At 39.1% G+C, this 42230-nt stretch carries 35 protein-coding genes and 3 pseudogenes (1 of these 38 only partly in view); 18 read left to right on the forward strand and 20 right to left on the reverse strand.

Annotated features, from left to right (window positions below; translation table 11 throughout):
• The 3 genes and pseudogenes from M5F03_RS13770 to M5F03_RS13780 form a co-directional block, all read right to left on the reverse strand.
• Window positions 1-251 carry the 5' portion of a taurine ABC transporter ATP-binding protein gene (locus M5F03_RS13770; RefSeq protein WP_249708648.1) on the reverse strand. 535 nt of this gene lie to the left of the window's left edge, so only the first 251 of its 786 coding nucleotides appear in the window; it begins with the start codon at window positions 249-251; the stop codon falls past the left edge of the window.
• Between the two features lie 10 nt (window positions 252-261).
• A pseudogene (tauA, locus tag M5F03_RS13775) lies at window positions 262-1290 on the reverse strand (taurine ABC transporter substrate-binding protein).
• Between the two features lie 181 nt (window positions 1291-1471).
• Complete coding sequence (locus tag M5F03_RS13780) at window positions 1472-2365, reverse strand: LysR family transcriptional regulator (protein WP_078190935.1); 894 nt, start codon at window positions 2363-2365, stop codon at window positions 1472-1474.
• Window positions 2366-2555: 190 nt separating this feature from the next.
• On the opposite strand from M5F03_RS13780, the gene M5F03_RS13785 reads away from it, so the two are divergent.
• Window positions 2556-3257, forward strand: a complete 702-nt coding sequence (locus M5F03_RS13785) for an HAD family hydrolase (protein WP_249708651.1) — start codon at window positions 2556-2558, stop codon at window positions 3255-3257.
• A gap of 90 nt (window positions 3258-3347) precedes the next feature.
• Here the strand turns inward: M5F03_RS13785 and M5F03_RS13790 are convergent, their stop codons facing one another.
• The 4 genes from M5F03_RS13790 to M5F03_RS13805 all read right to left on the reverse strand — a co-directional run bounded on the left by M5F03_RS13790 (window position 3348) and on the right by M5F03_RS13805 (window position 8571).
• A complete protein-coding gene (locus M5F03_RS13790) occupies window positions 3348-3665 on the reverse strand; it encodes a hypothetical protein (protein WP_372491152.1) in 318 nt (105 codons plus the stop codon).
• Window positions 3666-3888: 223 nt separating this feature from the next.
• Window positions 3889-5388, reverse strand: a complete 1500-nt coding sequence (gene scpC / locus M5F03_RS13795) for a succinyl-CoA:acetate CoA-transferase ScpC (protein ID WP_171319206.1) — start codon at window positions 5386-5388, stop codon at window positions 3889-3891.
• Between the two features lie 133 nt (window positions 5389-5521).
• Window positions 5522-6691, reverse strand: coding sequence for a thiolase family protein (locus M5F03_RS13800; RefSeq protein ID WP_078193795.1), 1170 nt, complete (start codon window positions 6689-6691; stop codon window positions 5522-5524).
• A gap of 101 nt (window positions 6692-6792) precedes the next feature.
• A complete protein-coding gene (locus M5F03_RS13805) occupies window positions 6793-8571 on the reverse strand; it encodes an acyl-CoA dehydrogenase C-terminal domain-containing protein (protein WP_078193796.1) in 1779 nt (592 codons plus the stop codon).
• 605 nt (window positions 8572-9176) lie between these two features.
• On the opposite strand from M5F03_RS13805, the gene M5F03_RS13810 reads away from it, so the two are divergent.
• Entirely contained in the window at window positions 9177-9782 is a 606-nt protein-coding gene (locus tag M5F03_RS13810; protein WP_078190941.1) for a TetR/AcrR family transcriptional regulator, read from the forward strand.
• A 65-nt stretch (window positions 9783-9847) separates the two neighbouring features.
• Here M5F03_RS13810 and M5F03_RS13815 read toward each other — a convergent pair whose 3' ends face one another.
• The 5 genes and pseudogenes from M5F03_RS13815 to cysK all read right to left on the reverse strand — a co-directional run bounded on the left by M5F03_RS13815 (window position 9848) and on the right by cysK (window position 14772).
• Entirely contained in the window at window positions 9848-10042 is a 195-nt protein-coding gene (locus tag M5F03_RS13815) for a heavy-metal-associated domain-containing protein (protein ID WP_078190942.1), read from the reverse strand.
• 66 nt (window positions 10043-10108) lie between these two features.
• Window positions 10109-10528, reverse strand: a complete 420-nt coding sequence (gene cueR, locus M5F03_RS13820) for a Cu(I)-responsive transcriptional regulator (protein WP_180003682.1) — start codon at window positions 10526-10528, stop codon at window positions 10109-10111.
• Between the two features lies 1 nt (window position 10529).
• Window positions 10530-13013 (reverse strand): heavy metal translocating P-type ATPase, encoded by a 2484-nt coding sequence (locus M5F03_RS13825; RefSeq protein ID WP_372491153.1) that lies wholly within the window; start codon window positions 13011-13013, stop codon window positions 10530-10532.
• A 27-nt stretch (window positions 13014-13040) separates the two neighbouring features.
• Window positions 13041-13202 (reverse strand): annotated as a pseudogene (locus M5F03_RS16715) (cation transporter); the annotation flags it as partial.
• 571 nt (window positions 13203-13773) lie between these two features.
• Window positions 13774-14772, reverse strand: a complete 999-nt coding sequence (cysK, locus tag M5F03_RS13830) for a cysteine synthase A (RefSeq protein ID WP_111884368.1) — start codon at window positions 14770-14772, stop codon at window positions 13774-13776.
• A gap of 282 nt (window positions 14773-15054) precedes the next feature.
• On the opposite strand from cysK, the gene M5F03_RS13835 reads away from it, so the two are divergent.
• The 11 genes from M5F03_RS13835 (at window position 15055) to gcvH (ending at window position 27183) form a co-directional block, all read left to right on the forward strand.
• Window positions 15055-15372 carry an ArsR/SmtB family transcription factor gene (locus M5F03_RS13835; protein WP_078193801.1) on the forward strand — a complete coding sequence of 106 codons (318 nt, stop codon included), beginning with the start codon at window positions 15055-15057 and terminating at the stop codon, window positions 15370-15372.
• A gap of 302 nt (window positions 15373-15674) precedes the next feature.
• A complete protein-coding gene (locus M5F03_RS13840) occupies window positions 15675-17411 on the forward strand; it encodes a SulP family inorganic anion transporter (protein WP_249708655.1) in 1737 nt (578 codons plus the stop codon).
• Between the two features lie 204 nt (window positions 17412-17615).
• Window positions 17616-18809: a serine/threonine transporter SstT gene (sstT, locus tag M5F03_RS13845; RefSeq protein WP_078193803.1), complete on the forward strand. Its 1194-nt coding sequence runs from the start codon at window positions 17616-17618 to the stop codon at window positions 18807-18809.
• A 34-nt stretch (window positions 18810-18843) separates the two neighbouring features.
• Entirely contained in the window at window positions 18844-19518 is a 675-nt protein-coding gene (locus M5F03_RS13850) for a YoaK family protein (RefSeq protein WP_078193804.1), read from the forward strand.
• A gap of 12 nt (window positions 19519-19530) precedes the next feature.
• A complete protein-coding gene (locus M5F03_RS13855) occupies window positions 19531-20067 on the forward strand; it encodes a DUF2058 domain-containing protein (protein ID WP_078193805.1) in 537 nt (178 codons plus the stop codon).
• A 246-nt stretch (window positions 20068-20313) separates the two neighbouring features.
• Window positions 20314-21564, forward strand: a complete 1251-nt coding sequence (locus M5F03_RS13860; protein ID WP_249708657.1) for a mechanosensitive ion channel family protein — start codon at window positions 20314-20316, stop codon at window positions 21562-21564.
• A gap of 314 nt (window positions 21565-21878) precedes the next feature.
• On the forward strand, window positions 21879-23162 hold the full coding sequence (locus M5F03_RS13865) for a GGDEF domain-containing protein (protein WP_249708660.1): 1284 nt from the start codon (window positions 21879-21881) through the stop codon (window positions 23160-23162).
• A gap of 94 nt (window positions 23163-23256) precedes the next feature.
• Window positions 23257-25131: an ABC transporter ATP-binding protein gene (locus tag M5F03_RS13870; protein WP_249708662.1), complete on the forward strand. Its 1875-nt coding sequence runs from the start codon at window positions 23257-23259 to the stop codon at window positions 25129-25131.
• A complete protein-coding gene (locus tag M5F03_RS13875; protein WP_180023633.1) occupies window positions 25109-25558 on the forward strand; it encodes a MaoC family dehydratase in 450 nt (149 codons plus the stop codon). The genes M5F03_RS13870 and M5F03_RS13875 overlap by 23 nt, the downstream gene beginning before the upstream one ends.
• 149 nt (window positions 25559-25707) lie before the next feature.
• On the forward strand, window positions 25708-26736 hold the full coding sequence (locus M5F03_RS13880) for an AraC family transcriptional regulator (RefSeq protein ID WP_078190954.1): 1029 nt from the start codon (window positions 25708-25710) through the stop codon (window positions 26734-26736).
• 72 nt (window positions 26737-26808) lie between these two features.
• Window positions 26809-27183 (forward strand): glycine cleavage system protein GcvH, encoded by a 375-nt coding sequence (gcvH, locus tag M5F03_RS13885; RefSeq protein WP_078193810.1) that lies wholly within the window; start codon window positions 26809-26811, stop codon window positions 27181-27183.
• 97 nt (window positions 27184-27280) lie between these two features.
• On the opposite strand, the gene M5F03_RS13890 is transcribed toward gcvH, so the two are convergent.
• Together M5F03_RS13890 and M5F03_RS13895 are read right to left on the reverse strand one after the other, a co-directional pair.
• Window positions 27281-28471, reverse strand: a complete 1191-nt coding sequence (locus tag M5F03_RS13890; RefSeq protein WP_180078864.1) for a PilT/PilU family type 4a pilus ATPase — start codon at window positions 28469-28471, stop codon at window positions 27281-27283.
• Window positions 28472-28742: 271 nt separating this feature from the next.
• The gene (locus tag M5F03_RS13895) at window positions 28743-29825 is read right to left on the reverse strand and encodes a 3-deoxy-7-phosphoheptulonate synthase (protein WP_249708663.1); all 1083 of its coding nucleotides are present in this window, start codon (window positions 29823-29825) and stop codon (window positions 28743-28745) included.
• A 701-nt stretch (window positions 29826-30526) separates the two neighbouring features.
• Between M5F03_RS13895 and M5F03_RS13900 the strand changes: the two genes are divergently transcribed.
• Window positions 30527-32110: an ATP-binding cassette domain-containing protein gene (locus M5F03_RS13900; protein ID WP_249708665.1), complete on the forward strand. Its 1584-nt coding sequence runs from the start codon at window positions 30527-30529 to the stop codon at window positions 32108-32110.
• A gap of 120 nt (window positions 32111-32230) precedes the next feature.
• On the opposite strand, the gene M5F03_RS13905 is transcribed toward M5F03_RS13900, so the two are convergent.
• The 3 genes from M5F03_RS13905 to M5F03_RS13915 form a co-directional block, all read right to left on the reverse strand.
• Window positions 32231-33400, reverse strand: coding sequence for a fatty acid desaturase family protein (locus tag M5F03_RS13905; RefSeq protein WP_249708667.1), 1170 nt, complete (start codon window positions 33398-33400; stop codon window positions 32231-32233).
• Between the two features lie 35 nt (window positions 33401-33435).
• Window positions 33436-34455, reverse strand: a complete 1020-nt coding sequence (locus tag M5F03_RS13910) for a flavin reductase family protein (RefSeq protein ID WP_249708669.1) — start codon at window positions 34453-34455, stop codon at window positions 33436-33438.
• Window positions 34456-34746: 291 nt separating this feature from the next.
• The gene (locus M5F03_RS13915) at window positions 34747-35862 is read right to left on the reverse strand and encodes an S-(hydroxymethyl)glutathione dehydrogenase/class III alcohol dehydrogenase (protein WP_078193885.1); all 1116 of its coding nucleotides are present in this window, start codon (window positions 35860-35862) and stop codon (window positions 34747-34749) included.
• Window positions 35863-35987: 125 nt separating this feature from the next.
• Here M5F03_RS13915 and M5F03_RS13920 point away from each other — a divergent pair, with 125 nt between their 5' ends.
• Entirely contained in the window at window positions 35988-37544 is a 1557-nt protein-coding gene (locus M5F03_RS13920; protein ID WP_249708671.1) for a phospholipase D family protein, read from the forward strand.
• 92 nt (window positions 37545-37636) lie between these two features.
• Here M5F03_RS13920 and M5F03_RS13925 read toward each other — a convergent pair whose 3' ends face one another.
• Window positions 37637-38281 carry a class I SAM-dependent methyltransferase gene (locus tag M5F03_RS13925; protein ID WP_249708674.1) on the reverse strand — a complete coding sequence of 215 codons (645 nt, stop codon included), beginning with the start codon at window positions 38279-38281 and terminating at the stop codon, window positions 37637-37639.
• A 162-nt stretch (window positions 38282-38443) separates the two neighbouring features.
• Between M5F03_RS13925 and M5F03_RS13930 the strand changes: the two genes are divergently transcribed.
• On the forward strand, window positions 38444-38881 hold the full coding sequence (locus M5F03_RS13930; protein ID WP_180073906.1) for a hypothetical protein: 438 nt from the start codon (window positions 38444-38446) through the stop codon (window positions 38879-38881).
• 74 nt (window positions 38882-38955) lie between these two features.
• On the opposite strand, the gene M5F03_RS13935 is transcribed toward M5F03_RS13930, so the two are convergent.
• Entirely contained in the window at window positions 38956-40347 is a 1392-nt protein-coding gene (locus tag M5F03_RS13935) for an aminotransferase-like domain-containing protein (protein ID WP_372491149.1), read from the reverse strand.
• A gap of 253 nt (window positions 40348-40600) precedes the next feature.
• Between M5F03_RS13935 and M5F03_RS13940 the strand changes: the two genes are divergently transcribed.
• Both M5F03_RS13940 and M5F03_RS13945 read left to right on the forward strand, forming a co-directional pair.
• Complete coding sequence (locus M5F03_RS13940; protein WP_249708672.1) at window positions 40601-41476, forward strand: DMT family transporter; 876 nt, start codon at window positions 40601-40603, stop codon at window positions 41474-41476.
• Between the two features lie 132 nt (window positions 41477-41608).
• Entirely contained in the window at window positions 41609-42103 is a 495-nt protein-coding gene (locus M5F03_RS13945) for a pyridoxamine 5'-phosphate oxidase family protein (RefSeq protein WP_249708677.1), read from the forward strand.
• Window positions 42104-42143: 40 nt separating this feature from the next.
• Here M5F03_RS13945 and M5F03_RS13950 read toward each other — a convergent pair.
• Window positions 42144-42230: pseudogene (locus M5F03_RS13950) on the reverse strand (uracil-DNA glycosylase family protein); the annotation flags it as partial.

Raw genomic sequence — 42230 nt, forward strand, 5'->3', positions numbered from 1 at the left:
GCATGTTCTTGAAAAACCACAGCACGTCTTGCATCTGGGCCAGTTAGAACTTCATCATCAATTTTGACTTGGCCTGCACTCACCTGTTGAAAACCCGCCAAAATATTTAAAAGCGTCGTTTTGCCGCAGCCAGACTCGCCAAGTACAACTGTTAAAGTCGATTCAGGAACGTCCAAATTGATATTTTTTAGTACAGCCACCTCATTTTCAGGATAGGTCAGGCTAATATTTTCCGCTTTTAAGATACTCATTTTCACATCCTTAAGGCTGAACAAATAAGGCTGTTACATTGCCTTTATAGTCGGCTTTGACTTTATCTACTTTGCCTTGGGCTTTTAAAAAGGTCGCTGTATCTAAAATATTCTTGGCAAAATCTGTGCTGAAACTTTGAGCTTGCTGCTGCTGGTTCAAATAAATATTGCCTGATAGCAGTAATGGAATATCTTTCGCATCAGAACCGGTTAATTGCGCAATGCTATTGATATAAGCAGTATTCGCTTCAAACGCTTTCGGATCTTGATTGTATTCATCTATTTTCTTTAAAGAAGTTTGAACGAAAGATTTTAAAAACTCTGGATTTTGCTCTGCAAAGTCTTTACGAACTACCCATACATCAAAGGTTGGTGCGCCCCATTCTGCAACTTGCTTAGAATCGGTCAGAACTTTACCTGTGGCACTCGCCTTGCTTAAAGCAGGTTCCCATACATAAGTCGCGTCAATATCACCACGTTCCCACGCTGCTGAGATTTCAGGCGGGCGCAAATTAATAATTTTGACCTCAGCCTCAGATAAATTCCAATGCTTTAATGCAGAAAGCAGGCTGTAATGTGCTGTAGAAACAAAAGGGACAGCAATGGTTTTACCCTTTAAGTCTTCAGGTTTTTAAATGCCTGATTTATTGCTCACCACTAAGGCTTCTGAAGCACCCAGTTTTGCTGCGATAAAAAACACTTCAATAGGTAAATCACGGCTGGCGGCAGCAGCTAAAGGACTGGTACCAATATTGCCAATACTGACATCACCTGATGCCAAAGCATTTACAACGTCTGCGCCCGTATCAAATTTTTTCCACTCAATCGGCTGTTGACTGTCTTTTTCATAGTCGCCATTGGCCTGCGCCACTTTGCTCGGATCAACACCCGTTTGATAGGCAATGACTACCGCTTTCTGCTCTTTTTGCGCAGCCGTTGAAGTGTCAGGAGTAGATTTTTTAGCTTGGAAATATACGAAAGCAGCGATCGCCACAATGACGATCGCCGTAATAATTAAAGGTTTAGATTTGCCGCTCATATTTTTTTCATAAAAAGTGATAACTAATTCACATACTAATCAGTCAGCTTTATGATGAAAAATAAGTTAATTGACAATATTTATCACAAAATTGCATTTATCGATTAGTGGAATACTTATGCTTTTATTCACTAAACGTCTAGCAATCAATTTTCTGCACGAGATCTTTTAATGGTATTTTTTACTTCACTAAGATTTCATGAAACATATGACGTAGCCATTGATGGCTGGTTTTATGATGGCAAGACATATGCCAATATTGCTTCACGCCATAGGTTGGAAACGCAATCGGCGCATCAAATATTTTTAAGTTGCCGCGCGAAAGCAATACTTCACTCAAGTAGTACGGCACAGTTGCAATCGCATCAGTGTCTTGCACAACCAAGCCCACACCTAAATAACTAGGTAACCGCATCAAAATATCACGTTTTAAATCAAGGTTAAGCAGCTCATTTTCAATATGGTAGTGCCCCATCCCTGCATCAATATCAATGTGCGACTCTGATAAATATTGCTCAGTTGTAATGGTGTCACCCGTTAATCGTGGATGATCCTTAGCTGCAATCACCACATAATATTGCTCAAACAATTTTTGTTGATAAAAGCCGCTTTCCAAATGCGGTAAAAACCCCAATGCTAAATCAATTTCACCATTCGCCATCTGATAACTGGTTTCAGTGGTAATCGGGCGTACATTCAGGCGTATTTGTGGCGCGTGTTTTTTTAGATATTGGCTGATTTTGGGCAATAAAACCAAATGCGAAACATCGGTCATGGCCAAAGTAAATTGTTGATCTGAAATGGCTTGATCAAAATTAATCGTAAAATTATTAATGGCTTCGACTTTACTCAAGGCTTCGCTGACTAAAGGAAATAATTGACGCGATAACTCCGTAGGCACCATTTCATTGCCGATACGTAAAAATAATGGGTCGTTATAATGCTGTCGTATTTTATTTAAAATATTACTGACTGTAGGCTGACTCATCTGCAAGTGTTCAGCAGCTTGCGACACATTTTTGTACTTATAAACATGAAAAAAAATGCTAAGAAGTTTACAGTCCAATTCAAACACGAAAGATTTAATCCCTAATTAAATATTGCAAGTTATGCTGTGCATCATCTGCTGAATTATACAAAAAGCCAATAACGAAATATTACTTTTATTGCAGATGAAACGCCAGTTTAGCCTGCTCAGTTGCATTTGGCTTTTCAACACTCCAATCCGTCCGCATAATAGACCCAGCACGAATTTGGATATCAACATGCTTCAAGGAAAAAAACTGGTTTGTTTTGATTTAGATGGCACACTTATCGACTCTGTTGGCGTGTGGAATCAGGTCGACGCAGATTTGATTCAACAGTTAACTGGACAAAGCATCCAACTGGGTTTAATTCAACGTGAACGTGACATTCAGCTGCAATTATTTAAAAACACACCAGACCCTTACTTAATGTACTGTAACTATCTAAAAGATACATATAAGATTGAACAACACACGGCAGATGAAATCAAACAGCAACGATATGCCATTTCACAGCATTTTTTAGAACATATCATCTTGCTTAAACCACATGCAGCGTTATTTGTTCAACAGCTCATTCAGCAAGGCATTCAAGTGGCAATTACCACCACGACCAGCTTGCAAAATATTTATCGATATCAAAAAAATATCAACATTTATCCAAAGCTGCATTTTGAAAATAGCTTTGATCTGATCCTGACCCGTGAAAGTGTCAAAAATATTAAGCCGCATCCTGAAGTCTATTTACAGGCGATTGAACATTTTGCAGTTCGACCTGAAGAATGTTTAATTTTTGAAGATTCACTCATTGGTGTAGAAGCTGCAAATGCAGCAGGCATTGAAGTGGTTGCGGTGTATGACGCATATTCAGAGCACGAAATTGAGCAAATCAAAAATAAAGCGGATTATTTTATCCATGATTTCTCTTCGGTTCTGAACTGAGTTAAAGCAAATAAACATTCGCTTTAAAGTTAAAAAAGCAGCCCAATTTAGAGGCTGCTTTTGATATTTTTGCATCAATAGATAATTGATCTATTTTACTTTTTTATAAATGGATCCAGACCCGACTAAATTTCCCGTTTTTTCGTCAATCGCAAATTCAACAGCACCTGTCCCAGAGTTTACAGCCAGTAACCCAGATTCAGCAACAGACGCAGGTACAGGATTTTTCTTTTCAGATTTACCACTTTTTTTATCTTTTAAAGTATTGGTAATGAAATAGTTTTCACCATTTTTACTAATAATCAGCGCATTTTCAAGTTGCGGATCTACTGCGGTATTTTGCCATGTTCCAGCATAATCAGGCGCTGGACTTTGTTTACATGCAGTGAGGAGAACTGCGAACAACATCGCAGAAAATAATTGAATCTTTTTCAAAATACTGACCTTCTTTGTCAATGAGTTTTGCATTATAGAAAGCCTTGAAGAGAACTTAAGACCGTTCATGTTGTGCAAAAGTTGCAAACCAAGTCCTGCTGTTTTTCTTTTGTCATGTTTTGAAACATTTGTAGTCTTTCATAATAAATAAGCCCACTTGATCGTGGGCTTATTTAAATATTTTCAATCTTTAGATTTATACGATTTGACGCATTGAACCGGTTTCTTCAAAAGTGGCATGCCAAGACAAAGCCTCTTTTAAAATATGCGGCGTTTGACCACCAAGCTCACATGCGCGTTCAAAGTAGCTCAACAATGCTGCGCGATAATCTGGATGTGCACAGATTTCAATGACTTTACGTGCACGCTCACGTGGTGAAAGACCACGTAAATCTGCCAAGCCCTGCTCTGTAACCACGATGTCAACGTCGTGGTCAGTATGGTCGGTATGACTCACCATTGGCACCACAGATGAAATCGCACCACCTTTTGCAATCGACTTGGTTACGAAAATGGCAATGTGCGCATGACGAGTAAAGTCTCCTGAACCGCCAATACCGTTCATCATTTTCGTACCCGTCACATGGGTCGAATTTACGTTTCCGTAAATATCAAACTCAAGCGCCGTATTAATCGCGATAATGCCTAAACGTCGAATGATTTCAGGGTTATTAGATAGCTCTTGTGGACGTAACACAATTTTGTCTTTGTACTGATCAAAATTGTTCATCACGTGCTGTGCACAAGGCTCAGATAACGTCATTGAACAGCCTGAGGCAAATTTCATTTTTCCAGAATCAATTAGCTGGAAAGTACAGTCTTGTAGTACTTCTGAATACATTTCCAAATCATGGAAATTAGAATGCTCAAAACCAGCAAATACAGCATTGGCAATCGAACCCACACCTGACTGTAGCGGGCCCAAATTTTCAGGCAAACGCCCTGCTGCCACTTCACCTTCAAAGAAATCAATCAGATGCTGAGCAATCGCTAGGGTTTCAGCATCAGGTTCATCCATTTTAAACTGGGTATCTGGCAGATCATTCAACACAATAGCTGAAATCTTATCGGGGCTGACATTGATCCCAATCGTACCAATACGTTCACCAACCTGAGTCAGTGGAATTGGCCCACGGTTTGGTCGCGCTTTAGGCACATAAATATCATGTACACCTTCGAGCACTGGGTTAATCGTATTATCAATTTCAATAATCACATGATCTGCCATTTCAATGAAATTGGCTGAGTTACCACATGAACCTGTCGGAATAACTTGACCATCTTCTGTAATTGCAGTCGCTGCAATAACGGCCACATTAATGCGCGGTAAATTATGATGACGAATATTATCGGCCATTTCAGACAAGTGTTGGTCAATATACATGACCTCGCCAGCGTTAATGGCTTTACGTAAACCAGGATCTGCCTGATACGGATAACGACGTTCTATCGCATGCGCCGCATTGAGGCGACCATCGATACTATTTCCTAAACTAGCACCCGTTGCCAACGTGATACGAAGAGGATGTGAAACTGCATGATCTGCAAGTGCCAATGGAACCGTCTTTGCCTCACCTGCACCACCAAAACCACTTAAACCAACCACTGAACCATCTTGAATTAACTCAATCGCTTTTTCAGCAGACATTACTTTGTCGCGAAGGGAGAGTAAGCGAATGCGATCTAAACCATTCATAATTAAATCTCAAAAAATAAATATCTCAAAATAAACATCTTTTTTCGCCATCCCAGCGAACTGAGATAGCGTTTGTTATTGCTTATCTAAAAACGTACTTATCTAAAAGCTTACTTATATAAATTGAGGCAAATTAAATCAGTTCAACCGCAATTGCAGTTGCTTCACCGCCACCAATACACAGTGCTGCGACACCTTTTTTACCGCCAGTGCGTTTTAAGGCATGAATCAGCGTCACAATAATACGTGAACCTGATGAACCTAGTGGGTGACCAAGTGAGCAAGCACCACCATGAATGTTCACTTTTGCTTCATCTAAGTTAAATCCATCAATCGCCAGCATTGTAACCATGGCAAATGCTTCATTGACTTCCCACAGGTCAACTTCTTGTGCATCCCAACCGGCTTGTGCAAGTACTTTCTCAATAGCACCGACTGGAGCAATCGTGAACTCTGACGGATGCTGTGAATTTGTAGCATAAGCAACGACTTTTGCCAGTGGTGTTAAACCACGTGCTTGGGCCGTTTCTTCTGATGTAACCACCAAAGCAGATGCACCGTCAGAAATTGAGCTGGCATTGGCAGCTGTGATCGTGCCGTCTTTTTTGAATGCAGGACGCAGTGTAGGGATTTTTTCAGGCTTAGCACTTAAAGGCTGTTCATCTGTGTCAACAACGACGTCACCTTTACGGCTTTTAACGGTAACCGGCACGATTTCATTTTTAAAGAAACCACCTTGAATCGCTGCAACGGCTTTATTGAGTGAGTTGATGGCAAAAGCATCTTGCTGTTCACGGGTATAGCCTTTTTTATCTGCCATATCTTGTGCAAGGATGCCCATCGACAAACCTGTCTCAGCATCTTCTAGGCCTTCTTGAAACATGTGGTCTGTGGTTTTACCATGACCCATACGATAGCCTGAACGCGCTTTTTCAAGTAAATATGGCGCATTTGACATCGACTCCATACCACCAGCAACCACAATATTGGCCGAACCGGCTTTAATCGCATCAGCTGCTTGCATCACTGCCTTCATGCCTGAACCACAAATTTTATTAATCGTGGTGGCACCCGTTGTATCTGGTAAGCCTGCTTGACGCATCGCTTGGCGTGCAGGACCTTGTTTAAGACCAGCCGGTAATACACAGCCAAAAATAACTTCGTCAATATCTGTAGGTTCTAAACCTGCACGTGCAACAACAGCCTGAATCGCTGCAGCACCTAAGTCTGGGGCTGTACAAGATGAAAGTGAACCCTGAAAACCACCCATCGCTGTACGTACGCCATCTACAATTACAATCATTTCTTATTTCATCCTGTTTTAAATCTTTTAACCCCAAGGAACCATGACTGGTTCCTCAGATTTTCCATCTTAATGTTTTTCACAGTGGTTTCGATGAAACTTTAAGATTGAGCGGTGAAGTATTCTTCAGATAGCTGCATGATAAGTTCAGAACCTGCTTTAATGCGTTGAGCACGGGCAGCAAGGTCAGGTAGAACTTTCTCAACATAGAAATCTGCGAGTACCAGTTTGTTTTGGAAGAAGCTCTCTGGTTTTGCAGCCGCAGCTTTGCTAATACGTGCAAACATATAAACAAAGCTGAGTAAACCAACTGCATGCAGATAATCGACTGCAACCGAACTGCTAAAGTCTGGTGTAGTTTTAGATTGTTCAATAATGAATTGCGTTAATGCTTCAACTTCGTCAGAAACTTGCAATGCTGCAGATTTAACTTTTGAATCTGCCATGGTTGCAGCAAAATCACGAATTTCAGTAATGTATTCGGCAATAAATGCACCATTACATTTCGTGGTTTTACGTCCAATTAAATCAATCGCTTGTACGCCATTTGTGCCTTCGTAAATCTGTGAAATACGTAAGTCACGAATGCATTGCTCCATACCCCATTCACGGATATAGCCATGACCACCAAAGCACATTTGCGCTTCTAAAGTAGCTTGTAGGGCTGTATCTGTTAGGTAGGCTTTTGCAATAGGTGTCAATAAAGCCACGCGGTCATTGGCTTTTTTCACAGCAGCTTCGTCAGTTGAATATTTTGTAATATCCAGTTGCTGGCCAACATACACAGCAAATGCACGAGATGCTTCGTTGTTGGCGCGTACATTCAACAACATACGACGTACATCACCATGTACTAAAATAGAGTCTGCTGGTTTTTCAGGAGATTTTACACCTGTCGCAGAACGACCTTGTAGACGATCAGTCGCATACTGTGCAGCATTTTGGTAAGCAAATTCTGCTGCGCCAATCCCTTGGATACCCATCGATAAACGTTCGTAGTTCATCATGACAAACATCGCCGCAAGACCTTCGTTTTCTTTACCAACGATATAACCTTTGGCACCATCAAAGTTCATAACACACGTTGCAGAACCTTTAATACCCATCTTGTGTTCAATTGAACCCGCTGATACGGCATTACGTTCACCGACTGAGCCATCGGCATTGACATGGAATTTTGGAACGATAAACAATGAAATACCACGTGAACCCGCAGGTGCATTTGGCGTTTTTGCTAACACAAGATGGATGATGTTTTCACACAGATCATGTTCACCACTGGTGATGAAAATTTTCGTGCCTGTAATGTTAAATGAACCATCTTCATTCGGCTCTGCTTTGGTTTTAATGATCCCCAAATCAGTCCCTGAATGTGGTTCAGTTAAACACATAGTGCCTGACCATTCACCCGTATAAAATTTTGGAAGATAGGTTTCTTTTTGCTCTTGCGAAGCACGGTCATTAATCGCCATACCTGCACCCACAGTCAGTAGTGGATACAACATAAATGATGGATTGGTACTCCAAATCATTTCGTCAGCAAGTACCGTCAACATTTTCGGCATGTTTTGGCCGCCCCATTCTTCAGAAGCGCCTAAACCAACCCAACCACCTTCAGCGAATTGTTTAAAAGCGTCTTTAAACCCTGTAGGCGTAGTAACAACACCATTACTAAACTGCGCACCACCTTCTTCATCTGCAGTACGGTTCAAGTCTAGAATAACGTTTTTAGAAAACTTAGCCATTTCTTCTAAAATGGCATTTGCAGTCGCCATATCAATATGAGCTAAGTTTTCATTTGACTGCCAGAACTCATCTGCATTGAATACATCATTTAAGATGAAGTCCATGTCCTTTAACGGCGCATTGTATATTGGCATTGTACTTTCCTTTTCTACAGGCTTTGTCAGCGTCTTTGACAAAGTACTTTTTTAAAGTTGCACGCTCCCGCACAAAATCATCAAATCAATTTTGTGTGGATTTTTTAAAGATCTGTTTTTTCAGATAGATATCTAAAATGGATATAGATAATGTGTTTTTACCGACAAGTGGAAAATAACCACCTGATATTTTGAGCAGCATTATTTTATTACAATTAAATAAATTTATTGAATTGAATAAATTTATAATTGGTAATTGATTAAAACTAAACATAATAGTACCTATAATCATGTTTAATTTAGGGTGTATTAATAACATAACAACCAAGACCGTTTTGTTAAATGCTGCTTTTGTTGTAAAAGCGAAAAGACAATAAATTAAAAAAAATAAAAATGGAATTTTATTTCAAAAAAATGACCTCAAGGGTTCAGTTTTATTGACATTAATTTTATGCTATGAATTCTATATGTTTTACGCACTCTACTAATGTGTTTATTTTTAAACCAATTTATGTAATATTTGAGACCATAGTGGAATGTAAGATTCACAAGATTTAGCTTAAGCTAGGCTTGTTCACCCTCAAGATGTTTATGGAACAGTTATCATGAGTTCAGTACGCCAACAAAATTTTATCCTTCGCAAGGAAAAAATTTTAGCCATGGCAGAAACCCTGCTATTAGATAATAATCAAGACATCACCTTAAGTGAGTTAGCTTGTGAACTAGATATTGCCAAAGGCACGATTTATAAACATTTTAAAAGTAAAAACCAATTATATTTAGAACTGATTATCTTAAATGAAAAACGATTATTAGAAATTTCAAAAAAATATAATCATGATATTAAAACTTATGTTTCACAATATATGCTTTATAATATGTTGAATTCTAATAGAACTATATTATTACATGTCATTGAAGAACGCTTAACGAATAATGAACGTAAATTAAAAGAGTTATTTGAAGAGCTCTATCGTGTTCGTGAAGAACGTATTATTGAAATTAAGGATATGACCAGTGATTATCTAAAATCACTTGAAAGCGCAATGTCGATACGTGATTATTTATCTTATATTTGGACGGTCACTTATGGTGCATCCCTACTCCTCAATTCAACGCATTATCAAAAATCAATCGGTTCACGTGAACGCTTAATCAAGCTATATATTAATCAGGCGCTGATGACGCCAGATAAAATTTCAGCCGTATAGAATTGATTTATAAATAAAAAAGCCGAACAATTGCTCGGCTTTTTTTTCATTAAACAATATCTAGGTTATGCAATCACAGGTGGGAAGCCATCTTCGGTTAAAGCGCTAATCAATTGCTCTGCACTGGCACTAGATTCAACGTCAACTAATTTTGTAGCTACATCAATAGTGACCGTTGCATTTTCGTCTAAGTCTTTAATCGTTGCTGTTACGCTACGGGCACAACCACCGCATGTCATATTATCAATACGAAATTTCATGATATTCATCCTTCTTTTCTAATAACAACACTATAAACCTTGCCACGATTGTAAGGTCAAGCTGGTTTAAATCTTTGCTGTATGGCAGCACTCAGCCATGCCCGTTTCGATTTGATTTAAAATCGTACAATCGGCTTGATCATTACCGGCACAGCCATCTACAGATTGTTGCAAGATCTCAACCATGGCCTGTAAGTCTGCGATTTTTTGATTTAAGGTCTGGATATGTTTTAACGCCAATGCTTTAACTTCTACACTTTGCCGACTTTGATTTTTCCAAAGCCCAAGTAAATCTTTCATTTGTTCAGAAGAAAAACCTAAATCACGCGCATGTCTTAAGAAACTCAAGGTTTTAATATCGGCTTCCGAGTAAATTCGATAGCCTGCATCGGTGCGCTGCGCATTATTTAACAGCCCAATCGATTCATAATAGCGGATCATTTTTGCAGAAATGCCCGATGCTTTCGCTGCTTGTCCAATATTCATCTCAAGACTCCTGAAAAACTGGCCCTTTAAATGCTTTTAAACGTAAGGCATTTGACACAACAAACACCGATGAAAGTGCCATTGCACCTGCGGCGAACATAGGTGAAAGCAGTAGGCCAAAGAATGGATATAACACACCTGCAGCGACAGGAATCAATGCTGCATTGTAAATAAATGCCCAAAATAGGTTTTGGCGAATATTATTCATCGTGGCTGTGCTCAGTGCGATTGCTGTCGGTACCATTTGTAAATTACCCGACATGAGCACCACGTCCGCAGCCTCTATCGCCACATCTGTCCCTGTACCAATAGCCATGCCGACATCTGCTTGCGCAAGTGCAGGCGCATCATTAATGCCATCGCCGACAAAACAAACAACACCATGTTCTTTTTTCAACTGTTGTACAGATTGCACTTTTTGGTCTGGCATTACTTCAGCGATCACATGATCAATCTTCAACTGTCGTGCTATGGCAGTGGCAGTATGTCGGTTATCGCCTGTAATCATGGCCACTTTCAGCCCTAAATCATGCAAAGCTTGAATGGCTGTAAAGGTTGTAGCTTTGATCGGGTCGGCTACAGCAACAATGGCAGCAAGCTGTTGATCGATCGATACATAGAGCGGGGTTTTCCCTTCATTGCCCATGCGTTCCGCCAGTGATGAAAAGATTTGTGTATCTAAACCAAGTTTATGCATCAAATGATCTGCACCGATATAAATGCTTTGTCCTTCAACAACCGCCTGAATCCCAGCACCAGTCACGGAATCAAACTGTTCGACCTCTAAAAGTTGCACTTGCATCTCTTTAGCAGCTTGTACAATGGCATAGGCAATCGGATGCTCAGATTTCTGCTCTACAGAGGCCAATAACTGAAATACGCGATCTTTATCAAAAGCTTCAGTGACTTCAAAATCAGTCAGTTTAGGTTTACCTTCCGTCAATGTCCCCGTTTTATCGACTGCAACCACTTGTGTATTTTTGAGTTGTTGTAAAGCTTCGCCTTTACGGAACAATACTCCAAGTTCTGCACCTCGCCCTGTACCGACCATGATAGATGTAGGCGTTGCCAAACCCATTGCACATGGACATGCGATGATCAGAACTGCTACAGCATTGACTAATGCATAGGTTAAACTCGGTTCAGGTCCAACTACATACCAAACTAAAAAGGTGATCAAGGCCAACGCCATCACCACCGGTACAAACCATAACGTGACTTTATCCACCAAAGCTTGAATCGGTAATTTTGAACCCTGAGCTTGTTCAACCATCTGGATAATTTGTGCCAAAACAGAATCTTGACCTACCGCAGTGGCTTGTATTTTCAAGGCCCCATTTTGGTTAATCGTTCCACCGACAACTTGATCACCGGCTTTTTTCTCGACAGGAATTGGCTCTCCACTGATCATCGATTCATCAATATAACTATTCCCAGACACCACAGTACCATCGACCGGACAACGTTCACCAGGCCTTATTTCAATCAGCATGCCTGTTTCAACATCACTAATCGGTAAATCTATAAAGGTGCCAGATTGCTCTACACGTGCAGTTTTGGGTTGCATGCCGACTAAGTATTGAATGGCTTGCGATGTTTTACCTTTGGCTTTCGCCTCCATAAAACGCCCCAAAAGAATCAACGCCACAATTACTGCGGCTGCTTCAAAGTACACATGAACCGTACCTTGCGGTAATAATTGCGGAGCAAATGTTGCAATACAAGAAAAACTATAAGCAGATAAAGTCCCGACTGCGACCAAAGAATTCATATCCGGGGCAAGTCGCGCAAGTGCTGGTATGCCGTGCTGATAAAAGCGTCTTCCGGGTAGGATTAACACCAAAGTGGTTAATATAAACTGAATATACCAACTATTTTGTGTCCCTAAATTATGCGCAATAAAATGATGAAACGCTGGAATCATGTGTGATCCCATCTCCAAGATAAAAACAGGAACAGCGAGTACCAATGCGATGATTAAATCACGTTTGAGTAACCGAGCTTCGTCGGCTTTTTTTTCTGCCATTGTCGGTTGTTGCTGCGTAGCAATGCTAGCACTGTATCCCGCTTTTTTAACTGCCGCGATCAATTCTTGTGTTTTTGAAGCGGGAGCCTGAACAAAAGCTTTTTCACTGGCTAAATTTACAGTTGCTTTATTGACACCATCAACAGCATTTAAGGCTTTTTCGACTCGTGCTACACATGAAGCACAGGTCATACCGTCAATATTTAATTCAATATTGGGCTGTGCAATATAAAAACCTGCTTTTTCTACGGACTTCGCCAATGCAGAATTTTCAACAGATGTCAATGCCGTAATCGTGGCTTTTTCAGTTGCCAAATTCACTTTTGCATCAATGACCTCTGGAACTGTCTTTAAGGCTTTTTCAACACGTGCAACACACGATGCGCAAGTCATCCCTTCAATTTCAAGTTCAAGCTGCTTTTGTGCAACGCCAAAACCTGCCTTTTCAACGGCCTGAATTACAGCAGAATAATCCACATTTTTATCACTCTGAACATGTGCTGTTTCAGTGGCTAAATTCACTTGAGCATCAGTGATGCCATCGACTTTTTTTAAGGCTTTTTCCACCCGTGCCACACAAGAAGCACAGGTCATCCCTTCAATAGCAAGTGTGCCGTCAAAAAGTTTGCGTTCTGTCGAATCTGTCATGGCAACATCCCAATCATATGTGCTTGTTTTAGGCTATAGCTTAAACTTTACCATAATGGGAAGGTCAAGTTTTTCTGACTCACAGCAAGGCTTTTCTTTAAGGTATAAAGAATTGCGAAGATTTAAAAACATAATCAATAATATTGAATAATGATTATTCAATTAGTTTATTTTTCTGATATTAAAACTACACCTTTCCTCATTATTCAGTAAGATAAAGATTCGTGACCACCAAACGAATTACTCTCTTTCGCATGTACAAACTGTCGAACATTTGCTTTAACTGCGCATATTTGTGTGCTTTTTTATTTTTAATTTTAAGTTGGAGTCTAGATCATATTGATGTTTGGCTCACTCAAGTGGTTATCCCTGCTGTCACGATATGCATACTCTTAGGCTTCCTGTTTAAATACATCGCTCGAAAGTTAGGACATGAACCGCCTAAACGAAAAATAAAACAACAAAATCCCAAAAACGATGATCAAGACGCGGCTTAAGATACTTATAAATAACGAAATCATCAATAAAAAAGCCCATTCAATTGAACGGGCTTTTTTTCATGTCAGAATTATTAGTCAGCACTAATATCTTCAAATAAAACTGAAGAAAGATAACGTTCACCACCATCCGGTAAAATGACCACAATGGTTTTGCCTGCATTCTCAGGACGTGCAGCAAGTTTTGCCGCAGCTGCCATTGCCGCGCCACTAGAGATACCCACTAAAATACCGTCATGAGTAGCCGTTTTACGCGCCCACTCAATTGCTTCAGCACTTTCAATACCGATCACTTCATCAACAAGGTCTAGATCTAAGTTACCCGGAATAAAGTTAGCGCCAATCCCCTGAATTTTATGTGGCCCAGGAGTCAGTGTTTCGCCTTTTTTCGCTTGGGCAATAATCGGAGATTCAGCCGGTTCTACCGCAACAGAATAAAGCGGCTGATTTTTCACTTTTTCAAAATAGCTTGAAATGCCTGAAATCGTACCGCCTGTACCTACACCTGAAACTAAAATATCCACTTTACCACCGGTCGCTTCCCAAATTTCTGGGCCAGTGGTCAATTCATGAATTTTAGGGTTTGCAGGGTTTTCAAACTGTTGTGGTAAATAATACGTTTCAGGATGTTCGGCAACGAGGCGCTGTGCTTCTTCGACCGCACCTTTCATGCCTTTAGCAGGTTCAGTCAATACGAGATTTGCACCAAAAGACTTCAACACCTTACGGCGTTCAATACTCATACTTGCTGGCATGGTTAATGTAATTGCATAACCTTTCGCAGCTGCAACAAATGCCAAAGCAATCCCTGTATTACCACTTGTAGGTTCTACAATATGCATACCCGGTTTTAATAAACCTTTTTCTTCTGCATCAGCAATGAGAGCTGCACCTACACGACATTTCACTGAAAATGCTGGGTTACGGCTTTCTACTTTCGCCAAGACCGTTGCTTCTGACTGAATCGCACGATTAATACGAACTAAAGGTGTATTACCAATCGCTTCAGCGTTATTACTATATACTGCGATACCTAAATTACTCGTTGCTGGAAAAGCTGAATCTGTTGTCATGACTATTTATCCCTTGTGTATTTATTGAATACGATCTTTAGATGATACAATTATTTTCAAAGTGTGCATGATTTTTTAAGCTAATGTCTTATATTTATGTGCATTTTGTGAAAGCTTGCACTAAAATCAAGCAATAAATTTAACTGATTAACTAAATTTAAACTTATAAAAATTAATGATATTTGATTTCATAAAAAACCATAGAAATTGTCTTATTTATTCAATGTATTAAGCCGTGATATCCGTATACTTGAGCTGTTGTTAATCGTATGGACATATCCAATGAATACCGATCTGGAAATCACTACTATGCGTGATTCTGCCGAATTAGTCGTGGGCGTTTTAAAGTCGCTGGCAAATACGGATCGTCTACTAATTTTATGTCATCTAGCACAGCAAGAATTGAATGTGTCTCAGATTGAAGAAATCACTGATATTAAACAGCCAACCCTCTCACAACAACTGATGATGTTACGCAAAAGTGATGTTGTGACCACGCGTCGTGATGGTAAGCAAATTTATTATTCAATTAAAGATGCAAATTTAGTTCAAGTTCTCAATACTCTTTACCAATTGTATTGCAACCAATCTTATAAATAACACTCAGTTATTTTAAAATTTCAAGCCAGACATGCTGTTCTTGCACCACTATAGATGAATCATCGCAATGGGCAGCAATTCAATATCTCAATTTACCCTCCAAACTTCTTCAAAATATCTATATTTATATCGAATATCCAAAGCTTTAAATCAGCTCATACTTTTCATTAATTCATTTAAAATGATGGTTTCTTACATATCCCGTAAATAAGCAGCGATATTGAACGGTCAAAATTTATTGCACAAGACTTCTTAGCACTTTTTGTGCATAATATATATGAAATTGTGATTTAGATAAGTTTATGTCAGATTTAAAACCTCATTTCTTACAGAAATTTCCTGCTTGGCAGTGGTTACAGCACTACAGCACTGTGAAATTTAAATCTGATGTACTTGCTTCGCTGATCGTGATTGCCATGTTAGTCCCTCAAGGTATGGCGTATTCCATGCTGGCAGGTTTACCCCCAATCATGGGTTTATATGCCAGTATTTTACCGATGATTGTCTACGCACTCATTGGTGGAAGCTCAACCTTATCGATTGGCCCTGTGGCAATCATTTCGATGATGACTTTCGCCACGCTCAATCCGCTATTTGAAGTTGGTTCGCCTGTTTATATTGAAGCCGCTACACTTTTGGCCTTAATGGTCGGCCTGATTTCTCTGATGCTAGGTGTACTACGTTTTGGTTTTTTAATTCAGTTGATCAGTCATCCTGTCATTAAAAGCTTCATTATTGCCTCGGCTCTGCTCATTGCGCTCGGTCAGTTTAAGTTTCTCGTCGATGTCCCGCTAAAAGCCAACAACATCCCTGAGTTTATTTTAAGTCTGTGGGAATACCTGAGTTTAACTCACTTTGCTTCACTCATCTTTGGTGTGCTGGCCATACTGTTTTTAATCTATGTACCAAAAATGTTGGCCACTCAATCAATTCAATCTCGATTCGGCTCTACTGCCTTTCTAAGTAAAGCACTTCCATTGATACTAGTGGTGATCTCAATTGCATCGGTGATGTTATTTGACCTGCAAAATGTCGGCATTAAAACCGTCGGTGAAATTCCTTCAGGATTTCCACCCTTAAGCTTTCCACATTGGAACTGGGAACTGGTACAAACCTTACTGCCCGGTGCAACAATGATTGCCATGATCAGTTTTGTTGAGTCACTGTCTATCGCCCAAGCCACTGCCTTACAACAACGAAGCCAACTTAATAGTAACCAAGAGTTGATCGCTTTAGGTTTAGCCAATCTAAGCGCAGGTGTTAGCTCTGCCTTTCCAGTGACGGGTAGCTTATCTCGTACAGTTGTTAATGCAGATGCAGGTGCAAAAACACCGATGGCTGGCGTGTTGTCGTCATTGCTGATTATCGTTGTCAGTCTCTACTTCACTGGTTTTTTCCAAGACTTACCTTTAGTCATTTTGGCGGCCACGATTATTGTTTCCATTTGGAAATTAGTCGACTTTAAACCTTTTGTGGATACATGGCGTTATTCAAAAGCTGACGGGATTGCGATGTGGGTGACCTTTTTCGGTGTGGTGTGTATCGATATTTCTACAGGTCTCATTATTGGCATCATTTCTACTTTTATTCTGTTGTTATGGCGCATCAGTCGTCCACACATTGCGGTGATCGGTTTAGTCGAGGGCACACAGCACTTCCGCAATGTACAGCGCCATCATGTCTATACCGCACCACATATTCTGTCGCTCCGTATAGATGAAAATATCTCGTTTTTAAATGCCAATACGCTTAAAGGTTTCTTGATCAATGAAGTCAGTGAAAATATTGACCTAGAGCATGTTGTTATCAATTGCTCAAGCGTCAGCTCAATTGACCTCAGTGCCTTAGAAATGTTGGAAGATTTAAATGCTGAATTATCAAAATTAGATATTCGACTGCATTTTTCCGAGGTCAAAGGCCCTGTCATGGACAAATTGCAGCACTCAAAATTACTCACGCATTTGAGTGGTCAAATTTTTCTCACCCACTATCAAGCCGTTACAGAGCTTGCGACAGCCAGTTCTGAGTACCAAATTTAAAGGCCTATTAGCTCACTGTTTAATCAATGCGAATTTGATAAACAGTGAGTTTTGAAGGGTTTACATTTTAATACACAAAAATAGATTATAAAAAACAAAGGTTTATTTTTAAATTAAATTATTTTTTAAGCATTCCACATTTTCGTATAAAATACAGGGCTAATTTTCATCATTTTGTCATTGTAATTCTGACAAGGCTCTCCTATGTTTTCAGCATTTACACGCTTGAGTTTAGTAACCCGAATTATTATCGCCATTATTTTAGGTGTATTGGTTGCTGTTGTTGCTCCAGGCGTTGCACCCTATTTAAGTTTGCTTGGTGATTTATTCATTAAGGCATTGAAATCCGTAGCACCGATACTGGTCTTTGTACTTGTGCTGTCATCCATTGCAAATTTCAAAGTGGGTAGCAGTAATGCATATATTAAACCAATTATATTGATGTACGCTATTGGTATGTTCCTTGCTGCTTTAAGTTCAGTAGTAGCAAGCCTTTTATTCCCTAGTACATTAATTCTTGATGTTGCTGCAGAAAACCTTGTGCCGCCAGGCAGTCTTGCTGAAATATTGAAAAACTTATTATTAAGTTTTGTCGCAAACCCTGTTACAGCAATTTCTGAAGCAAATTTCATTGGTATTTTGGCTTGGGCTGTTGCCTTAGGTATTGCATTTCGTCATGCATCAGAGAACACCAAAGTCTTTTTATCTGACGCTGCTGATGCAGTGAATAAAGTGATCCGTTTAGTGATTAACTTTGCACCTATTGGTATCTTCGGTTTGGTTGCTGTTACATTTGCCGACTCAGGTCTAAAAACGCTTGTTAGTTATGCGCACTTACTTGCGGTATTACTCGGTACCATGTTCTTTGTAGCTTTGGTCATTAACCCACTAATGGTGGCATTTATGACTCGCTCAAACCCGTTCCCATTGGTTTTCCAATGTCTACGTGAAAGTGGTATCACTGCATTCTTTACACGTAGTTCCGCTGCAAACATTCCAGTTAACTTAGACCTTGCAAAGCGTCTTGGTGTACCAGAGTCAACTGCAAGCGTAGCGATTCCTTTAGGTGCAACTGTCAATATGGCAGGTGCATCGGTCACAATTACAGTCCTCACACTAGCAGCAGTTCATACTTTGGGCATTTCTGTTGATTTCAGCACAATGTTGATTTTATCAGTCGTTGCTACCGTTTCTGCATGTGGTGCTTCAGGTGTTGCTGGTGGTTCATTGCTGCTTATTCCAGTGGCTTGTGGCCTGTTTGGTATTTCAAGTGATATCGCGATGCAAGTTGTAGCCATTGGTATGGTTATTAGCGTACTCCAAGATTCAACTGAAACCGCTTTAAACTCTTCGACTGACGTATTATTTACAGCTGCAGTAGACCGTGGTTTAAGATAATATCCTGATATTGGATACTTTTTAAGGCGAGGCCATGCCTTTACAGACTTTACCGCTTTGGATACAACTGGGTGCTTTTTTCCTCGCAGTGAATGCAGGAATGATTAATGTACTTGGACTGGTGACCATCTTGCACCAGTCAGTATCTCACATGACCGGTAATGTCAGTATGTTAGCCATGGCCTTCATTGCATGGCAGCCAAATACGATTATTTATTTGATTTTAGTCTTACTCTGTTATGTGATTGGCTCATTTTATAGTGGGCTTATTCTTGGAAATAGTCACTTTAGCTTAACCAGACGTTATGGCGTCCCATTAAGCTTGGTGGCTTTTTTTATTGTCCTGTGTTGGCTACTATTGCCCTATTTTCCACGTTACGCTTTGCTTTGGGCATGTGTGGCTATGGGTGTACAAAATGCAATGGTTAGCCACTATAAAGGTACCATTATTCGTACCACACACCTTTCTGGTGTTTTGACGGACTTAGGTTTGGCTTTGGGTTATAAAGCCCGTGGACTTCCGGTTGAGTCTAAACGTGTGGTCTTACATTTATTAATTTTGGCGGGATTTATCGTTGGTGGCATACTTGCCAGTTGGCTTTATCCTTATTTAAAATTAAACGCATTCCTGATTCCTGCCGCACTCAGTTTAGTCATGAGCGCAGTATATTGGATCATCTATTTTCATTATCGACATATACACGATTAGTTGGAACGTATTATGGTTAAAAATGCATTACAGGCGCAACTGCTTAAAGCAGGTCTGGTCGATAATAAAAAGGCAAAAAAATTGTCTAAACAAGCCATACATGAAAAACGTACTGGTGAAAGTAAAGATGCTGAAATCAAGGCGAAAATTGAGCAAGATCAGCAGCAGAAAATGGCCAAAGATCATGCTTTAGAGCAAGATCGTAAAGCAGTTTTGCAAGAAAAAGAATTAAAAGCTGCCATCATGCAAATGATTAATCAGCATAAAATTCGTGATACCGATGGCGAATCGACCTATCAATTTATCGATGATGCCAAGATCAAAAAGCTTTATATCAATCAGCAAATTTATAATGCCCTCGTTGCCGGCAGTCTTGTTATTGCACGTGAAAATAGCAACTATGCTTTTTTACCAAAAGAATTAGCCGACCGTATTAATGCGAAAATGGAAGGCTTTATTATTGTGAATAATTCTGAAGTGAATGAGCAAACCACGGATGAAGAAGATCCATATGCAGCTTATGTAATTCCTGATGATTTAATGTGGTAAGCATTTCATATCACTAATGAAGCTCCCAATTAGGGAGCTTTTTTTAGCTCAACATTTATTTATTTTAGTTCATCAATTAGGTTATACCTTCAAAAAATCATTTTTAGCACAAAATAAGTAACATTATGGACTATACATGTCGTAACTCCGTAAAGTTTACGAGTATAAAATTGCTTATATAATCATCATAATTACAATAGTTTGATCATTAAGCCTTTCATTTACTTCAATAAGAGTAGGATAATTTTGGAAAAATTTCAGTTCATTAAAAATATTCAAGATTGGTCAGATCAATACCCTTGGTTAGAATTGCTGACATCGCTCAGTCTCATTATTATTTTTGCCATCATTGCAAATTTTATCGCCAAGAAAATTGTGGTGCGTGGAATTCGTAAGCTCGTTTCTAAAATGGCCTTTAGCCATAGTCAAATTTTGTCAGAACATAGTGTGATTAAACGCTTTGCTAACATTGTTCCAGCAATTGTGATCTTAAATGGCATAACCACAGTCCCACATTTATCTGTGAAATTTATTTCAATCGTGCAGATGGCTTGTCAGGCTTTTATCTTCTTGACCATTGCTTTGGCAATTTCTGAATTACTGAATATTTTTAATCTGATTTACCAACGTAATCCAAAATCTAGAAACAAACCGATTAAAGGCTATTTGCAGTTGGTCAAATTGATTATTTTTTTGGTCTGTGGCCTGATGATTTTAGGTACTTTCTTGAAAAAAGATGTATTTACATTACTCGCAGGCTTTGGTGCTATGGCGGCCGTGCTCATGTTGGTTTTTCAGAACACCATTTTGTCACTGGTGGCTTCGGTACAAATTTCTTCTTATGACATGGTGCGAATTGGTGACTGGATTGAGATGCCTTCGCTCAATGCGGATGGCGATGTCATTGATATGTCATTACATACCATTACCGTGCAGAACTTTGATAAGACTTTTACCACGATTCCAACCAATAAACTGGTGACTGACACCTTTAAAAACTGGCGTGGTATGGCTCAGTCAGGTGTTCGTCGTATCAAACGCTCACTTTATATTGATCAAAGCTCTATTCATTTCATGACACAGGATGAGCAAAACAAACTCAAAGAATTTTTATTACTAGATCAATATCTTGATCATAAGCATGAAGAGCTTGCTCAGTTTAATCAGCAACTTTCAAATCAATCGAAATATAATCAGCGCCGTTTAACCAATCTTGGGACCTTTCGTGCCTATGTAGAATTCTACTTACAACAGCATTCAGGCATTGCCCAACACCAAACGATTTTGGTGCGTCAGTTACAACCCACGAGTGAAGGCATACCTTTAGAGATTTATGCTTTTAGTAAAACAATTGCATGGAAAGATTATGAAGCGATTCAATCTGATATCTTTGACCATCTGATTGCAATCACACCTGAGTTTGGTCTTAAAATCTATCAAGCCCCTTCTAGTGCCGATTTTAAAGACCTCGTTCAACCAAATGCCGATAAAAGTTAAGAGCTAAACTTTCCTCTCCCCATGTATATTCAAAGAAGAAATTCTGCAAATTAAAAAAGTCACAATGGCTTTTGAATATACATGGGGCTATCGGTTACCCCCCTCTACTTCCGCAATTACTTTAGATCATGCGATATAAGGAATAAAAGCGAATCAGATAAATGCGCTAATCGCTCGATTCCTTAAAAATATAATTCATCCGAAACAACTAAATATAATTAAAAAATCAGAACAAATACTATACAAATGTAGACATTTTTAGATACTATTTGTTAACAGTTGCATAAAAACGCTTCTAAAATAGGAACTTGATCATGGAAGGCCCCAATCAACCTTCTCGGAAATCAGTTAAAAACGAATCACAATTACTCATAGAATCGATGAATCGCACTTCTGCCAAACATACGCTCATACAAGCAGAAGCATGTGACCTAGAGAATCGTGTCCGTATTGAGCGTGCTTTATCCGACCCGATTGCACGTATTCCGGCACAGTTTAAAAATGCTTATTACAAATTTTTGTACTATAACCAGAAAGACTATTTAAAGCAGGTCAACTATTTCGCTCAATTGGCTTTTTTAATCTATTTTTGGGCAGATCGCTATGTCCTGCCAGACGTAGAAATGCTTTCAGGTGTAATTCGTATCATTGCAATTATTGGTGCATTTAGTCTGAATTATATTCTGTTTAAATATATCAAACAGATTAAATTGCTCGATTTAATATTACCACTAGCGACTTGCCTTTCTGCAATCCTCTGGTTTGAGATATTACTTCAGTCGAAAAATGAACTGGTGCATAGCTATCAATATGCCGCCATTATTTTGATCGTATTGGGTAATTTAAGTATTCATGTGCATTTTCGCCCTTCGATTATGACCTCAGCCATGATCACGGCAGCGATCCTTTTTGGCGCATGGCGCATTAATGATTTTGGTGATTTTACAATATTTTTATTGGTGTACGTTCCTGTGCTGCTGTTCAGTATGTATATCTGCTGGAACTCTACGCTCAACTCTCGTAAAACGTTTCTAAGAGCGCTGCTAGATGACTGGAACTTTCATACCCTGCGCAAAATTGCCCATACGGATGAATTAACCCAGTTAAGCAATCGTCGCCAATTTGTACATGCTGCAAATAAAAAAATCCAAGAAACCCCAATGACGGTCTGTACCAGTCTTTTGATTTTTGATGTCGATCATTTTAAAGCGATTAATGATCAATACGGACATGATGTCGGCGATCAAGTGTTATGCCAAATTGCTGAAATTGCACGGAAAGAAATGCGTTTTTACGATATATTGGCGCGTTTCGGGGGTGAAGAATTTATTGTACTTTTGCCTTATACCGTCCCAGAAGATGCATTAAAAATTGCTGAACGGTTAAGACATAAAATGGAACAATACCAGTTTTATATAGATGGTCAATTGCTGAAATTTTCGATCTCCATTGGTGTTTCCAAAATTGACCCTGACCACGCCAAACTTGATCAGTTAATTAAACAAGCCGATATTGCTCTATACGAAGCAAAACGCCAAGGTCGTAATCGGGTTGTACATTTTAATTCTATGAGCTTTTGCAGCCAAACTTTTAAGTAAATAAACAAATCAAAATGGAGAAAAACCAGCGAATCCATTACACTCAGAGCTGAAGAAAGAAAGATTAATTACAGTAAAATCTCAGGTTATCTGCATGCTTAAATGGTTTGAAAATTTAGTTGACGCTTATCCTGAACAGGACTTGAATAAACCATTGCCGACAAAATTTTTCCCCTTTGTATGGCAAGCTGCGAAGGGTGTAAAAAAATACCTATTGTTATTGGTACTCTGTACAGCAGGTGTAGCGAGTTTTGAAGCACTGCTTTATTCCAAAATTGGCGAATTAGTTAATTGGATCAGTAAGTCTCAACCTGAAACCTTTTTACAGCAGCACCAGACCAATCTGACCATTTTGAGCTTTATTTTATTAGCTAATATCTTCTTTTCTTGCCTTCAAACCATTATTAAACATCAGATTTTATATAGTACCTTTCCAATGCGCCTACGTTGGAGATTTCATAACTTATTACTGAAACAAAGTTTAGATTTCTTCCATAACGACTTTGCAGGTCGTTTATCTGCCAAAGTCATGCAAACTTCACTGGCTGTACGTGAGTTTTGGATTATTCTTGGTGACATGTTGGCCTATGTCTTCATTTACCTGATTTCTATCACCGTGATTTTAGGTGCTATATCGCCACTGTTAATTATTCCGTTATTACTTTGGCTGGCTTTATTTATTGGTTCTGCATGCTATTTCATCCCAAAATTAAGCAAAATTTCAAATGAACAAGCCAATGCACGCGCAGTAATGACTGGTCGTGTCACCGATGCCTACACCAATATTCAAACGGTGAAATTGTTTGCCCATGCAGGACGCGAAAGCCAATATGCCAAAGCCTCTATGAAAGAGTTTATGGTGACGGTGTATAAGCAAATGCGTCTTGCAGCAAAATACAATATCGCGACGAATTTGCTGATCATAGTTTTATATGGTGGTGTACTTGGAACAGCTGTTTGGCTTTGGATGGATGGTCAAGCTGAGCTTGGGGTCATTGCAGCAGCGACCGCCATGATTTTAAAACTCAGTAGTATTTCCGAGTTTATGATGTGGCAAACGTCTGCCCTTTTTGAAAATGTCGGGACAATTCAAGATGGTATGAAGACTATGGGCCGCCCGATTCATATTCAAGATAAACCTGATGCAACCGACTTAAAAGTACAGCAAGGCGAAATTAAATTTGAAGATGTCAGTTTTGCTTATAATGATAAAAAGGTCATCAATCAATTTAATTTAACCATTCGACCAGGTGAAAAAATCGGTATAGTCGGGCGTTCAGGTGCCGGAAAATCGACATTAATTCAACTTTTACTCCACTTTTACGATATCAACCATGGTCGTATTTCGATTGATGGCCAAAATATAGAAGATATTACCCAAGATAGCTTGAGAAAAAATATTGCTTTGGTGACCCAAGACACCTCGTTATTGCATCGCACGGTTGAAGAAAATATTAAATATGGCCGTCCGAATGCGACTGATGAAGAAATGTATGATGCAGTACGCAAAGCGAAAGCTGATGAATTCATTCCTCAATTGATCGATTTACGTGGTCAACGTGGCTATGACGCATTTGTTGGTGAACGTGGTGTTAAATTATCTGGCGGTCAGCGTCAACGTATTGCAATTGCTCGAGTATTTTTAAAAGACGCACCAATTTTAATTTTAGATGAAGCCACAAGTGCGCTCGATTCAGAAGTCGAAGCTGCGATTCAATCGAGTTTAGATGATTTGATGCAAGGCAAAACTGTGATTGCCATTGCGCATCGACTCTCAACAATTGCGCAAATGGATCGATTGATTGTCTTGGATCAAGGACGTATTGCTGAGCAAGGCACCCATGAAGAGCTTGTCGCTTTGAATGGTATTTATGCACACTTGTGGCAGCGTCAAACCGGTGGATTTTTAATAGAACAACATAAAGTAGAATCAAAGGAAGATGAAAATGCTGTATCTGGAAGACCTTAAAGTTGGTGATCACTTTAGCAGTCGTGAATATGAAATGACCGTTGAAGAAATAAAAAAATTTGCCATCGCTTATGATCCTCAGGAATTTCATACAGATGAAGTCAAAGCCCAACAACACCCGATCTTTCAAGGGCTAGCGGCAAGTGGTTGGCATACTGCTGCTGTAACAATGCGCTTATGGACTGAATGTTTCCCTGTGGCTTATGGCTTAATTGGCTCAGAGTCAAGTCTGCGTTGGCCGCGCCCAACACGTCCGGGGGATAAAATTCGTGTAGAAGTTGAAATATCAGCAATTACTCCGTCGAAAAGTAAGACAGACCGCGGCATTGTGACCTATGTTACGCAAGCGCTCAATCAGCACAATGACGTTCTGTATATGTCTACGACCAAAATTGTGGTCTTTTCCAAAGATTTTAAACCGAATTAATCCTTAACGGCCTACTTTACAACGCTAAGGTAGGCCGCTATAAATAGTTGAGCCTAGTCAGTTTGTCCAACAATTTTTGTGGGATACAACACAGAATCATGCCAATATAAGCTTGAACAGAAGAAAAACCCGCATTGCAACGGAACGCTATGAAAACAATTAATTCCCGTCAGGATCAGGGTATTCCCGGAGTATATGGATTGCTCCTTTTAGATGTGGTCTCTCGATGGGGCTACACTGCAGAGACATTATTTAGTCCCTTCGGATTAAACAGCGAACAATTGGCTGAACCAGATTTCCGTATTCCAACACCCATCGCCAATCAATTGGTAGAGCACGCACTACGTTTAACTGGTGAGCCAACATTAGGTTTTCATTTAGGCAACCAAATGCGCATCTCGATTCATGGTTTTATTGGCTATGCCATCATGACGGCGAAGGACATAACCGATGCCTTAGTCTTGGCAAACCGTTTTATTCAGTTACGCATGCCCTTTTTACAGCTTTTTTTCTCGACATTTGGAACGAAAGCTACTGTTCAACTACAAACCGACGTTACGATTGAGCCTTTACGTACCGAAATTTCAATTGCCTTAATTTTTGGCATGATCAGCATGGGCAAAGCAATTACCGGTGTGGATTATTCTGCTGGTGAAATTGATTTTGATTTTCCTCAACCTGAAGGTTTTGAGCGGTTTATTGCCAAATATCCAAGGCACCAATTTAGATTTGATCAGCCACATCTCTTACTTAGTTTTGATAAGCAATATTTAACCAATAAATTGGTCCATGCAGACCCGATTGCCAGTCAAATTGCGATTAACCAATGTGAAGCTGAACTCTCAGCTTTGGGCGAACGTCACCGTATTGCCATGCGCGTTCGTGACATTTTAACCAACTCCGAACAGCACTATCTAAGTATCGAAAGTGTTGCTGAACGGCTACACATGTCCGATCGAACCCTTAAACGCCAACTTGCTGCCGAAGGGACTTCATTTTCAACATTGGTTGACGAAGTTCGCTACCGTCATGCTACTTCGCTCCTGTCACGAACTGATTTTACCTTAGAGCAAATTGCTGATGAATTGGGCTATAGCGATGTCGCCAATTTTAGCCGTGCTTTTAAGCGTTGGAGTGGTCGTAGCCCAAGCAATTGGCGTAAAGATCCGTACTTATAAGTCTTTTGTTTTAAGTAAAAAGCATGTATAACTCATGCCAAAAATGAATTTAATGGATTTAAGGAGTTATCAATGAATCATCCTTCAGATTTAAAGTACGCAAGTACACATGAATGGGTGCGAATTGAAGGTGACCTTGTTGTTACAGGCATTTCTGATCATGCACAAGACGCATTGGGTGATTTAGTTTATGTTGAAGCACCAGATGTTGGTCAACATATCACTGCTGGCGAACAAGCGGGTGTGGTTGAGTCGGTAAAAACCGCTTCTGATATTCATGCTCCGGTTTCTGGTGTGGTTGTTGAAGTCAATCCAGACCTTGAAGATGATCCAGATTTTGTAAACGATGCGCCTTATAGCAAAGGCTGGATTTATAAAATTAAACCAGACAATATGGCTGATGTAGATGCTTTATTGACCAGCGAACAATATGAAGCTGGCCTGTAAATATTTCTAATATCTAAAAAATCAGCCCTCAGGCTGATTTTTTTATTTCAATATGATGGCTGAATTGGCTTATATACCATTTGCATGAATATGCAGCTTATATTTCTTCCGAAACTTCGGTACTTTCAGGTTCTTCTTTCTTTTCTTCAACCATACTAAACGATTGCGCAGCCGCTGAAGTACCATTTGCACGTGAACTTTTCAGTTTAATTTGCAAACGTAGTTCATTGGTTGAATCAGCATTTCTTAAGGCTTCTTCATAAGAAATTGCGCCGTCATTATATAAATCAAATAAAGCTTGGTCGAAAGTTTGCATCCCAAGTTCACGAGATTTTGCCATGATCGCTTTTAATTCATGAAACTCACCTTTCAAAATCAAATCTGAAATAAGCGGCGTGTTTAACATAATTTCAACGGCTGCACGGCGTCCTTTACCATCTTCAGTCCGGATTAAACGCTGCGAAACAATCGCTTTCATATTGCTCGATAAATCCATAAGCAATTGATTTCTTCGCTCTTCTGGGAAAAAGTTAATGATTCGATCTAGGGTTTGATTGGCATTATTTGAATGTAGCGTACCTAAACATAAATGCCCTGTTTCAGCAAAGGCAATCGCATGTTCCATCGTCTCGGTGTCACGAATTTCACCGATTAAAATCACATCTGGCGCTTGTCGTAGTGTATTTTTTAAGGCGTTATGCCACGAATGACTATCTACACCAACTTCACGATGCGTAATCATAGATTTTTTATGTTTATGAACATATTCCACTGGGTCTTCAACAGTGATGATATGGCCTGCACTATTTTCATTTCGATAATCAATCAGCGCCGCTAAAGAGGTTGATTTCCCCGAACCTGTACCGCCAACCACTAAAACCAAACCACGTTTTTCCATAATCACGTGCTTAAGCGAAGCCGGTAATTTAAGCTTTTCAAAATTTGGAATTTCTGCGCTAATGGTACGAATGACCATACCTACATGTAACTGTTGCTGAAATACATTGACACGAAAACGTGAAACGTTTGGCACACTAATCGCAAAGTTACATTCTAGTTCTTTTTCAAACTCTTTGCGCTGCTTCTCATTCATCAAACTATAGGCGAAAAGCTTTGTTTTCTCAGCATCAAGCGCTTGCTGCCCAAAGGGTTTCATCATGCCTTGATGTTTAATACTTGGTGGAAAATCTGCCGTAATAAATAAATCAGAACCACCATATTCAACCACTTTTGTTAACATGTGGAACATAAAACGGCGTGCTTCTTCCAGCAATTCAGCAGTGTACATCAACTTCCCCAATATAAAATTTCAAACACCCAAGTACAGATTTTCATTATTTCTGGCGCTGTATTGGGCTTAGACATTATTGTGCATAAAAAGTGTGACTCACTCAAACATAAAATACTGAATTATCAGTATATATTTTAAATATATAGGCCATATTTCAATTTTTACGTCACAGTTTACAATAAAGTAAATTTCAAAATAAAAGCCTTAGAACAATCAATATTCTAAGGCTTTGGGCTAAATCAATTCAGACTGAGTATGCTCTGGATTGTTAAGCACTACGTTTGATTTGTGATGCACGAAGTTCATTCGCAACCTGTTGAATTAAATCAATGGTTTTGTCCCAACCTAAGCATCCATCTGTTACAGATTGACCATAAGTCATTTCACAACTAATTTTTTGATTACCATCCACTAAATGACTTTCTAACATCACACCACGCACTTGGGTATGCTCACGCTCCGCAACAATTGTGCGTAATACTTCAGGTTGCTTCATTGGGTCTTTATGGCTATTGCCATGACTACAATCGATCACTAAAGCTGGTAAATCGCCTTTTACTTTGCTGCGAATTTTGTCTATTTCAGCCAAACTATAATTTGGACCTGTATTGGAACCACGTAAAATCAAATGTGCTTGCGGGTTGCCGACCGATTCTAAAATACACGGTAAGCCAGTTTGGCTCATACCTAAAAACTGGTGTGGATGCGACGCAGATTGAATGGCATCTAGAGCAATTTGGATTGATCCATCTGTTCCATTTTTGAAACCGATGCTGTATGGCATATGACTTGAGATTTCACGATGAATTTGTGATTCGCTGGTACGCGCACCGATTGCACCCCATGCCAAAAGGTCATCAAAATAACCTGTCGCCATTGGGCTTAAAATTTCAGAGGCAATTGGCAAACCCATTTCAATAATTTGTAAGTACAGCTCACGTGATTTTTCTAAGCCCAATTGCATATTAGATGAACCATCTAAACTTGGGTCATACATATAGCCTTTCCAGCCCACTGTAGTTCGTGGTTTTTCAATGTATGCGCGCATCACAAGAAAAATTTGATCTGAAACCTGTGCCTGTAATTGTTTTAATTTTTCAGCATATTCCAAAGCAGCAATCGGATCATGGATTGAACAAGGACCGGTAATAATCATTAGACGCGGGTCTTGACCCGTCAAAATATTTTGAATCGTTGCACGATGTGCAGCAATTTGTTCTGCAGCATGAACTGATAAAGGTAATTGTTGTTTCAGTTGATGTGGCAATCTCAAAAGCGTTTCTTTTGGCTGTGTAGATTTCTGAATTTCTGAATTTTGAGTTTTTTGTAAAGCTGTATTTAGCGCATTCATTGGTTCTATTCCTTTGGACTGTACGTATAAACAGTCCGATCTTTTATCTGAGCGTTATGGGACTTTGGGACTTCAAGGCTTTAGACATAGAATGACTAAAGTAAAACCAATAACCATTGCTAAAATATGAATTATTTACTGTAAACATGAGATTTCTCCAAAAAAATATTATAAAAATCAAGACATAAAAAAACCTGATCAGGGTTGCCGATCAGGTATAAACTTGGTGGGCAACCTTTTTCATGCCCGAACGCGTTCAGGCAATTATCTAAACTGCCAGAAGTAATAATATGCGTTTGAGATTAAAGGTTGCTTTAACATCTTGATTTCATCAAAAAGTATCTGTCTGAAAATTAAAATACGCTGTATTCATCGGTTTGACAATAGTTTTTTGCTATTTTGTTGTATTAAATAACGCTGCTGTAAATAATTGCGACCTATTTTTAAAATTTGATGTATTGATTAATAAATGAACATTTATTAGACTGCACAACATTAGGCTGTCTTAAGCTTTTTCCATTTATTTTTAATTCGAGTATTTGCCAATGAAGTAAGCCCTGTTTTTTTCATCATCAAATCCATTTTTTTGATGTGCAAACACATGGCTAATGACCTCGACTGCATTTTCTCAAATATTGTCTTTTTTATAGAATAAAATTAGTTATTTGTATTGCGCATCTTTGCTATCGCAAGGTGCATCTATGACTCAAACGGCTTGTACAATTTCCAAATTTAGCTTGGAATATCCATCAAAAACACTTTTTAAAAACCTGAAATTTAACCTCAATCAACAACAGCTTTCGGCATGTATTGGTCGCAATGGTTTAGGAAAATCCTGCATCCTTAAAATCTTACATGAGCAAAATCTGAAAGATCTCCTCTATGAAGGTGAAATTTTATGGAATGTACCACATGCCTATTTATCACAATTTTCTCGACTAGAAGCTGACACGATTGCTTCTGCACTCGGTGTGGAAGATTTATATGACTCATTTCAACGTATCGAAATAGGCAATGCCAGTTTTGAAGACTTTGAGCTGACTGAAAACCAGTGGCACCGTCCTGCACTATGGCAGCAACAACTTAAGCAAGCTTCACTACCAACAGATTTAAATTTCCCAGTCGCTCAGCTGAGTGAGGGGCAAAAAACCAAATTGGCATTGTGTGCATTATTTTTAAAAACTGACCACTATTTACTTTTAGATGAACCTAGTAACCATTTAGATGCATCCTCACGCTTATGGCTCATCGATCGTTTAAAAAACCATCCTGCGGGTGCATTCGTCGTCAGTCATGATCGAGAATTGCTGCAACATGTAGAGCATATCTATGCTTTAAATGAGTTTGGACTCATTCATGTTACTGGCAACTATGAAGACTACGTTCAACAAAATGATCTGCAAAATAAAGCCTTACAGCGTAATGCTATGCAGCATCAGCGTGAGTTAAAACAACTCAAATCACAGCAACACGAAACACAGCTGAAAGCGCAAAAACGAGAACAACAAGGTCATACACTACGCAAGTCGGGCTCCCAAGCTAAAGTATTACTCGATTTTAAAAAGGAACAAGCCGGTCAAAGCCTCGCGACAGTTCAAATGCAACAGCAGAAGCAATTGGAAGAAAAGAGATCTCAACTGACTCAGTCACAGCAACAACTTGAGCATGTCAAAGAGCAGCAATTCGTTTTTCAACATCACGCTGAAAAAACAGGAGAAATCTTAAGAGTTAAACATTTTCATCGCAAAACATCTCAGCACCTGCCTTTCGACTTGGCCTTACAGGCAGGTGAAAAAATTCATTTAAAAGGAAAAAATGGTATTGGTAAATCAACATTTCTAAAGTATCTGAGTCAGGTCTCATCACAGTCTAGCCATGAATTATTTTTGTCTGTGCATACCCTGTATTTAGACCAAAACTTGAGTGATTTATCACCAGAACTGAGTGTTTTGGACAATCTGGCAAAGTTTAATCGTGATGTTTCCTCAACGGAATGGCGTAATCAACTCGGTCAACTTAGAATCCGTGGTCAAAAAGCGGAACTGCCATTTCACTGTTTAAGTGGTGGTGAGCGTTTAAAAGTGACCTTGTTGGGCCTAAATTATTTAACACCGAATATTGAGCTTTTATTGTTAGATGAACCTGAAAATCACTTAGATATAGAGTCTAGAGCGTTATTGGCTCAAGCTATTCAGCATTATACAGGTGCGGTGATCCTCGTTTCACATGATGCATATTTTGTAGAATCTTGTGGCATTCGGAATAGCGTGCAATTAGTTGAATAACTCTTGCTCGCTAGATATGTCTAAAAAGCCAAAGTAGATGAACGCTACTTTGGCGAATTTACAGCTTTAAAAATCATCTATGGGAGGCATTAAGGACAATATTGCTAAACATACAGTATTTTAACGCCCGATTTTCTTCATGATTTTTTGTTTAATGCACTGCTGAAGTGTAGCTGAACGTTCCTTAAGCTCGGCACGCCAGTCATTTGGCACTGAACATTTCGCGAGTCGAACCCAAACGCTGGCAAACTGTTTGATAAAACTGGCTTCGTTGTAGTGAATACCATATTCCTCACAGAGTGCTTTAATTTTAGGTGCGGCTTCTGCATAGCGGTTTGCAGGCATATCTGGGAATAAATGGTGTTCAATTTGGTGACTCAAATTACCACTGAGTATATGCAACCATTGCGTTCCACTAAAATTACTTGAGCCACGAATTTGACGGAGATACCACTCTGCTCGAGTTTCATTTTCAGTATTGTCCATCTCGAAGTTTTCCGCATCTTCAGTAAAATGGCCATTAAAGATTACAGCGGAAGCCCATAAACTACGAATCACGTTGGCTACCGCATTTCCTGCAAATACAGGAATCGCATTGGGACCTGCAATAAGTGGAAAAAACACATAATCTTTAATCACTTGGCGCTTAATTTTCTGACGTACATCGGCTGCTTCATGCCATACATCTTTCCAAGTTTTGGTTTTATACGCAATAACATCTTCTAAATGTAAACGTTGAATGCCGACATACCACTCAAAGAAAACCATGAGTTGGGCAGCCAGTGGAATATTAAAAAGGAAACGCGGCTCCCACTTTTGCGATTCACTTACACGGATTAAGCCATAGCCGACATCATGGTCCATACCGACAATATTGGTATAGGTATGATGCACATAGTTATGGGTATATTTCCAGTCTTGACCTGTGGCAATGGTATCCCAATCATAATTAGCACCATTTAAACTCGGGTCATTTAACCAATCAAACTGACCATGCATCACATTATGACCGAGTTCCATGTTCTCTACGATTTTAGAAATACCCAATAAACCCGTACCCAGTAACCACACCGGTGGAATCCAGCCTGCAAACATCAACATGCCACGAGATGCAATCTCGCTATAACGGACAAAATTACGAATTTTATAAATATACGCTGCATCTTTTTCATCTACACTCTGCATGATTTCACGGCGAATTTGCTCAACTTTTTCGCCAAATTCAGCAGTTTGTTCTGGAGATAAATAACGTGACTTACTATTCGGACTAATATATATCGATTGATTCATGATGACGCCCCTGATTTATTTTTATACGGCTTGGATTAGAGTTGAATACGTACAGGTGAAATGGCCTGAGAGACACATAACTTGATTTGTGTGTTATTCGCATGATCAATTTCGCCAGTGATTAAGTTTTTCACTGACCCCTGTAATTTCGTACACGAACAAGTATTACAAATACCCATTCGACAGCCATGCGCAGGTTTTAAACCGGCTTTTTCAGCACTTTCAAGTAAGTTACCTTCTGCTAAAAAATCTTGCTGGGCTAAACTAAAAGTGACAGGTTGAGCAGGTACTGAATCATCAGCAATCATTTGAAAATATTCAGTGTATAAATAATCTGAAAGCTTGAACTCACGATACAGTTGTTCAATGCTTTGCATCATTGGTGCTGCACCACAGGCATAGCAATCTCTCTGTTTAAAATCAGGCACCATGTGATTTAGCACTTCTGGTGAGATATGCAATTTTGTTTTCAGCGAATTAATCGCGTGTAAATGTGCATGGTTAGATTGCTTCGCCAGTTGAATCAATTCATCCAAATAAGCATCATCTCGATTGAAATAAATCAGGTCAACCTTACGCTCAATTTGTATTGCTTGTTTAAACAAAGCCATAATTGAGGTTATGCCACTACCAGAAGCAAGCAGCAAAATTGGTCGATCCGAATTTAGCTTTAGGCCAAACTCACCTTGCGGTTGGGATAATTCAACAACCTCACCTGTTTTTAAATGAGTTAAGCAGTTGGAAACTTTGCCTTGTTGTTTGACTGCGATTACTACATGACCTGATGTATTGATTTCGACGATGCTATAGCTACGTTGATGACGTACACCATCTTTGACAACTGTCACCAGAACACATTGGCCTGGTCGATAATTTGCTGCCTTAAAATTGTGATTCGCTAAAAAACTCAGTTCATAAAACCCGATCCCCACACAACGTGATTTGACCAATTGTGCTTTTACACGTTTGTAGGCCCAAATTGCATCAAATTTTTCTGCAATAAAATCAATAAAATCTTCCCGAATCCACTCAGGCTTGTAACTTGTAGTTGTCATTTTTTGCCTCGGATAATGCATTAATATACATTTGTTTTAAATTATGCTTACCTTATGTTTAGTGCTAATTTCCCACCATGTGAATTCGGGACAAAATCTGTCATTTGGCATTTTTTATCATTTTATGTCTAACAATCTGTCACTTTTTGCAAATCCTAATTTGAAGTTTTGATTTGTTATAACGACACAAATAAAAAAAACTAGGCCAAAGCCTAGTTTTTAAAAAAGTGAAAATTAACGCATTAATATTTAAATGATTAGTCGTTTAATCAAAAATATTTAAATCAATGTTTAATCTTCAAAATGTACAACAGAGCGAATTGATTTACCTTCATGCATTAAATCAAAGGCTTCATTGATTTTATCCAGCCCCATGGTATGGGTCACGAATGGTTCAAGTTTGATCTCGCCTGACATGGCTTCTTCTACCATACCCGGTAATTGTGAACGACCTTTAACACCACCGAAAGCAGTGCCTTTCCAAGTACGACCTGTAACCAATTGGAATGGACGGGTTGAAATTTCTTGACCTGCACCTGCCACACCAATAATCACAGATTGACCCCAACCACGGTGAGCACATTCCAAAGCAGAGCGCATCACATTGGTATTGCCAATACATTCAAATGAATGGTCGACGCCCCAACCCGTCATTTCTACAATCACTTCTTGAACTGGACGATCATAATCTTTTGGATTAACAAAATCTGTAGCGCCAAATTCTTCAGCCAATTTGAATTTGTCAGGATTGGTATCTACCGCAATGATACGACCTGCTTTAGCTTTTTTAGCACCTTGTACCACAGCCAAACCAATTCCACCTAAACCAAAGACTGCAACTGAATCACCTTCCTGAACTTTAGCGGTATTTTTAACTGCACCAAGGCCTGTTGTTACACCGCACCCCAACAAACACACATGCTCATGGTTCGCTTCAGGGTTAATTTTTGCCAAAGACACTTCTGCAACCACAGTATATTCAGAGAATGTTGAACAGCCCATATAGTGATAAATCGGCTGACCATTATAAGAAAAACGTGTTGTACCATCCGGCATTAAACCTTTCCCTTGTGTTGCTCGTACAGATACACAAAGATTCGTTTTACCCGATTTACAGAATAAACATTCACCACATTCTGCGGTATAAAGCGGAATAACATGATCACCTGGTTGCACTGAAGTCACACCTTCACCGACTTCAACCACAACACCTGCACCTTCATGCCCTAAAATTGCTGGAAATACGCCTTCAGGATCATCACCCGACAATGTAAATGCATCTGTATGACACACACCTGTATGGCTAATTTTGACTAAAACCTCACCTGCTTTAGGTGGTGCCACATCAATTTCAACAATTTCTAAAGGCTGACCCGGTCCAAAAGCAACGGCTGCACGTGATTTCATGTCTAAAAACATCCTGTATGGCTTATATTAACAGATGAGTTACAGTAACCTCTTTTTAAGCCTAGATACAACCTTAAAACATGATGTTATGATGAATTTTTCAAGGAATGATTAATGCTATTCGAATGATACAATTACGTGAAATAAGTTGTACTGTCGGTTTAACTGTTTCGATCAGCCTATTAACTGGATGCAGCTTACCTAGCAATCAGTCAAAAAAAGATGTCCCTATACAATCACATGCAGAAAAATGGATTACGTCTGCTACGGATTTAGAAAAATTACAACAAAAACAAACGGCTTATTTAGCCTTAGATGATGCCTTCTTAAGCATTGCATCTCGCCTGCATTTGATTCGAAACGCAAAATACACCATCGATTTGCAATATTATATTTGGGAAAATGATGCTATTGGGCATTTGATGTTTCAAGAATTACTGCATGCCGCTGACCGTGGGGTAAAAGTAAGGCTACTAATTGATGATCAAAACGGGACGAAACTCGATCCGACCTTACAATCCCTTTCAGCTCATCCCAACATTTCAATCAAACTGTTTAATCCCTATAAATTCAGAAAATTACGTGTCATTGATTATGCATTTCGCTTAAAGCATATTAACCATCGTATGCATAATAAATTAATTGTTGCCGATGGTTTTATAGGCGTAACTGGTGGTCGTAACATCAGTAATGAATATTTTGATGCCAGTGAAAGTTTTCAATTTACAGATTTGGATATCCTTTTCTATGGGGAAGCCATTCAACAAGCCAATCAAGTGTTTTTGAACTTTTGGAATGATGATTTAAGTTATTCTGTTCAGCAATGGATTGGTGCAGGTACAAAAGAAGACTTAAATCAATTAAGACAAACGTACCAAGAAAACTCTACAACGTTGACTAAAGATCAACAGCGCATTAACTATGCACAGCAACAACTGGCGGCTCAGCTTAAACTAAGACCGGTGAATTGGGCCGAAGCACATTTCATTGCGGATAGTCCGAATAAAATTCGTGGTGAGGCTAAAGAGCAAGAATTAATTTATAACCAATTTTCGACCTTGATGGGACAGCCCAAGGAACGCATGGAATTGGTTTCAGCTTATTTTGTTCCCACGCAACAAGGAACTGACTTTCTAACGGATCTTGCAGGTAAAAATGTAGAAGTCCGTGTGTTAACCAATTCATTTTTAGCCAATGACGTCGCTGTCGTTCATGCGTTTTATCAAAAATATCGCAAAGACTTACTCGAAAATGGCGTGAAACTATATGAATTTAAACCTTATATAGAGCGTTCAAAACGCACATGGTATGAGGTCATAACTGGAAATATCATCCCTGCAAAAGGCAAAAATGCCTCTAGTTTGCATGCAAAATTTTTCGATATCGACGGAATGGTGTTTATTGGATCATTTAACTTTGATCCACGTTCCGCAAATTTAAATTCGGAAGTTGGCCTTGTCGTTAAGTCTGATCGATTACAAAACGATATTTCTGCCGCATTAAACCAATATTTACCGCAAATTGCGTATGAATTAAAACTGGATGAAAACGGCGAAATCATTTGGTTAGAGCATCAAAAAAATGGAAAAACCAAAACCTATACCCATGAACCTGAAACAACTCGATTCCAACGATTTAGTATAAAAGCAGTGTCATACCTCCCGATTGAATGGATGATGTAATGACAACGTACTGCTAAATGATTGAATTGCCCTCGTCGAGGCTATTTATTGAAATAATCTGATAAGTGCGATCAAGTCAAAAACGGTCTTAGTCAGTCTCGTTCATATGAGTGCTGGCTTTTGAAAAGAACTAAACCATTGACTTCACCCAGACATTCCACTTGGCCATAATTGGCTGCTTTCAGTGCGGCTAAATGCTCCTCAACTGACATATACAATTCATGATTTTGCTGAGCATGTGGTGCATATAAATGATCACATACAAAATACACGCCTTGTGTATTTAACAACGTTTTTACAGTCCGATGAAACTCTGCTGCATACGCCTTATGCCTCAATTCATGCAAAGCCTGATGAATAATAATCACATCAAAGGTGCTTTTCTCATTGAAATGAAGAGGTTCTTCCCAATTAGATTGTTTGAAATCCCCTGTTATAAAATTACATATTAAGCGTTGCGCTGCACTTAGTTTTCCTTTTGCCAAGTCATGCATAGCTTCGGAAAAATCAAATGCTGTGTAATCTATATTTGGACAATGATTGATTAAAAAATCAGCCAAATAACCCGGACCTGAACCCAGTTCAAGTACACGGGCATTCGGGTTGAAAGCCAAAATAGAGTCAACATACATTTGAAAGATGTCATAACGCCACGGACGTTTAAGATTGACTTCAGCGGCCCATGGTTTAGCTTCGATTGGATCTTTTAAGTCTATGGGGCTGGGCACATCATTTATGTGTATATTATTTTCGCAATTCATTTTTCTTAGACTTAATTTAGATAGATTGAATGCTATTTATACATAAAATATCTCAATAAAAGCAAAGGTTTTACTCACACTTGATGATGCTTTAACATCCACCTCTTATTTTGTTTTATCTCCTCCTAAAGTTTTCTAATGCAATTTTTTGATTTAAGCCGCCAATTTAATTTAAGTGATATTTTAACGCCTTTTACAACGCTCTCTGACCTTGGTCATCAAGAATGGTTTTTGTCGAAAGTTCGGGTTGAGCATGACTGCTTATCTGACAATGACATGATTGAAGGCCAAGCTGTACTTAAATCTAATCACAATATTCAAATTGAGTTGGAATGGTTAATTCAAGATACAGGTCATGAATTACAGCTTTTATTTAAAGGCATTGAAACTGCAGCTAGCGAAGAAACATTGGTGATCGTGAAAGGCGCACAAATTGTAGATGATGCAAACAAAAAAGTTTCATCTCAGACACTGAGTTTATGGATCGATGGCACTTTACTGCCTATGCTGCCTCATATTCGCAAAGAAATTAAAGCGCGTTTAAACCTTTGGGATTATGTTGAATATGATGGCTAATGCCTCGCCTGAAAAACTGTTTGGCCTTAAAAAAGGTAATCAATCACAGACCTGAAATCTGCATCATTTTTTAGTTAAGCTGTATCTTGCAATTTCAGCTCATTCAGACACTGCTGCAAAACATCAAATACTTTTTTGTCGATGCACTGCGCGACATTAAAACGCATGTATTGCCCTGCGTTCTGTGCTGAGCTGAATGAATTGCCTGGTGCAAGAATGATACCTTGCGTCAAACAGCTTTTTGATAGCTGTGCTGCATCAATATTTGCAGGTAATTGACACCATAAAAAAATGCCAGCTTTGGGCATAACGACTGGATGAATGTCTAGATCTGCAAGTTTCTTTATGGTATCCATCATGTGTTTTTGTAGCTGTTTTTTGACCCATTCAATATGCCTTAAATAACTACTGTCCATAAGGGCTTGATAAATAATCTCTGCATTTAAATGACTGGTATTAAAATGGGTTGCAATATTCAAATCAATCAGCTGATCAATTATTGATTCGTGAGCAATGATATAACCACAGCGCACCGCAGCAGAAAGCGTTTTAGTAAAACTGCCAATTTGAATTACTTGCTTTAAACCCAGTAAAGTTAAATAACGTGGCGCATGTAGATACTCAAATTCGGCAAAAATATCATCTTCAACGATTATTAATCCACTTTGCTCTGCCAATTTAGCAATTTCAAATGCCGTTTGCATAGAAAGTGCTGCACCAGTTGGGTTGTGTATGCCTGAGTTGGTTAAATAGATTTTGGGCTGAAACTGCAGCACTTGCTTAAATACTTCTACATCTGGACCATTTTTGCCATACAGTACTGTAATGTAATTCAGCCCATGTGCCTTAATCAGTGCCCTAAAATTAAAGTAACATGGATCATCGATCAGAACCGTATCACCAGTTTTAAGTAAATGCCGAAAAATCAGATCAATAGAATGTGTTGCAGAATCACTAATGAAAATCTGCTTCAAATTAAGCATTACATCATAAACCTCACCTTTACGAGCAATATAGCGGCGTAAATTTGTATGACCGTGTGGCGCCGAATAATCTATTAAGAAACTGCTATCAGATTTAGCAGCCGTTTTTAAGGCTTTACGTAAAGTCTGCTCTGGCATCCATTCTTTTGGCAGCCAGCCGCAACCGGGAATCAGCATACCTTCATGAGCATCTAGCGATTGGCGTGAAATCCACAACGGATCGACCTCTCGGTTATATTCAATAGCATGCTCACTTAATAAAACATTTGCAGTTGAACGTTTGCAGACATAATAGCCAGCTCCAATTCTTGACTCCAATACACCGCTACTGACCAACCGTGCATAGGCTTCTACAACAGTTGAAACCGAACAGCCCAACTGTTGGGAAAATTGACGTACCGAAGGAATGCGGCAGCCTTCAGAAAGCTGTTTCTGATCGATCAGTGTTTGGACTTGCTGCATGACCCATTCTATTTTTGTCATCTTTTCATTTCCTTATTCATGCAGCTTTAGTGAAATATTACGACACACTTTGAACTTATTAATTGACAGTTCAGTCTATTAATCTTTCTAAATCTTGGCTTTACAGCTTCTTCAAAGATGGCTATAGATGCAAATTGTATGGGTATTTTATCCATAACAGTTCTTTTTAATTGTATTTGACTGTATCTATTTCAGTCATACAGTACGGTATAAATTTTATTACATATCTTTAGACCAAAAATATGGAATGAACATGCAATTTGACCTCAAAGAAGTTCATCAGGGCTGGCTCAACGGTTTTATTGGCGTTGTTATTTTTGCAGGTTCTATGCCTGCAACCCGTGTTGCCGTTCAAGGCTTTAGCCCCGAATTTCTGACAGGCGCTCGCGCCTGTATTGCAGCTATTTTAGCATTGATACTTTTATTGGTTTTAAAGCAGCCTAAGCCATCTATGCTGCAAATTAAATCCTTATGTATTGTTTCAACAGGTGTTGTCATTGGTTTTCCATTATTTACGGCACTGGCTTTACAAACAGAAACTGCGGCTCACTCTTTAATTTTTGTAGCTTTACTACCATTGGCCACGGCTTTTTTTGCAGTGCTACGTGCCAAAGAAATGCCTAAAAATGCCTTTTGGCTGTTTGCAGGTGCAGGCAGTGCTTTAGTCATCTTTTTCATGCTATATCAATCTGGTGTTAAAGGAATTTCTCTCGGTGACATCTATATGATTATTGCTGTTCTACTCTGCGGATTGGGCTATGCCGAAGGTGGCGTACTGTCTAGAGCTTTAGGTGGATGGCAGGTCATTTGCTGGGCTTTAATCATTGCTTTGCCACTGATGCTGCCACTCTGCTGGCTCTATTTCCCAAACGATTTTCAACATATTCCTCTCAGCGCATATATTGGCTTATCGTATGTGTCATTGTTCAGCATGTTAATCGGCTTCTTTTTTTGGTACAAAGGCTTAGCTTTGGGTGGAATTGCCAAAGTCGGTCAAATCCAGCTAGTACAGCCCTTTATTGGCCTTATGCTGTGCGCCGTATTATTAAATGAACAGATTAGCCTACTGATGATTGCGGTATCTTTAGCTGTAGTGAGCTGTGTTGTTCTAGCTAAAAAGTACGCTTAAATATTTTTTAAATTGCCTAATTTTAAAGCAAATACAGTGGCATGAATGACCAGTTCATTGCCATTGTTTAGCACAAAAATAGTGAAAAACTCTGATAGAGTGATATGCATAGACAATAATAAAAAAGGCAAAATCATGAATCATCAGAATTGGACACAAATTCGTAAAGTCGTTGCAAATGCCCAACGTGCGTCTATGCATTGCTCGATTGCTACGGTTGATCAAAATTACCAACCAACAATCACCCCAATTGGCACTTTATTTTTACATGAATCAACCTTTTCAGGTTTCTTCTTTGATACTTATTCAGCGTCACTGCGGGATAATTTAACAATGAATCCAAAAGCCTGCATACAAGCGATAAATAGCAGCAAAGTCTTTTGGCTAAAATCATTAATCAATGGTCAATTTCAAGAATATCCAGGGATACGCCTATATGCTGAAATTGGTGAGTTACGGCCAGCAAGTGAAACAGAATTCGCTTTGGTTCAACAAAGAATTAAGGCATTAAAATGGACTAAAGGTAGCCGCCTAATTTGGAATAATTTTCATCAAGTGCGTGATTTTTCTGTACATGACTTCATATGGGTACAATATCCTGCAATGATGCCTAAATCATCTTTCTAAGGAAAGCAACCATTGATAAAAGATTACACCCCAAGCTTTCTTATAGTAAGTCAATTTCTTTAAATAATTTACTATACGCTTCGGCTTTTTTTTCAAGTGCCAGTGGATAAGCCCTAGATGAAGACGG

It is taken from the genome of Acinetobacter amyesii, assembly GCF_023499985.1.
In the GTDB taxonomy this organism is placed as follows: Bacteria; Pseudomonadota; Gammaproteobacteria; order Pseudomonadales; family Moraxellaceae; genus Acinetobacter; species Acinetobacter amyesii.

Bases quoted from the DNA above. Each gene is read 5' to 3' on its own strand.
- M5F03_RS13785 (WP_249708651.1), top strand. From the start codon at position 2,556: ATGCTTCAAGGAAAAAAACTGGTTTGTTTTGATTTAGATGGCACACTT.
- M5F03_RS13790 (WP_372491152.1), bottom strand. From the start codon at position 3,665: ATGTTGTTCGCAGTTCTCCTCACTGCATGTAAACAAAGTCCAGCGCCT.
- scpC (WP_171319206.1), bottom strand. From the start codon at position 5,388: ATGAATGGTTTAGATCGCATTCGCTTACTCTCCCTTCGCGACAAAGTA.
- M5F03_RS13800 (WP_078193795.1), bottom strand. From the start codon at position 6,691: ATGATTGTAATTGTAGATGGCGTACGTACAGCGATGGGTGGTTTTCAG.
- M5F03_RS13805 (WP_078193796.1), bottom strand. From the start codon at position 8,571: ATGCCAATATACAATGCGCCGTTAAAGGACATGGACTTCATCTTAAAT.
- M5F03_RS13810 (WP_078190941.1), top strand. From the start codon at position 9,177: ATGAGTTCAGTACGCCAACAAAATTTTATCCTTCGCAAGGAAAAAATT.
- M5F03_RS13815 (WP_078190942.1), bottom strand. From the start codon at position 10,042: ATGAAATTTCGTATTGATAATATGACATGCGGTGGTTGTGCCCGTAGC.
- cueR (WP_180003682.1), bottom strand. From the start codon at position 10,528: ATGAATATTGGACAAGCAGCGAAAGCATCGGGCATTTCTGCAAAAATG.
- cysK (WP_111884368.1), bottom strand. From the start codon at position 14,772: ATGACAACAGATTCAGCTTTTCCAGCAACGAGTAATTTAGGTATCGCA.
- M5F03_RS13835 (WP_078193801.1), top strand. From the start codon at position 15,055: ATGAATACCGATCTGGAAATCACTACTATGCGTGATTCTGCCGAATTA.
- M5F03_RS13840 (WP_249708655.1), top strand. From the start codon at position 15,675: ATGTCAGATTTAAAACCTCATTTCTTACAGAAATTTCCTGCTTGGCAG.
- sstT (WP_078193803.1), top strand. From the start codon at position 17,616: ATGTTTTCAGCATTTACACGCTTGAGTTTAGTAACCCGAATTATTATC.
- M5F03_RS13850 (WP_078193804.1), top strand. From the start codon at position 18,844: ATGCCTTTACAGACTTTACCGCTTTGGATACAACTGGGTGCTTTTTTC.
- M5F03_RS13855 (WP_078193805.1), top strand. From the start codon at position 19,531: ATGGTTAAAAATGCATTACAGGCGCAACTGCTTAAAGCAGGTCTGGTC.
- M5F03_RS13865 (WP_249708660.1), top strand. From the start codon at position 21,879: ATGGAAGGCCCCAATCAACCTTCTCGGAAATCAGTTAAAAACGAATCA.
- M5F03_RS13870 (WP_249708662.1), top strand. From the start codon at position 23,257: ATGCTTAAATGGTTTGAAAATTTAGTTGACGCTTATCCTGAACAGGAC.
- M5F03_RS13875 (WP_180023633.1), top strand. From the start codon at position 25,109: ATGCTGTATCTGGAAGACCTTAAAGTTGGTGATCACTTTAGCAGTCGT.
- M5F03_RS13880 (WP_078190954.1), top strand. From the start codon at position 25,708: ATGAAAACAATTAATTCCCGTCAGGATCAGGGTATTCCCGGAGTATAT.
- gcvH (WP_078193810.1), top strand. From the start codon at position 26,809: ATGAATCATCCTTCAGATTTAAAGTACGCAAGTACACATGAATGGGTG.
- M5F03_RS13890 (WP_180078864.1), bottom strand. From the start codon at position 28,471: ATGTACACTGCTGAATTGCTGGAAGAAGCACGCCGTTTTATGTTCCAC.
- M5F03_RS13895 (WP_249708663.1), bottom strand. From the start codon at position 29,825: ATGAATGCGCTAAATACAGCTTTACAAAAAACTCAAAATTCAGAAATT.
- M5F03_RS13900 (WP_249708665.1), top strand. From the start codon at position 30,527: ATGACTCAAACGGCTTGTACAATTTCCAAATTTAGCTTGGAATATCCA.
- M5F03_RS13905 (WP_249708667.1), bottom strand. From the start codon at position 33,400: ATGAATCAATCGATATATATTAGTCCGAATAGTAAGTCACGTTATTTA.
- M5F03_RS13910 (WP_249708669.1), bottom strand. From the start codon at position 34,455: ATGACAACTACAAGTTACAAGCCTGAGTGGATTCGGGAAGATTTTATT.
- M5F03_RS13915 (WP_078193885.1), bottom strand. From the start codon at position 35,862: ATGAAATCACGTGCAGCCGTTGCTTTTGGACCGGGTCAGCCTTTAGAA.
- M5F03_RS13920 (WP_249708671.1), top strand. From the start codon at position 35,988: ATGATACAATTACGTGAAATAAGTTGTACTGTCGGTTTAACTGTTTCG.
- M5F03_RS13930 (WP_180073906.1), top strand. From the start codon at position 38,444: ATGCAATTTTTTGATTTAAGCCGCCAATTTAATTTAAGTGATATTTTA.
- M5F03_RS13935 (WP_372491149.1), bottom strand. From the start codon at position 40,347: ATGACAAAAATAGAATGGGTCATGCAGCAAGTCCAAACACTGATCGAT.
- M5F03_RS13940 (WP_249708672.1), top strand. From the start codon at position 40,601: ATGCAATTTGACCTCAAAGAAGTTCATCAGGGCTGGCTCAACGGTTTT.